The organism is Nitrobacter sp. Nb-311A (genome assembly GCF_000152905.1).
Taxonomy (GTDB): Bacteria; Pseudomonadota; Alphaproteobacteria; order Rhizobiales; family Xanthobacteraceae; genus Nitrobacter.
In genome coordinates, this window is record NZ_AAMY01000012.1 from 1 (window position 1) to 55,277 (window position 55,277).

At 57.2% G+C, this 55,277-nt stretch carries 60 protein-coding genes and 2 pseudogenes; 42 read left to right on the forward strand and 20 right to left on the reverse strand.

The window, feature by feature from the left end:
• From NB311A_RS05860 to NB311A_RS05900, 9 genes are all read left to right on the forward strand, one after another.
• Nucleotides 1-764: IS66 family transposase (locus NB311A_RS05860; protein WP_009797545.1), on the forward strand; the 764-nt coding region annotated here is incomplete at its 5' end.
• Between the two features lie 103 nt (nt 765-867).
• Nucleotides 868-1,362, forward strand: coding sequence for a hypothetical protein (locus NB311A_RS05865; RefSeq protein ID WP_009797546.1), 495 nt, complete (start codon nt 868-870; stop codon nt 1,360-1,362).
• Nucleotides 1,363-1,473: 111 nt separating this feature from the next.
• Complete coding sequence (locus tag NB311A_RS05870; RefSeq protein ID WP_009797547.1) at nt 1,474-2,805, forward strand: site-specific DNA-methyltransferase; 1,332 nt, start codon at nt 1,474-1,476, stop codon at nt 2,803-2,805.
• On the forward strand, nt 2,798-3,298 hold the full coding sequence (locus NB311A_RS05875) for a DUF5681 domain-containing protein (protein WP_131522881.1): 501 nt from the start codon (nt 2,798-2,800) through the stop codon (nt 3,296-3,298). The genes NB311A_RS05870 and NB311A_RS05875 overlap by 8 nt, the downstream gene beginning before the upstream one ends.
• A gap of 1 nt (nt 3,299) precedes the next feature.
• On the forward strand, nt 3,300-4,733 hold the full coding sequence (gene terL / locus NB311A_RS05880; RefSeq protein WP_165475227.1) for a phage terminase large subunit: 1,434 nt from the start codon (nt 3,300-3,302) through the stop codon (nt 4,731-4,733).
• Between the two features lie 506 nt (nt 4,734-5,239).
• Complete coding sequence (locus NB311A_RS05885) at nt 5,240-5,443, forward strand: hypothetical protein (RefSeq protein ID WP_009797550.1); 204 nt, start codon at nt 5,240-5,242, stop codon at nt 5,441-5,443.
• Nucleotides 5,444-5,887: 444 nt separating this feature from the next.
• Complete coding sequence (locus NB311A_RS21795) at nt 5,888-6,043, forward strand: hypothetical protein (protein ID WP_009797553.1); 156 nt, start codon at nt 5,888-5,890, stop codon at nt 6,041-6,043.
• 166 nt (nt 6,044-6,209) lie between these two features.
• Entirely contained in the window at nt 6,210-6,563 is a 354-nt protein-coding gene (locus NB311A_RS05890; RefSeq protein WP_009797554.1) for a hypothetical protein, read from the forward strand.
• Between the two features lie 901 nt (nt 6,564-7,464).
• A complete protein-coding gene (locus tag NB311A_RS05900; RefSeq protein WP_009797555.1) occupies nt 7,465-7,938 on the forward strand; it encodes a hypothetical protein in 474 nt (157 codons plus the stop codon).
• A gap of 636 nt (nt 7,939-8,574) precedes the next feature.
• On the opposite strand, the gene NB311A_RS05905 is transcribed toward NB311A_RS05900, so the two are convergent.
• The 3 genes from NB311A_RS05905 to NB311A_RS05925 all read right to left on the reverse strand — a co-directional run bounded on the left by NB311A_RS05905 (nt 8,575) and on the right by NB311A_RS05925 (nt 13,704).
• Nucleotides 8,575-9,483, reverse strand: coding sequence for an MBL fold metallo-hydrolase (locus NB311A_RS05905; protein ID WP_040674120.1), 909 nt, complete (start codon nt 9,481-9,483; stop codon nt 8,575-8,577).
• A gap of 3,134 nt (nt 9,484-12,617) precedes the next feature.
• Nucleotides 12,618-12,908: a hypothetical protein gene (locus tag NB311A_RS22225; protein WP_009797560.1), complete on the reverse strand. Its 291-nt coding sequence runs from the start codon at nt 12,906-12,908 to the stop codon at nt 12,618-12,620.
• A gap of 391 nt (nt 12,909-13,299) precedes the next feature.
• Nucleotides 13,300-13,704 (reverse strand): helix-turn-helix domain-containing protein, encoded by a 405-nt coding sequence (locus NB311A_RS05925; RefSeq protein WP_040674121.1) that lies wholly within the window; start codon nt 13,702-13,704, stop codon nt 13,300-13,302.
• A 339-nt stretch (nt 13,705-14,043) separates the two neighbouring features.
• Here NB311A_RS05925 and NB311A_RS22230 point away from each other — a divergent pair, with 339 nt between their 5' ends.
• The 4 genes from NB311A_RS22230 to NB311A_RS05945 all read left to right on the forward strand — a co-directional run bounded on the left by NB311A_RS22230 (nt 14,044) and on the right by NB311A_RS05945 (nt 16,105).
• Complete coding sequence (locus tag NB311A_RS22230; RefSeq protein ID WP_131522882.1) at nt 14,044-14,454, forward strand: hypothetical protein; 411 nt, start codon at nt 14,044-14,046, stop codon at nt 14,452-14,454.
• Nucleotides 14,455-14,868: 414 nt separating this feature from the next.
• Nucleotides 14,869-15,357, forward strand: coding sequence for a cupin domain-containing protein (locus tag NB311A_RS05935; RefSeq protein ID WP_009797563.1), 489 nt, complete (start codon nt 14,869-14,871; stop codon nt 15,355-15,357).
• Between the two features lie 96 nt (nt 15,358-15,453).
• On the forward strand, nt 15,454-15,858 hold the full coding sequence (locus NB311A_RS05940) for a DUF3597 domain-containing protein (protein ID WP_040674122.1): 405 nt from the start codon (nt 15,454-15,456) through the stop codon (nt 15,856-15,858).
• 22 nt (nt 15,859-15,880) lie between these two features.
• A complete protein-coding gene (locus tag NB311A_RS05945) occupies nt 15,881-16,105 on the forward strand; it encodes a cold-shock protein (protein ID WP_040674096.1) in 225 nt (74 codons plus the stop codon).
• Nucleotides 16,106-16,573: 468 nt separating this feature from the next.
• On the opposite strand, the gene NB311A_RS21520 is transcribed toward NB311A_RS05945, so the two are convergent.
• The gene (locus tag NB311A_RS21520; RefSeq protein ID WP_009797567.1) at nt 16,574-16,870 is read right to left on the reverse strand and encodes a hypothetical protein; all 297 of its coding nucleotides are present in this window, start codon (nt 16,868-16,870) and stop codon (nt 16,574-16,576) included.
• Nucleotides 16,871-17,402: 532 nt separating this feature from the next.
• Between NB311A_RS21520 and NB311A_RS21805 the strand changes: the two genes are divergently transcribed.
• A complete protein-coding gene (locus NB311A_RS21805; protein ID WP_165475230.1) occupies nt 17,403-17,558 on the forward strand; it encodes a hypothetical protein in 156 nt (51 codons plus the stop codon).
• Nucleotides 17,559-18,340: 782 nt separating this feature from the next.
• Here NB311A_RS21805 and NB311A_RS05965 read toward each other — a convergent pair.
• On the reverse strand, nt 18,341-18,655 hold the full coding sequence (locus tag NB311A_RS05965; RefSeq protein ID WP_009797571.1) for a hypothetical protein: 315 nt from the start codon (nt 18,653-18,655) through the stop codon (nt 18,341-18,343).
• A gap of 372 nt (nt 18,656-19,027) precedes the next feature.
• Nucleotides 19,028-19,288: a helix-turn-helix domain-containing protein gene (locus tag NB311A_RS22885; RefSeq protein WP_050752067.1), complete on the reverse strand. Its 261-nt coding sequence runs from the start codon at nt 19,286-19,288 to the stop codon at nt 19,028-19,030.
• Nucleotides 19,289-19,639: 351 nt separating this feature from the next.
• On the opposite strand from NB311A_RS22885, the gene NB311A_RS23040 reads away from it, so the two are divergent.
• Nucleotides 19,640-19,822, forward strand: coding sequence for a hypothetical protein (locus NB311A_RS23040; RefSeq protein WP_371256467.1), 183 nt, complete (start codon nt 19,640-19,642; stop codon nt 19,820-19,822).
• Between the two features lie 348 nt (nt 19,823-20,170).
• Here the strand turns inward: NB311A_RS23040 and NB311A_RS05975 are convergent.
• Nucleotides 20,171-21,255: pseudogene (locus NB311A_RS05975) on the reverse strand (IS5-like element ISNisp7 family transposase).
• Nucleotides 21,256-21,414: 159 nt separating this feature from the next.
• On the opposite strand from NB311A_RS05975, the gene NB311A_RS05980 reads away from it, so the two are divergent.
• From NB311A_RS05980 to NB311A_RS21810, 7 genes and pseudogenes are all read left to right on the forward strand, one after another.
• Entirely contained in the window at nt 21,415-22,020 is a 606-nt protein-coding gene (locus NB311A_RS05980) for a cell envelope integrity protein TolA (RefSeq protein WP_245256938.1), read from the forward strand.
• An 88-nt stretch (nt 22,021-22,108) separates the two neighbouring features.
• Entirely contained in the window at nt 22,109-22,342 is a 234-nt protein-coding gene (locus NB311A_RS05985; protein WP_009797575.1) for a hypothetical protein, read from the forward strand.
• A 342-nt stretch (nt 22,343-22,684) separates the two neighbouring features.
• A pseudogene (locus tag NB311A_RS21225) lies at nt 22,685-22,853 on the forward strand (transposase); the annotation flags it as partial.
• Nucleotides 22,854-22,912: 59 nt separating this feature from the next.
• Nucleotides 22,913-23,533 (forward strand): hypothetical protein, encoded by a 621-nt coding sequence (locus NB311A_RS22450; protein ID WP_245256939.1) that lies wholly within the window; start codon nt 22,913-22,915, stop codon nt 23,531-23,533.
• Between the two features lie 610 nt (nt 23,534-24,143).
• Nucleotides 24,144-24,404, forward strand: a complete 261-nt coding sequence (locus NB311A_RS05995; protein WP_009797578.1) for a helix-turn-helix domain-containing protein — start codon at nt 24,144-24,146, stop codon at nt 24,402-24,404.
• A 628-nt stretch (nt 24,405-25,032) separates the two neighbouring features.
• Nucleotides 25,033-26,067 carry a polysaccharide deacetylase family protein gene (locus NB311A_RS06000; RefSeq protein ID WP_009797579.1) on the forward strand — a complete coding sequence of 345 codons (1,035 nt, stop codon included), beginning with the start codon at nt 25,033-25,035 and terminating at the stop codon, nt 26,065-26,067.
• Between the two features lie 60 nt (nt 26,068-26,127).
• Nucleotides 26,128-26,322: a hypothetical protein gene (locus tag NB311A_RS21810; protein ID WP_165475231.1), complete on the forward strand. Its 195-nt coding sequence runs from the start codon at nt 26,128-26,130 to the stop codon at nt 26,320-26,322.
• A 1,341-nt stretch (nt 26,323-27,663) separates the two neighbouring features.
• Here the strand turns inward: NB311A_RS21810 and NB311A_RS23045 are convergent.
• Nucleotides 27,664-27,882 carry a DDE-type integrase/transposase/recombinase gene (locus tag NB311A_RS23045; protein ID WP_083780391.1) on the reverse strand — a complete coding sequence of 73 codons (219 nt, stop codon included), beginning with the start codon at nt 27,880-27,882 and terminating at the stop codon, nt 27,664-27,666.
• A gap of 5 nt (nt 27,883-27,887) precedes the next feature.
• Here NB311A_RS23045 and NB311A_RS06005 point away from each other — a divergent pair, with 5 nt between their 5' ends.
• Nucleotides 27,888-28,436, forward strand: a complete 549-nt coding sequence (locus tag NB311A_RS06005) for a response regulator (RefSeq protein ID WP_009797584.1) — start codon at nt 27,888-27,890, stop codon at nt 28,434-28,436.
• Nucleotides 28,437-28,828: 392 nt separating this feature from the next.
• Nucleotides 28,829-29,665: a YihY/virulence factor BrkB family protein gene (locus tag NB311A_RS06010; protein ID WP_009797585.1), complete on the forward strand. Its 837-nt coding sequence runs from the start codon at nt 28,829-28,831 to the stop codon at nt 29,663-29,665.
• A 191-nt stretch (nt 29,666-29,856) separates the two neighbouring features.
• On the opposite strand, the gene NB311A_RS06015 is transcribed toward NB311A_RS06010, so the two are convergent.
• Together NB311A_RS06015 and NB311A_RS06020 are read right to left on the reverse strand one after the other, a co-directional pair.
• Entirely contained in the window at nt 29,857-30,450 is a 594-nt protein-coding gene (locus NB311A_RS06015) for a DUF4142 domain-containing protein (RefSeq protein ID WP_009797586.1), read from the reverse strand.
• 23 nt (nt 30,451-30,473) lie between these two features.
• Entirely contained in the window at nt 30,474-31,871 is a 1,398-nt protein-coding gene (locus NB311A_RS06020) for a cytochrome b6 (protein WP_040674102.1), read from the reverse strand.
• Nucleotides 31,872-32,061: 190 nt separating this feature from the next.
• Here NB311A_RS06020 and NB311A_RS06025 point away from each other — a divergent pair, with 190 nt between their 5' ends.
• The 3 genes from NB311A_RS06025 (at nt 32,062) to NB311A_RS21820 (ending at nt 33,320) form a co-directional block, all read left to right on the forward strand.
• Entirely contained in the window at nt 32,062-32,553 is a 492-nt protein-coding gene (locus NB311A_RS06025) for a ferritin-like domain-containing protein (protein ID WP_009797588.1), read from the forward strand.
• A 65-nt stretch (nt 32,554-32,618) separates the two neighbouring features.
• Nucleotides 32,619-33,110 carry a ferritin-like domain-containing protein gene (locus tag NB311A_RS06030; RefSeq protein WP_009797589.1) on the forward strand — a complete coding sequence of 164 codons (492 nt, stop codon included), beginning with the start codon at nt 32,619-32,621 and terminating at the stop codon, nt 33,108-33,110.
• A 72-nt stretch (nt 33,111-33,182) separates the two neighbouring features.
• Entirely contained in the window at nt 33,183-33,320 is a 138-nt protein-coding gene (locus tag NB311A_RS21820; protein ID WP_009797590.1) for a hypothetical protein, read from the forward strand.
• Nucleotides 33,321-33,553: 233 nt separating this feature from the next.
• Here NB311A_RS21820 and NB311A_RS06035 read toward each other — a convergent pair whose 3' ends face one another.
• Complete coding sequence (locus NB311A_RS06035) at nt 33,554-33,994, reverse strand: PRC-barrel domain-containing protein (RefSeq protein ID WP_009797591.1); 441 nt, start codon at nt 33,992-33,994, stop codon at nt 33,554-33,556.
• Nucleotides 33,995-34,295: 301 nt separating this feature from the next.
• Here NB311A_RS06035 and NB311A_RS21825 point away from each other — a divergent pair, with 301 nt between their 5' ends.
• Together NB311A_RS21825 and NB311A_RS06040 are read left to right on the forward strand one after the other, a co-directional pair.
• Nucleotides 34,296-34,451 carry a hypothetical protein gene (locus tag NB311A_RS21825; RefSeq protein WP_009797592.1) on the forward strand — a complete coding sequence of 52 codons (156 nt, stop codon included), beginning with the start codon at nt 34,296-34,298 and terminating at the stop codon, nt 34,449-34,451.
• A gap of 149 nt (nt 34,452-34,600) precedes the next feature.
• Nucleotides 34,601-34,852 carry a hypothetical protein gene (locus tag NB311A_RS06040; protein WP_009797593.1) on the forward strand — a complete coding sequence of 84 codons (252 nt, stop codon included), beginning with the start codon at nt 34,601-34,603 and terminating at the stop codon, nt 34,850-34,852.
• Between the two features lie 1,814 nt (nt 34,853-36,666).
• Here the strand turns inward: NB311A_RS06040 and NB311A_RS06050 are convergent.
• Nucleotides 36,667-36,981, reverse strand: coding sequence for a hypothetical protein (locus tag NB311A_RS06050; RefSeq protein WP_009797596.1), 315 nt, complete (start codon nt 36,979-36,981; stop codon nt 36,667-36,669).
• Entirely contained in the window at nt 36,978-37,616 is a 639-nt protein-coding gene (locus tag NB311A_RS06055) for a cysteine hydrolase family protein (protein WP_040674129.1), read from the reverse strand. Before NB311A_RS06055 ends, NB311A_RS06050 begins: the two co-directional genes overlap by 4 nt.
• 685 nt (nt 37,617-38,301) lie before the next feature.
• Here NB311A_RS06055 and ligD point away from each other — a divergent pair.
• Nucleotides 38,302-39,249, forward strand: a complete 948-nt coding sequence (gene ligD / locus NB311A_RS06060; RefSeq protein ID WP_009797598.1) for a non-homologous end-joining DNA ligase — start codon at nt 38,302-38,304, stop codon at nt 39,247-39,249.
• A 2-nt stretch (nt 39,250-39,251) separates the two neighbouring features.
• Here ligD and NB311A_RS06065 read toward each other — a convergent pair whose 3' ends face one another.
• From NB311A_RS06065 to NB311A_RS06075, 3 genes are all read right to left on the reverse strand, one after another.
• A complete protein-coding gene (locus tag NB311A_RS06065) occupies nt 39,252-39,638 on the reverse strand; it encodes a DUF421 domain-containing protein (protein ID WP_245256940.1) in 387 nt (128 codons plus the stop codon).
• A 153-nt stretch (nt 39,639-39,791) separates the two neighbouring features.
• Nucleotides 39,792-40,277, reverse strand: a complete 486-nt coding sequence (locus NB311A_RS06070; protein ID WP_009797600.1) for an NUDIX domain-containing protein — start codon at nt 40,275-40,277, stop codon at nt 39,792-39,794.
• On the reverse strand, nt 40,274-41,992 hold the full coding sequence (locus NB311A_RS06075) for a PHP domain-containing protein (protein ID WP_050752068.1): 1,719 nt from the start codon (nt 41,990-41,992) through the stop codon (nt 40,274-40,276). Before NB311A_RS06075 ends, NB311A_RS06070 begins: the two co-directional genes overlap by 4 nt.
• Here NB311A_RS06075 and NB311A_RS21830 point away from each other — a divergent pair.
• The 8 genes from NB311A_RS21830 (at nt 41,939) to NB311A_RS06110 (ending at nt 48,278) form a co-directional block, all read left to right on the forward strand.
• Complete coding sequence (locus NB311A_RS21830) at nt 41,939-42,202, forward strand: hypothetical protein (protein ID WP_009797602.1); 264 nt, start codon at nt 41,939-41,941, stop codon at nt 42,200-42,202. The two genes, NB311A_RS06075 and NB311A_RS21830, sit on opposite strands and share 54 nt — an antisense overlap.
• Before the next feature lie 314 nt (nt 42,203-42,516).
• On the forward strand, nt 42,517-43,515 hold the full coding sequence (locus NB311A_RS06085) for a DUF3618 domain-containing protein (protein ID WP_009797604.1): 999 nt from the start codon (nt 42,517-42,519) through the stop codon (nt 43,513-43,515).
• A complete protein-coding gene (locus tag NB311A_RS06090) occupies nt 43,512-44,045 on the forward strand; it encodes a hypothetical protein (RefSeq protein WP_009797605.1) in 534 nt (177 codons plus the stop codon). Before NB311A_RS06085 ends, NB311A_RS06090 begins: the two co-directional genes overlap by 4 nt.
• Nucleotides 44,045-44,440: a phage holin family protein gene (locus NB311A_RS06095; RefSeq protein ID WP_009797606.1), complete on the forward strand. Its 396-nt coding sequence runs from the start codon at nt 44,045-44,047 to the stop codon at nt 44,438-44,440. The genes NB311A_RS06090 and NB311A_RS06095 overlap by 1 nt, the downstream gene beginning before the upstream one ends.
• A complete protein-coding gene (locus tag NB311A_RS06100; RefSeq protein WP_009797607.1) occupies nt 44,437-45,135 on the forward strand; it encodes a hypothetical protein in 699 nt (232 codons plus the stop codon). The genes NB311A_RS06095 and NB311A_RS06100 overlap by 4 nt, the downstream gene beginning before the upstream one ends.
• Before the next feature lie 188 nt (nt 45,136-45,323).
• On the forward strand, nt 45,324-45,500 hold the full coding sequence (locus tag NB311A_RS22460) for a hypothetical protein (RefSeq protein WP_245256947.1): 177 nt from the start codon (nt 45,324-45,326) through the stop codon (nt 45,498-45,500).
• Nucleotides 45,501-45,907: 407 nt separating this feature from the next.
• On the forward strand, nt 45,908-46,885 hold the full coding sequence (locus tag NB311A_RS06105) for a nucleoid-associated protein (protein WP_009797608.1): 978 nt from the start codon (nt 45,908-45,910) through the stop codon (nt 46,883-46,885).
• Nucleotides 46,845-48,278, forward strand: coding sequence for a hypothetical protein (locus NB311A_RS06110; RefSeq protein ID WP_009797609.1), 1,434 nt, complete (start codon nt 46,845-46,847; stop codon nt 48,276-48,278). Before NB311A_RS06105 ends, NB311A_RS06110 begins: the two co-directional genes overlap by 41 nt.
• 431 nt (nt 48,279-48,709) lie before the next feature.
• Here NB311A_RS06110 and NB311A_RS06115 read toward each other — a convergent pair whose 3' ends face one another.
• Nucleotides 48,710-49,804 carry a hypothetical protein gene (locus NB311A_RS06115; RefSeq protein ID WP_009797611.1) on the reverse strand — a complete coding sequence of 365 codons (1,095 nt, stop codon included), beginning with the start codon at nt 49,802-49,804 and terminating at the stop codon, nt 48,710-48,712.
• A 632-nt stretch (nt 49,805-50,436) separates the two neighbouring features.
• Between NB311A_RS06115 and NB311A_RS06120 the strand changes: the two genes are divergently transcribed.
• The 4 genes from NB311A_RS06120 to NB311A_RS21840 all read left to right on the forward strand — a co-directional run bounded on the left by NB311A_RS06120 (nt 50,437) and on the right by NB311A_RS21840 (nt 53,224).
• Nucleotides 50,437-50,844, forward strand: coding sequence for a hypothetical protein (locus tag NB311A_RS06120; protein ID WP_009797612.1), 408 nt, complete (start codon nt 50,437-50,439; stop codon nt 50,842-50,844).
• Between the two features lie 797 nt (nt 50,845-51,641).
• Nucleotides 51,642-52,214: a phage portal protein gene (locus NB311A_RS06125; protein WP_207382352.1), complete on the forward strand. Its 573-nt coding sequence runs from the start codon at nt 51,642-51,644 to the stop codon at nt 52,212-52,214.
• A gap of 234 nt (nt 52,215-52,448) precedes the next feature.
• Nucleotides 52,449-52,955, forward strand: a complete 507-nt coding sequence (locus tag NB311A_RS19595) for a hypothetical protein (RefSeq protein ID WP_009797615.1) — start codon at nt 52,449-52,451, stop codon at nt 52,953-52,955.
• Between the two features lie 29 nt (nt 52,956-52,984).
• Entirely contained in the window at nt 52,985-53,224 is a 240-nt protein-coding gene (locus NB311A_RS21840; RefSeq protein WP_009797616.1) for a tyrosine-type recombinase/integrase, read from the forward strand.
• Nucleotides 53,225-53,435: 211 nt separating this feature from the next.
• Here the strand turns inward: NB311A_RS21840 and NB311A_RS06135 are convergent, their stop codons facing one another.
• From NB311A_RS06135 to NB311A_RS06145, 3 genes are read right to left on the reverse strand one after another with little or no spacing between them, the layout of a single operon-like run.
• On the reverse strand, nt 53,436-54,200 hold the full coding sequence (locus tag NB311A_RS06135; RefSeq protein WP_009797617.1) for an ImmA/IrrE family metallo-endopeptidase: 765 nt from the start codon (nt 54,198-54,200) through the stop codon (nt 53,436-53,438).
• The gene (locus tag NB311A_RS06140) at nt 54,197-54,628 is read right to left on the reverse strand and encodes a hypothetical protein (protein ID WP_009797618.1); all 432 of its coding nucleotides are present in this window, start codon (nt 54,626-54,628) and stop codon (nt 54,197-54,199) included. Before NB311A_RS06140 ends, NB311A_RS06135 begins: the two co-directional genes overlap by 4 nt.
• On the reverse strand, nt 54,625-55,218 hold the full coding sequence (locus tag NB311A_RS06145; protein WP_009797619.1) for a sigma-70 family RNA polymerase sigma factor: 594 nt from the start codon (nt 55,216-55,218) through the stop codon (nt 54,625-54,627). The genes NB311A_RS06140 and NB311A_RS06145 overlap by 4 nt, the downstream gene beginning before the upstream one ends.
• Between the last annotated feature and the right edge of the window lie 59 nt (nt 55,219-55,277).

Sequence of the window (55,277 nt, forward strand, 5' to 3'; positions counted from 1 at the left end):
AAACTGGCCGGTTGTGGGTGTACGCCCGCGATGACCGGCCTTGGAACGGACCGGATCCGCCAGCCGCGGTCTATCTATACAGCCCCGATCGCAAGGCTGAGCGTCCCGCTGCTCATCTGGCCAACTTCAGCGGCATCGTTCAGGTCGACGGTTATCCCGGGTTCGATCGGCTTCGCGACGGCGGCACCATCCAGCTCGCAGCTTGTTGGGCTCACGCCAGGCGGAAGTTCTACGAGGTGCAGCAGGCGACCGCCTCGCCTGTCGCGACCGAAGCGCTGCGACGCATCGCCGAGCTTTACGTGATCGAGGCCGCCATCCGCGGCCAGACCGCGGAAGCACGGCAAAGCATGCGTCGATCAAAGTCGTTGCCTCTGGTCACGGCGATGAAAGCATGGCTCGAAATGCAACTCGCCCAAATCCCGCCGCGCGGCGGGCTCGCCGATGCCACTCGCTATGCCCTGAGCCGCTGGGATGCTCTTTGCTGCTTCCTCAATGACGGCCGCATCGAGCTCGACACCAACACCGTCGAACGCGCCATTCGCCCCATCACGCTCGGACGAAAGAACCACCTGTTCGCCGGATCAGATGGCGGGGCTCAGCGCTGGGCCACAGTCTGCTCCCTCATGACTACGGCAAAGCTAAATGACGTCGAGCCCTTCACCTATCTCAAGGACATCCTTGAACGCATGTCGGCCGGTCATCCCATGAGCCGGCTCGATCAGCTCTTGCCATGGAACTGGCGCCCGGCAACTATCCTCAACTAAGATGACGTGTCAGAAATAGACGCTTACGCTTTTTTCTGAGCACGCTACCCTTTTCATTCGCTCCAGTTTGTCTATAGATATTTGATAGACAGGAGAGCTTTCCTTGCCTCATTCTGCAATTGCCGTTTTCACCAGCAAAACACTTGAGACGCTGCTCGCACACGGCGGTTCCGGCCCCTGGGTAGGTGCGGAGCAACGCGTGCATCAGCAAGAATTTCTGGTCTGTGTCCGAAAGGAGAGGCCCGGCGCGGAAAGCCACGGCGGGGCCTTTTTGGTCGGTAAGATCAGTGCAGTCCGTAAGCACGGATTTGACCGACGAGGTCAACAGCGCTGGTTTTTCGAGATCAGCGAATTCGCCATCCCCGCTCTTAGCGGCCGATGGGAGTGGCGTAATCCGGTCAGGTATACAACCCTTGAGGAACTCGGGATTGAGCTAAAGAAGCTCAAATTCAAGCCTGCGCCGCCGGCCACGCAGACGATACCAACGCCGGACGCCATTTCTAGCGTCAAGCCCTTAACGATAGCCGAGGCCAAGGCGGGGCTGGCCGCGAAATTCGGCGTGAGCCCGGACGCAATAGACATCCACATCAAAGGATAATCGGGGGGCGCGTTAAGCATTGCGGGCATTGGTATGCCGCGCTACATTGCCATGTTTATTAGATATCTATAGATATGCCTGACGGAATACCCGGTAATCGCAGGCATCGATATGAATAGCCCACAGATCCAACACGTCGCGCCACAAAGTTTGAGGCCGTATGCCGGAAACGCACGCACGCACTCAAAAAAACAGATCAAACAGATCGCGGGATCAATCGAGCGCTTCGGATTCATCAATCCGTTGATCGTTTGTGACGGGGTGGCGATCGCCGGGAATGGGCGCTTGCAGGCTGCGCTGCAGCTAGGTCTTAAATCGATTCCGATCATCGTCGTGGAAAATTTGTCCGATGCTGACCGCCGGGCCTATGTGATTGCTGACAATCGGCTCGCGCAGAATGCAGGCTGGGACCCTGATGTTCTGGCGATCGAATTGCAGGGCCTTCTTGACCTTGGCTTTGACGATTTAGAACTGACAGGATTTTCACTCGGCGAAATCGACGGTATTCTCAGCGACGCCGCAGAGAAGAACCCTCTCGAGCCCGGCCCCGAAGACTCACTTCCGGAACATTTCGGAGCTGCCGTCTCGCGTCCAGGCGATTTGTGGATCCTCGGAGCACATCGTTTGATCTGCGGCGACGCTCAGAACGAGGCGGACTACGTCCGCGTATTGGCAGGAAAGCCGGCCGATCTCGTTCTGACAGATCCGCCCTATAACGTTCCTATCAAGGGCCACGTCTGCGGCTTAGGCAAGATACAGCATGCTGAATTTGCGATGGCCTCCGGCGAAATGTCGGAGAGCGAATTCAAACGTTTCCTCGCGACATTTCTTGCTCACGCTAAAGCTCATTCCAAGGCCGCGGCAATTCTATTCGTCTTTATGGACTGGCGTCATTTGTTCGAACTGACCGTGGCGGGACGCGAGAATAACCTGGAGCTGAAGAATCTTATCGTTTGGGCCAAAGACAATGCCGGCATGGGAAGTTTCTATCGATCAAAACATGAACTCTGTTTTGTCTTCAAAAATGGCGAGGGTTCTCACGTCAATACCTTTGAGCTCGGCCAGCATGGTCGCTATCGGACGAATGTTTGGGAATACGCCGGCGTCAACACGTTTCGAGCGGGTCGTTCAGGAGATCTGGCGATGCATCCAACGGTTAAGCCAACGGCGATGATTGCAGATGCCATTCGCGACGTGACCAAACGGGGAGCCGTAGTGCTCGATCCCTTCGCAGGCAGCGGAACGACGCTGATCGCAGCCGAAAAGACCGGACGCGCGGCGTGTGCCATCGAATATGATCCGCGCTTCTGTGATGTCATCATACGTCGTTGGCAGGCTTACACCGGTAAGGCTGCGACGCTTGAGGGCGACGCAGACACCTTCGAAGACGTTGAGCTGAAACGCGCCAGTTCCTCGACCTCCGAGGACAATGGCAATGGATGACGATCGCCAGCCTGAGGTCCTTCTCCCGGCCCCATCCTCGGATGACGCCACCGTTGGCCCTGGCCGCCCGCCGAAAGCAACACGTTGGAAAAAAGGAGGTCCCTCGCCCAATCCTAAAGGGCGTCCGCGAAAAGATTCCATGTTCGCAGACGTGAAGAGGCTATTCGAAGATGCATTGAAGCAGAAGGTTCCGCTGACGCGCAACGGCCGACGCGTGTACCTGGCGAAGGTTGAGCTGGGCTTTGAGCAACTGGCAAACCAGTTTGCCAAGGGTGATCGCCATGCGCGGCGTGACGTTTTCACGTATTCTGAACAGCTGGGCATTGACCTTACCGGAAAGGCAGAGGCTCTCAAAGAGACGCTGGCACCCAACCACCAGGAGATCCTCGGCGCCTATTTAGCCCGTCAACGATCGTCGGACGAACGGCTTAAAGATGAGCGCGTGATTGCGCCGGTCGATTTGCTCGATAACGACGCGGATGAAGTGCGCTAGTATGAGCCACATATCAAATGCCCTTGATACGGCAGAAATCCCTCCCCAGCTTGTGCTGCGCGCGGCGCTCGCCTGCGATTTCTGTGCATTTATTGAGTTTAGCTTTGGCGTCCTTCGACCGGGGACGCCATTTCGACCCAATTGGCACATTGAGGCGATGGCTCACAAGCTGGCTCAGATCGCCTCTGGCGAGGTCAAACGGCTTATCGTCACCCTGCCCCCGCGCAATCTCAAATCAATCTGCGCGTCCGTTGCGCTGCCTGCTTGGTTTCTTGGTCATCATCCCTCGGAACGGGTCGTCGCCGTTTCCTATTCCGATTCGCTCGCGAAAACCCACGCCAACGATTTCCGCAAAGTCGTGAGTGATCCGATCTATCAGGCCACGTTTCCGGCAATGAGGGTTTCACGCGATACCGATAGTGAGATCCATACCACGCTACGCGGGCGGCGCTACGCCACCTCGATCGAAGGAACATTGACAGGGCGCGGCGGTAACCTTGTCATCATCGATGATCCACTCAAACCCAACGATGCCCATTCGGAAGCAGCCCGTACTCGGAGTATAGAATGGTATCGCTCGACGCTGGTGACGCGACCCGACGACAAGATGGCCGCCCGCATTGTCGTTGTCATGCAACGCGTTCACGAGGAAGATCTGGTTGGTTATCTTTTGGACCAGGGCGGATTTGAGGTCTTAAATCTTCCAGCGATCGCGCAATCGGATGCCTCCTATGAGCTTGGCGCGGGTGGTATTTACAGGCGCCAAAAGGGTGAACTGCTTCATCCCAACCACGAACCGGCCGAGGTACTGCGCGATCTCAAGAAAAACATGGGATCCTATGCATTCTCTGCGCAGTACCAGCAGTCTCCTATTCCACCAGGTGGCCGGATCATCAAAAAAAGATGGTTCAAGAGATACGGCCAATTGAGTCATGAACCGCGCGATCGTATTCTCATTAGCTGGGATATCGCGCTGAGCGAAACTGAGGCCGGAGACTTTTCGGTAGGCGTCGTGCTGCTCTGCCGAGAGGAAACGTTTTATGTCCTCGATGTTGTTCGGGGCAAATTTCCCTTCGATCAACTCAAGCGCAAAATTATAGAACAAAAGCAAATCTATCATCGCTCAACATTAATTATTGAGGAGTCTCCCATCAGTCATGGCCTCATTCAATCATTACAGGAATCGCGCATCAATGTGGTCACGTTCCGGCCCGACAGAGACAAACGGGCTCGAGTGATTTCACAGAGCGATCTGTTCGAAGGCGGATCCGTGTTTTTTCCAACTACAGCACCGTGGCTCGAGGACTTTGAACATGAACTCCTTGCCTTTCCGGGCCGGCATGATGACCAAGTTGATGCTCTGATTCAGGGTATCGCTTGGCAGCGCGAAGGATTCGGCATCGCGCAGTCAGGGCGAACGATCGGAATGATTTAATGGAACGGCGAAGACCCGCGCTCGCGAAGTAGGTCATTAGGGACATCCGTCGTACGACCGCATAACAGTACTCGGCTGAGGGAAAGCGACGCGGTGAGGAGTCGATCGCCGCGCCGTACCGCCGCCAAGGCTTCACTGAGAGCCTGTATCAAAATTGGTCGAAGGGGTTTCTGCAAGCCGCTAAGAAGCAGCTTGCCGGCAAGACGGCGCGGACGGCCACCGGCGACGAGGTGAAAGTGAGAGCTTAGCATGATACAATCACGCTAACGAAAGGGAGATGAGGTCCGATGAGATCCGCGCCTTTATTGCCGAAAATGAAACGCGACTGAAGACGAAGGATTAGGGCCTGCCTCAAAGCTGGAGCTTGGGGCGCGACTGGCACGGAACAATCAGTTGTCATCCGATAACAGTTCCGAAACCATTCGCTCTGCCTGTCAAATCCGCTAACGATTTCGAAAATCGCTCGCTGCATAGTCGCCCGCGTCAAAAGAAGCGGGGTTCGTTGTATGAGTGGGAATGTTGACCTGGAAAACGTGCGTCGATATCGCACCATTGCTTCGCTCTATCGTCAGACCGCCGCGTTCCGTCCTGCGCAAAGATGGACGCTCCTGGCGCAAGCCTATGAATATGAGCGTCTCGCGATGACAGAGCTCGAAGCCCACTTCAACGGTTATGACAGCGCATCGTGGAACGTGGCTGCCACTGCGTGAGCGCGGTCGAAGAGCCGGCTTCCAATTTGTCGCGGTTAATGCATCCCCTCGGCCAGCCACCGAAACCGCCCCGTCTCTATCGCGGCGTTCGCTACCCGCTCAGCCGTCCAAAGATGCAAATCGACGGAGTCAGGCATCCTGAGGACTTTCGGCGCGCTTTGATAGATAAAGAAACAGCGATCGAACTGACGTCGTGATGAAACCGCCGGACATAGTATCGAGTTCTGCCTGTGGTGACCGGCTCTTGAACTGAATCCAGGCGACCTCGTTTGTGATCGGTTGCGGCAGCACCATATCCACATCACCTTAGAGCGGGGCTAGGGAAACGAATTCGCTGCCCGTCCCGGACAATCCCGTCACAGCTCGGGGACTGAAGGCTTAAGCTTTGAATGAACTTTGCGTCTGCCCGCGCATTAGCGGAGCAGTTAAGAAAGGGAGAGTTCAATGTCGAACCCGAATGACAAGGTAGACCACAGCTCAAAGGCCCCGCTGAAGTCCGACATGAAGGCAGGCGTTCAGCCCAACCAGCAGCCGGGCGTGAAGATCCCGAAGAAGGAGGGCGAGCACCCGGAAGGTACGCAAGACCAGGGCAAGAGCTGAGAGCTCGCACCTCCAAGAAGCCGCCAGCCTGCAGCCGGCTGGCGGCGCGAGGGCGATGAGCGAGAAGCTGCGCCCATTACACAAAGAAACAGGGGCGCAAATCTGAGACCGGGCAGTTAGGAACCCAGCCTGTACAACGCGGTTTCTCATTAGCATTTGGAAAACAATGGTGATCGTCATGTCGGATATTTTCAGATCATTGCTCAAGCTTTCAGCCGTTCCTGCGCGCTTTGGGTTAGTTGCTGCTGACGCTGCGGTGACCGTCGGAAAATCGATCGTTGAGCCGGAACAAACGCAGCAGAATCACTTTGCTCCGGCCGCGCGGTTTACCGCTGCGGAGATCAACGCCGCGGCGCAAATCATTAAAGCCAGCATGACTATCGGTCGAGACACGACCTTCCTCAATCTGCTTGAGCTCAATTTCCCGGAGGCGACTATCAGAGCGATGGCTGAAGCCGCATTGATCGCCGCGCGCGATGTTCGTCTCCAGGCCACCACCGGTACCGGTACCCAGCATTAAGTCCTGTATTCTAGGCGTCGGGCACTTCGGTGCGTGCTTGGCCGGCCTTCTCCTAACACTCTTGTAAGTAATTCAACAGCGCGTCACGTCTGCAAGTCTGATGGATACTCTCGCAATAGCGTTACATGGATCGCGGAAGTTCACAGCTAATCGCCGGAACTCTAAGCCGCCGGCTCCGTTTCCCTCGATGGAAATTGCGGTTCAAGAAGCGCGTCCTCAAGCTGAGGTAGGTGCCGCCGGCGATAAGCTGCTTATGTTTCACCAATGCGCGACCGCCGCCAGCATCGACCGACGGGCCCATCCGGACTCGAACCCCTTTCCTCAGCTAGACGTCCCAAAAAAACCCAACTTAGACGTCCCAAAAACACCCGCATTAGACGTGCCGAAAAAACCTGACCTGGACGCTCCAAAAAAACCTGATCTAGCCTAAGCGGTAACGCCTACCGGATCGCAGTCTGGCGAGCGATGCCGGGTGCTTCCGCTGATCGTCGGAGCACCCATACGTCAAGGCGCTTTCTGTCATTTTCAATTTGCCTCTCTTAGTCGGAGTGTGTGCCTGGACAATTCCGGGCGTGGACCAGCGACATACCGATGAGCGACTGGGTTGCCCTGGGATTTGGCGGCCTTTTTACGCTTGTGGTCGGAAGCGGATTGAATCGGGACTGATCTTCTACAGCAGCCGGGGCGGCTAGGATGTTGAGGCGTACCGAAAATGGCGTTCGAAGTAGTCCGAGACTTTCGATCGTCGATCCCCGGGTGCACTTGGGCGCCTTTCATTGCAATTCCTGTAGCAGCATCGAGCACAATAGAAAGCATCTTCGCCGATCTCGGAATGACGATCGCCTAATGTCATGAGTTCACTGGTCCCTCGCGGACAAAGGCTGGTCAGACACTACGCCGAATGCTCGTCGAGCACGGCGAGGGGCATCTCATCATTACGCTGCGCACCATCGTGGAATCATCCGGTAACGAACGCGCGCTGACGGCGGCCGGAATTCAGGGCGTGAGTGATCTCGTCCTGGCGCATGCGTCTTGGTCTGACCACGGACTGGCCTGGATCGAAGCGTTCTACAATATCGATTTGATCGAGCTCGCAAAGATTGCGAAGGCAAACCGCAAGGCGGTCCCGAAGCGTGAGGCTATGGCGGCGATGCTGTATGAGCGTTTGGCGCTGATCTTTGATCCGCCGCCGAAGCCAGGAAACATCGCCCATTCAAGCACACTAGAACGACGCCACGGTACGCTCATCTGCCGGCTACCTGATCAGGCGTCGGACTTTTCACCACGCGGCGGGAACGCCCACGCCCCATGCGTCTCCTTCTCTCGACACTCACGAGCGTACATCAACAGCGCATCACACGTCGCTGGTTGTTGATGGATCTGGCCAATCGCTCGGCCGGCTCAGCCTGCTCACGAAAACTCTGGATCATGTGCCACCTCATTTTAGGCACAAGTTGAGACTAAATGCCTTCGTTCCTCGAAGCATCGGCTCAGGCTTAATGGCGCGTAAATCCGAAAGGGTGGCCGACCCTCCGCACTGAAAAGGGAGGGTCGAGGCTAGCTGCGGTTGGCCCGCGCAGTGCGCGGTCGCGGTCCGGGCGAGTTGGCTCAAGCGTCGATCTCTTTCGCCGCCTCGGCCTTTGTGGCTCTTTTCAGAAGATCGCTTCGTTCGGCGGCGGCACGGCTTCTGCCTTTTGCCGCGTCTCTTGAGGCGCTTTTCGAGCGACTTGGTTTGTTTAACCCTGCGGCGTGTGCAGGTTCTTGTTACCGCCCAACTCGGGCTTGTGTATCGGCTCGTCTGGTCGGCCTGGAACTCCAGGAGACCGCGTGTGACGTGCACTGCGTCCTTCAGCTCTCCTCTTCCGCAATTCTTCGCACGCGTGCGCGTTCCCAAAATCACGCTCAACTAGTCAACGAGCTTCAGAGCGTCCTCGCCCGAGGGGGTTTCCACCTCCGGGTGACTTCCGCCACGAGATCTTTCGTACCCTTTTGCTCCATCTGTCCTCCTGGTTCAGTCCCAAGGCTCCCCTTCTAGAGCGTCTAGCGGGATTTTGAGAAAGCGTTTGCCATTGTTTTCTGGTTCGGGAAGTCGGCCACCCCGGATGTTCACTTGCATCGAATGCAGGATCAATTTGGGCATAGGCAGCTCGCGATCGCGTGCTTCGCGGAGCGCAACGAACTCCTCTTCGGTCTTTGCTTCTATGAGATGGCTGTTCTCAGCCCTCTGCTGGGCCACGGTGCTTTCCCAAGCAGGTTTCCTGCCACCGGGGCAGTAATCATGACCGGTGAACAGGCGCGTCTCGTCGGGCAAGGCCATGATGCGCTGTATGCTTCGCCAGAGCGCGGGAGCACTGCCGCCCGGGAAATCGGCGCGCGCCGTTCCGCCATCGAGCATGAAAATAGTATCGTGGATGAAGGCAGCGTCGCCAAGCAGGTAGGCGATGGAGGCTAGGGTGTGACCAGGGGTGAACAGCACCTCCACGTCCATGTTGCCGATCTTGAACCGCTCCCCATCAGCAAATAGCCGGTCCCATTGCGATCCGTCTGCCGGGCAACAGTCCGAAACGTTATAGATGCTCTGCCAGAGCTTCTGGACCTCAACGACCTTTTCACCGATCGCGGTCGGCACGTCTGTCCTGTCCTTCAAATAGCCAGCTGCTGAGAAGTGGTCCGCATGAGGATGGGTGTCGAGGATCCATTGAAGCCTAAAGCCCTGATCATCGACATAGCTCAGCAGCGCGTCGGCAGAGTGGGTCGCCGTTGCGCCGGACTTCGGGTCGAAATCAAGCACCGGATCGATGATCGCGCAGCTCTTGGTTTCGGGGTCGGCGACAACGTACTGAACGCTCGAAGTGCGCTTCTCGAAAAACCCCTTGACGAGGGGCCGTCCTGAAAGCCTCGGTAATGCTCGATCAGCCATTTTTTCCGTTCTCCTGAGGCGATAAGCGCGATGACGTCGCGCGATACGATGTAAAGACCGACGGCGATCACAAGATTGCAAAACGCGGCCCAAGGCCTGCTTCCCCGCCAGCGCGTTGCCGAGCGAAACGCGTGCAACTTCGCCCACGATACACTCCAATACGAAGAACGCCGCGAGAGGCGAACCGATGAGGCCTAAGATTGCATAGCTCGCCCCCATCGGCGCGCTGGGCGCTCCGGCAAGGGGCGGCGGACCACAATCGGGATGCGTTCCTGGATTGCGGATCCGGCACAAGAAATCCAGTCGAGCTAGAGACAAGCCTGTTCTGGCTGTTCGCACCCAGAATGGCCTGCCCAACCAAAATCAACAGCGGGCCTGATCGGGTCGGGGGTCATTGATTGGATTGCTACCACATAGTGCGCAGACAAGGCGGAACTAACGCCTCGGTATTCTCTTCATACCCGATCAAAAAGGAGCATTTCATGGCTACCGATGAGAGAAAAAAGCGCTGATTGGGAGCAACAAGGTCGAAGGGACACCCGTCTGCCGGTCGACACAGAGGTTACGCAATCGGACGGGAATCGGAGCCACCGCCCTCAACTTCAGCTCCGTGCGCAGGCTTTGGGCTAATCCATCGTCGGCACGATGGGTCAACATAGCTTCACCAGCTTGAGGTTAACAAATTTCTTGGAAGGCTAATGATGCTGGACACCAAGGGCCGTCAAACTTCCAATCGTGAACACGATGAGAAGCCAGGAAAGTTCATGCGTTTGTCGCCAGAATGCGATTCCCCAAAATCATGATAGAACCCGCTCAGCGCGAGCTAGATGGATTTGTTAAGCTTCTGGAGTCGTTTGGAATCAAGGTGCGTAGGCCGGATGCAGTCAACTGGAAACGCCGCTTCCGCACGCCGGACTGGCACTCGAGAGGTTTTGTTAATGCCTGCCCCCGCGATTCTATGCTGGTCATCGGCGATGAAATTGTCGAGACGCCGATGGCATGGCCGACCCGCTATTTCGAAACTCATTCTTATCGGACACTGCTGAAGGAGTACTTCCGCGCTGCCTCCTATTCTAAAAGATTGGGACATCTTGGTTGCGCCGGAGCCGAACCCAATCGAAGATCGGCTTCTCCAGATCACCTCCATGTGCGGTAAGTGGCTTAGTATGAATGTACTTACTCTCGACGAGAAGCGTGTTGTCGTTGAGCGACATCACACATCGATGATCAACGCGCTGGAACAGTGGGGGTTTGAGCCGGTACCTTGCGATTCTTACACTATGCCGCGTTTGGCGGTGCGTTTCATTGTGCGACGCTCGACATAGGCGGCGAGGTAGTCTGGAAAGCTACTTCTAGTTCAACGATTGGTCGATCCTTGGTGCCATTGACACCTCACCGCTGGACGTTTGTTTGCGGCGCGTCCTAAAACTGCATGGCACCGAGACATGGGAGCGGCGGGCCGCAAACCATATGCTGATTTGTCATCGTGACTTGCAGAAAACGATCGGCCTGATCCACGTCCTTCGATCATCTGCCGCCGCTCGGAGCGACATGCGCGCTCTCCATTTCTCCTATGATACGTCCCTAAGAAGCATTTTGAGCCGTCGAAGGTCGAACCCGGAAGATTGACCGCGCAGGCGATTAATGTCGCGCCGCTACCGCCTCACCGGAGCCGATGCAATTCGTCAACCATTCGCGGCGGTGATAATTGGTTCACCATCGCCGTTAAGCCCTTCTGACAATTCGTCGTGCGACTAATGCGTCATGATCGAAGACCAACTTCGACAGGGAGCGCGTCGGTCAGATTATTCTGGCCAGCGGGATCAGCATGGCAGCGAAGAAATCTCAAAAGAAAATCAGCGGTCGGACAACGACCGCGGCTGCCGCTGCTAATTCGATATCCATACATTGTCGGCAGCGTGATCAATACGGGCTTAGTGGCGATGAGTTCAGTTCAATCCTGCTTTGCCTCATAGCGACCAAGCGATTAATTTGAACCGCGCGGAAACGTGGTTCCAGGTTTAACCCGGTTCCGCGACATCAAGCTTAATCCCTGAGTTTCGTTGCGCCGGTTGTGGAGAGCGATAGCTTCCCGAAACCGGACATTGCCCTTCGTCCGGATCAGCGCTGGCGAGGCCGTCGGGCGAACATATACCGCTCGGCGGCTTCGTTCTGGAAAATGAGGATCTCATTTCACCACCGCTCAATCCGAACCTGACGCTACGCCACCGCTGAGCGCCGCGCCAAAGGGCCGACCAGAATTAATCATGAGGCGGTAGCATTCTCTGAGGGGGCTAGCGTGGATCCGAGACATTCAAACAAACCTGACCCTAAATGCCGTGAGACAGTCTTCAAACGGCGTGGTTTTGTTTAATTCGGCGGCGTATTCTGGTCATTTCTAGGCCTTGAAGGGATGGCGGGAAGGCCGCCATGCTTCTCGGGAGGGCGAGCACCATGAGTAGCATCTGAAAGGGCGGGACTATCGGAGGCGCGATTATCGTGCTGCTGGCCATAATTACGCGGCAATGAGCTACTTGGCTTTCAGTAACGCTAACCACGCAGCCGCCGCCGCGGTTGCCCTGTCCCATGCGATCTGTGCCGTGACGCCCGCTTGTAGGGCACCGACGAGTTGTCGGCAGGCGTATAAGAAAGTGGTTTCGGATTCCGCGATTTCGCCGTCAGTCTCTAAGTCTCTCGCTAGGCCTTCCACCAGCCAAGCGCGTCTTGGGCAGGCGAGCCTCTCGCAACCCTCAAAACCGAGACGGCTTAGCGGGCTCTAATCAAGCTTTCTTTCTCGCCCATCCGATCTTTGAGCCCTCACCACAATCGAATCGCTCGGAAGGTATTGAACCATAGGCTCAACGCCGGGTGCGGCAATCCTTTGCTTAAGACTGAGTGGATCGCGACGAGCTTGATGGCCTGTGCCGGCTAGAGGCCGGTGAGGGCCGACGAATGACCAGGTGCCGAACGACCCAGATCCTCATCGCGAGTGGCAGATAATCAGTGATCAGAAAAAATACGCATTGACCTCGGCCTTGCTCTGACTTGGAGTCCGGATCGGCTTGCTAGCGTCGCAAGCTTTTCTTTTGTTAGGCGATGTAACGGGCGGTCGAAGAAACGCCACACAACAGCGGCTAGTGCGAAAGCACCGGCGATAATACCCATGGTGAAGGCCGGATTTGTTGCTGTGGTGCGAGCGCCGTGAAGACAACGTAGCCGAGCTGCATGTGTAACAGGTAAAGGGGATACGTGATGCCGCCGGCGGCGAGCACGGCCTTTGCCGGCAGCGGCATGCGCTTGACCTTGGTCGCAAGAAGGACAAGCGCGAAAGAAATCAGACAAACGGCAACGGCCACCTTTGGGTCGAATGAACTGTCGGAATGTACGCCAAGCCGTTCAAGTTTATGGACGGTTTGGAATACCATTGTGCCCAGCGCTCGGCGTCCGCCCCTCCGCAGAGAAGGCGATAACAAAGCCGCTAATCGCGAAAAAAACGGGTACGCCGAGGAAACCGTATTGCGCAATCGGGGCTAACTCCGGAAGCGCCACCAAGTACGAGCCGTGCGAATAGGGGCCCAGAAAACGTAGTGATACAGAATAATGCCTGCGACAGCGGCGAGCCGCAGCAGGTCGAGGGCCGGTAGCCGCGAGGGCGCTGTCTGAATTTGCTGCACGAGCCTGATCTTCCAGAGCATGCACCACCCGCCCTATCGCTGAAGATCCCTTTAACACAACGATGAATGGGCATCCGTCACAGCAGGGCTAGTTCCTCCCCATTGCACGTTCCTACAGTGCCCGTGGTAACGAACGCCGTCTTTAGTCTTCGCGACATGCAATCTGCTCGACCAGGTTGACGACGCTGCGGCGGAGCTTTGGATCAGTGATCCGAGTGAATGCGCGGATCAGGGCTAGTCCCTGAGTTGTTGCGACAAAACTGGAAACGGAGTCAGGTGATGGCACCTGGCCGGGATCCTCGGTCGCGGAGATACGCGTGGGGCTACCCTCGAATAGAAAAGAAACCGGAACTCCAAGGATCTCGGAAATCTGCTTGATGCGACTGGCACCGACGCGATTAGTGCCTTTTTCGTACTTCTGAACCTGCTGAAATGTCAGCCCCAAAGCTTCCCCAAGTTGCTCCTGGCTCATGCCGAGCATAATGCGGCGCATGCGCACGCGGCTCCCGACATGCTTGTCAACGTAATTGGGCGACTTAATCGACATATCCTGGTCTCTTCGCCGGAAGGCCGCAGCGAGCTGTCGGTACAATCAGTTGCAGTTATCGTCAAATTCAACTCGATCACATGATGAAAATTCGAAGTTAATTCGTTATGGAATGGAATTGCTCGACTTGGCGTTAGTTCCGCTTCCCGATCGTCCTACGACTATGAAATAGGGTGGGGGTGCGGCTACGCCCCGACGTGCGCGTGCAACGATAGTGATCCTCGGGATACAAATCACGTAACGGTCATCGTAGAAGAGACGGCGCACTAGGCGCATCGCGTTGCAATTCATCGATCGCGCCTTACACCTGATACAACGCAATGGCGAAAGGCTGGCAGCGTGGTGAGCACCGGTTCGTTGTCCGCGGCGAAGCAATGGATTTCTCCGTTCCAACCGACACACCAGAGGGATATGCGCGGAAACGCTGCAACGGATCTATGCTCTTTTGATCGGCCGATTATCGAAGCGACAGCACGTGCCAGGTCAGAGCGCGTCCTGCGGTACCATGACGAGGGCCACGTCAATCTTCTCATTGTGATGATCATCGAGTCGGCGGATAACGAAAATGCGCTCGTCACGCCAGTGATCGAGGCCGTGCACCATGTGATGACTCGGCAATGCGCGTGGACGGAAAAGGGCTCAGAATGGCTCGAGGCGTTTGATCATCTGCCGCCGCTGATGACAATTCTCGAAGTTATGCGCGGGCTCGACCTTGTCCTCGAAACATCGCTTGGCAGTATCTCGGCATAATCCTGGAAAACAAGTTGAGGAAGCATTTCGAACCTGAGCCCCACTCAGAAGCCGCGGGTCGAGCAAAGTCTAAGGCCGAAATGGTGATCGCCGAGGGATTGTTCATCCTACAACACAAAGGAGAACACAAGACGTCTCGCATTACCCAGCTCGCCTTCGACAAGTTCGGGCTTAGTCCCACCAATTGCGCAAAGGTAATGAACGTATGGGGATCGCCTTTGGCTAGTGAAATGCCTCTCTCGTGTTGCGCTATATGAGCTCTCGGCGCCGTCGACCTCGCCGGCCGTTCTTGAAGCAATCGAAAATAGATTGCGCCTTAGAAAGAAGGTCAGGGCGCCAGAGATCAGGCGCTTACGAGCGACCTCGGGCTGAGGCTACCTCAAATCGCCGTCGCTTCAACGGTTGGAGAATATAATGAGCAAGGCGCCCGACGGCACCATTTGCATTGCCGCGCATGATGCCCCGCTGCGCGCGCGATCTTCAAATTATCCCGAGCCGTACCGGTCGCAGATGGCGAGGCGGCAGAAGAGGCCGCTTGGTGATCTGTTCGGAATTCGGAATTTCGGCGTCAACCTGACACGTCTTTTGCCGGGAGGTATGTCTTCGCTGATGCACCGGCACGATAAGCAGGACGAATTCATTTTCATTCTGGAAGGCCAACCCACGCTAGTGACGGATCAGGGGGAGTTCGAGCTCCAGTCAGGCATGTGCGCTGGCTTTCCGGCTAAGGGTCTTGCGCATCATCTGATCAATCGTACGGGATCCGACGTCGTGTATCTAGAGATCGGTGACCGCTCACCTGGGGATTCCGCTACCTATCCAAACGACGATCTTGAGGCAGTGCTGGATTCGTCGGGAGCTTGGCAATTCCTGCATAAGGATGGAAAGCCCTACACTGAGTGAAGCCAATCTCAGGGCGGCGGAATGGGATGGAACGAACCTGATCGGGCGCGTTATCTCGAGGTTGAATTGTTCCTCGCGGCCGAACGGAGCGTCACAATGAGCATATTTGGAAAGATCATGGGTGCCATCTTCGGCAGCCACGCCGAAGCTGCGACACCGGAATCAAAACCCGAGACAGGCGGCGGGTTTTCTGCGACCCCGGCCACCTCTACCTCAAATGGAACGGCCGCCGGCAGCTCTGTTGACGTTGCAGCCATTCTCGACAAGGCTGTAGCGAAGAAAAACGAACAGCTGGCCTGGCGAACTTCGATCGTTGATCTCATGAAGGCTCTCGACGTCGACTCCAGCCTAGAATCTCGCAAGGAGCTGGCGAAGGATCTGGGCTTTCCCGGCGACATGAATGACTCCGCGACGATGAACATTTGGCTGCATAAGCAAATGATGGCACAGCTGGCAGCTAACGGCGGCAAATTACCGCCTGATCTCGCCCGCGCAGCTTAGCGGGAGGTTCGCTTCGTTATTCATGCCAACAGGAGTTCGACAAGTGACAATTGGTACTGTGAAGTGGTTCAACGGGCAGAAGAGTTATGGCTTCATAGCACCCGACAACGGCGGCAAAGTTGTCTTCGTGCACATCTCGGCCGTGGAGAAGGCGGGCCTTGGCTCGCTCAACGAGGGCGACAAAGTGAGCTACGAGGTCGTTGTGAACCGCGGCAAGGAAAGCGCGGAGAACCTTCGGGTAAGTTGATCCGTCTGCCCGCCGGTCAAGGCTGGCGGGCGATCGCTAATCCCGCGGATGCAGGCGAGGACGTTTCCTTCAGTTAGCGGTTCACCGTTTACTCAGAGGGACCGCGTGGATCCACCGGCGGCTGCAATCCAGGCGACCTGGACCATGCGTCATACCGGGCCGCCTTTTCCGCCTGCTCGATCTTTTTCAACAGAGCATCACGAGCAGGGCCAGGCTCAAGCTTGTCGGCCTGCTCGCGCGTTTTATCAGCCCAGGCTTTAAGACGATTCTGAAGGGTGAGCTGCTTCGAACTACGACGTTCAGCCATCTGCACCTCCACCTCTTAACCCGATGGCAATTCTAGCGCCGAAGAAATCTCCCGGGCGAGCGGTTTCTTGCTGGATGCCACCTATCGGCGGTGCGGTGGATTGTCTCGCTCATCGCAGCTTGGCTGCGAGGCTCGCCGATGGAGCCAAGGCCGACGGATGTCTAAGCTGTACCCTTCAGAGAATCGATCATAGCGCGATGTTCTTTCGCTTCATCGGGCGGCATGTTGTGAAGTTCATCTTCAGAGAAGGCTGGAGCGGCTCGAATGATAAATTCGTCGCCATCAAAACTCCCAGCTATTAGCCGCGATCCATCATCAAACCAGTAGGACGTGAGACCATCGATCGTTTCGGTAGCGATCCGTCCCCAATGACCACGAGCTAATTCTTTCTGAACTGCTTCGATCTCAACTGACCCCGCTGCTTCCTTTTCATTGAGAAAATTTTCCGCCTTCCCCATGGCATTCACTCCGTCATCGAGGTCGTTGCGTCCATGCTAGTCCGAACCGGAGGCCGTGTCAGGTGATCTGAGGTTCTTGTATTTCGGTTCAGAGCTAGGAACGCGCGGTTTTCCATGGCGTTGCAGCCGTAAAGGAGCTTCTACATGCCATGTTCGTCCGCCTGCAAGCTGCTTCTCGTTGCGACCCTGTTATCGCCTGTATCTGCCCTTGCGCAGGGCGGTGGCGGAGGAGGAGGAGGGGGAGGGGGTGGTGGCTCGGCCGGAGGCGGCGCGGCGAGTGGCGCTTCGGGAGCAGCGGGCTCAGGAGCGGGCCCCGGCACGGGCAGTGCTCCAGCTGGAAGGGCCGGCACGACAGGCAACCGGGCTGGTGGCGCAGCGGGAGGCCGCATAGACGGCACCGTTACTCCAGGACCTGCGATGCGGGGGGACGATGTGATTCGCAAGGAAAACACACCGGGTCATTCCAAAGCTGACAAGAAGATCGACAGCATCTGCAGGGGATGCTGACGGTGGCTTGCTGCCGAACCGCGAAATGGATGTGACGTTACGGCTGAGGCTGCGTAGCAACGATCCCACAGCGTCAGCGTTGGCAGATATGCCCAACCTCTTCATCTATGCGATCGTTGTCGGCTTCGCCGTACTGATCACGCTGCTGGTGTTATTGTTCTTCTATCCGATCGTCATCTGAAAGCGGCGACGAGCGTCAACGCCAGAGCCTATTCGCTCTCACGGCGGAGGCGGGTCTCTTCAGCATCGTTCAGGATGATCAATGTGGGCGCGGATATAGGCCTAAACGTCACTTTCCAACTCAGCCTAATTTTCCTTCGAGACGCCTTGCTCATGTGCCGCCCTGAGCAGGTTGTTCGCCAACTGCCGGATTGGCGACCTCTTCTCGGCGCTGGCCTTCTTGCTCGTCCGCGTGAACGGCTCACGTCGAGCCAAAATTTCACGAACTCTTTTGCGCTGGGTCAACGCGCGCAACACTCTCCCGCCCGGGGGTTTATCTGAACGGCGTTGCCAAGTCCGGCAGATAAGCCAGCAGCGCGACCAAAGAAACAAACCCGACCGCAATGAAGAGAAGAGATAGCTTCTGAGGACCGCTGAACTCAGATTTAGGCTGACCTGGCACCGATAAACGAGGGCTAAGGGCTGGCAGGGCCGTTCGTTCCAAAGATTGTTTTGTTCCCGGCGGCTCCCACTTCGCCTTCAAAGATCCGGCGGGACTTTGGTCCGCGCAAGCCACCGGCGATCAATCCAAAAGAAACATGCCATAGAGCGAGACGACAAGAACGATTAAGCTACCGACAGCCATTATCATCAGAAAGTAGCGTTCGAGCAGTTCGGCACCTGAAGACATTGGGGCCCTCTGACAAGACCGGGACGCGGTCGAGGATGCTCTCACCGCGTCAGCATTTCCGGGTGAGAGTTTACAACCATTCTAACAGAAATCAGTTGCATGGAGCGGAATAATTAACTCGTAGAGGGATCGCCCGCTTCTCTCCGCAACTTTTCAGCCCATTCCCGGGTGTCTTGCATCGGCCTGCCTTTATCCCTGAAGCCGAGAGCCGCCAGCTCTGCGCGGAGCTGGTCGCGGTCTGTCACATGAGAAACTTGGGCCTGCTCGAAGGTTGCCAGGAGAACGCGTGCGTTATGGGCCGCGTCCGCGTGGCCGTCGCGCTCCAGCTCGGCCATGATCTCCTTCTGGCGAGCTATATTTTTCTCGCCAAGCAGCACATGCTCCTCAGCTTGCGCCAGATGCCGCACTGTCATTTCCCGCTCGTCCATGGCGACCAGCTTACATTGAAATCCGGCGTATGGGTCAACCTGACCCGGTCATTAGGTCGGCCCGCCCGGCAGCTCACAAAAAGGCCCGCCGGATGGATTACAGCGGGCCTTTCGGGTTCGGGAGTCGGTGCTCAGTCAACGCCCCGTTCCGACAGATCAAATGCGTAGCGCAAAAGAGCATTTCTATAGTGAGACGTTTGAGCAGTCGCTTTTTGAACCCTCAGCTGCGATTATTTTCCGGCTCCTGCCATTGCACGTCTTGCAGAGCACCCGAAGCGATAAGTGCCTCTAGGTCGTCGGCTTAACGATCATGGCCTTCCGCAAAACGAGCGAACGTATCCCGCTTCGCCGGATTGGTGGCGAGCTTGCTGATTAGCCGACATTCCTCGGCCTCTCTTCGGAGTTTTTCTGCCCATTCCCGAACATCTTTGATTTGCGAAGCCGCACGCCGGCGCCGCCGCCGTTTTCAGGGATGAACTGCGCACCGGCATCTTCGAGGGCACGCTGAATGGAGGCCGCGGTCGCTGGCCTCGGGATCGCCCTTCCTCGCTCAATGCTGTTTAACGCTGCCGTCGAAAGATTAGCCGCCTTGGCCAACCGGCGCGGCGGCGGAGCAGGCGGTGGAAGGCTCAACTATACGTGCGAGTCGACGTCCAATGCATGCTCGTGTACCGGCTGGCTAGACTGTGTCCTCATCATGGATGAATGCAGGACGCCGCCCGTAAACTCAGATGGCACTATTTGCAGCGGCGCTGCTCCCTGCACCTGCACCTGCACCTGCACCTGGCACTAGCTCTACCGGCTGCGCTGGTTCCTCGCAGCTTCTCCGCATAGGCGTCGCAAGTGCCATTCTTCTTGCAGGCCTGTGCGGACCGGATACCGTATCCAGGCATACATTAGGCAGAAACAGCGCAAGCAGACACCGCCACTTCCCCTGCTAAAGGAGCCCACGCTTTGGACCGCAGGCCACAGCTGGCTGCCGCATTGGCGGCGGCTCGAAAGGCAAGCAGCATCGTCGTTTTTAAGCTCGACCGGCTTTCCCGCGACGTGGCCTTCGTCTCGGGCCTGCAAGCCAAGCAAGTGCATTTCGTTGTACCTCTCCCCTCAATCATTCGATCGAGGGTATTCATATGCCAGGAAACATCGAAAGGCGCGAAGTCAGTATGACGGCTAGTATTCGGCAGGATCACTCCGACATGAACCGGTTCACTATAACGAAATGATCGATGGTGCTGCTCGACGACATGATGTTGGAACGCGGACGCTGATCGGTGCCCAGCACACCGGCTATGCCGCCGGTGACCGCTCCAACAGTCCCTCCCACCACCGCACCAACGGGGCCCGCGCTTCCTCCAATCATTATTGCACGGACCGGTAAATTGGAAACACCGTTCTAGTTCCGCTAGCAGGCTGTTGAAGAAGTGTCCCGTCTGGCTTTCGGGATGGCTTAATCGCCGTTGTGATGAGATTTGGATTGAGCTGTCGAGCAGTTTGGCGTGGCCGTGGGACGGGGGGTCATGCTGGCACCGCCATGAGCTTCGGCAGTCGCACCAGATTGTAAGCGGCGGCTGCGAAGGTGAAGGCCCATTCGACGCGGTCGCGGCCGCGGAAGCGGGTCTTGTCCTGGCGGGCGACCGTCTTGATCCAGCCGAAGGCTTCCTCAATGCGCTTGCGGATACGCTGGCTGACGGCATAGCCGCTGTGCCGCGTCGTGCGTCCGTCGATCTTCGGCCTCTCGTGTTCTGCGCCACGTGCGGCGTCACCTTCATCGCGCGCAACTCATTGACGAAGTCCTCCGTGTCATAGGCCTTATCAGCGCCAAGTGTGATGGCCAGGGGCCGGTCGGCGCGAGGTTCGATCATGTGCAACGCCGCCACCCGCTCGGCATGTCCGTCGGCCAGCGTCAGGCAGGCGTCGACCAACAGGCCGTGGCGGTTCTCCATCAGCCCATGACCCATGAAGCATAGCTTCGCCTCCTTGCCCTTGCCCTTCTTGTAGAGCCTTGCGTCCGGATCGGTGGTCGAGGCATGCGTGTCGTTAGTCCGCTTCTGGCCGTGGAAGTCGGCTTCGGCATTGCGCCCGACGCCGCCGGCCGGCGGCTCGCCAGAGCCGTCCTTCGGTTTGACGCTCTTCATCGAAGCCCAGGCCTCGATCAGCGTGCCGTCGACCGAGAAGTGATCTGTCGACAGCAGCTTCTTCACCTTGGGCTGGGCCAGCACCGCACTCAGGAATTTGGCCGCGATGTCGCCCTCAAGCAGCCGCTCGCGATTCTTCGAGAACACCGAATGGTCCCAGGCTGGATCGTCGACGCCGATGCCCACGAACCAGCGGAACAGAAGGTCGTATTCCAGCCGCTCCATAAGCAACCGCTCCGAGCGGATCGAGTAGAACGCCTGCAAGAGCATCGCCCTGAGCAACTTCTCGGGTGGGATCGACGGCCGCCCGAGTGGCGAGTACAGCGCCGCGAACTCCCGCTCCAAAGCGACAAGCCCTTCGTTCACCGTGACCCGGATGGCGCGAAGCGGGTGGTCGCGTCGAACCCGCGCCTCCAGATCAACGTAGCTGAACAGCTCGCCAGTCAGATTGTCACCACCGCGCACTCATCATCTCCAAATCGCTTCGGAGCAATAAATCATGCTCACAGCTCGGCCGCGACTGGCTTTTTCAACAGCCTGCTAGGTTCTAAACTGCGTGTGCCGCGCCGATTTCGTGAAACCATGTTGAGCCCTTAGCGTTGTCGCGTCACATGGGAGGCGACGATGGTTTCAACTGCACGCATCTTCTTCGCAGGAGTGGCAACGTCAGCAATATTAGTAGGAGTTGGATTTAGCGGTGGCATATTGCTTGGGCGAGCGGCGCTTGAACCAGTTCATCCGACGAAGACGGATCAACCAAGGTTAGCGAAGAGATCGCTTCCTACAGCAAGAGTAGTTTTGCCAGCACCTATGGAAATAGCTGACAATCCGCCCGCAACTGCTACTGCTCCCCACATACAACTAGCAAATCCCAAGACGTCTGAGCCGCAGAAGACGTCTTCAGGGGAACAGCCTCACGTCGCGTCCGAGAAGACCAACCAAGCTCGCATGCAGGATTTGAAGAACGCAGAGCAGGCAGAGCAAATGGCCAAAGTTGAGAAGAAGAAGGCTGAGGCTATCCACCAACGACGAAGGGCCGCTGCAAGCGATCGTCATCGGCGATATGCAGAGCGGAAGGCGCGGCAGGAAGCAGCGTCGGAGCAGCAAGCACAGGAACAACGCCATCAAGAAGAACGTCAGGCCCTCAATAAGCAGGCTGGACCATTTGGTCTGTTAGCGTTTGGTGACGGTATCGAAGTGCCGAGTCAGGCTAGCTTCTTCGGTAATTAACCCGGCATTGAAAGAGGCGCCCCTTTAACGGGGAACTTTCGACTTGGCACGATGTTACCTGCGAGCGATCCGAACAAGGAGACTTTGAATGAAGAACCTTTTGATTTGTGGTGCACTTGCAGCATTTGTTTTGAGCACGCAGGCAGCGGTGGCCGATCATGAGTTTTACATCGTTCAGGATGCCCACACCAAGAAGTGCACAGTCGTAGATACTAAGCCCACGACGACTACAACGACCGTGGTCGGAGATGGAACTGTCTACAAGACTCGCACGGAGGCGGATTCCGCGATAAAGACGACCAAGATTTGCACCGAGCATTAAAGGGTTATCAAGGGCGACCTTGGACCGCTATGAATCGATTTAGCTAAGAGACAATCTGGAGACGGCTCGGCAACGAGCCGTTTTTTTTGGCGTGATTACAAGAAAACTGACGGAAGAAGAAGCTAAGCAGATGATTGCGGCGAATATGAAGGAGTATAGCCGCCGACTTCTATTCCGCTGTGCGCTCGGACCAGGTCGAGCAAGACGCGATCCCAGTGGCTTAAACTGACTGACTAGGCTAACCCGCAGCGACTTGAGACCCTGTACTTCCTCTAGATTTGGGCAGCGTCCGTCGATTAAGGAGACGGACGATGCGCGCCTCGCGGTTTCACTGAAGAACAAATCATCGAGATTCTGAAGGAGCAGGAGGCTGGTGCGAAGACGGCTGAGTCTGCCGCAAGCACGGCATCTCGGCAGCAACCTTTTACAAGTTCCAGGCAAAGTTCGGCGGGATATCCGACGCGCCCGCCTGAAGGCTCTTGAGGACGAGATCGCTCGGCTGAAGAAGCTGCGGCGGCCGCTGGCGCTCGGCACGCGCAGGCCCATGCCGGACCGGGCCAACACAACATCATGGGCCGCGATCATCCGCCCACGATTGCCGGTCAGGGGCGTTCCAAGATGGAACGATCGGAAGCCGAGCAACAGGGCAACGCCACAAGAGGTCGCGCGGCGCGTTCTCATTTCGGGCTTCATGCATTTTTAGATTATTTTGTTGGGTTAAGCATATCGCAACTTGTTCGGGGACTACCCGAACATTTTGATGTCCCGAGCGCAGCCTATCGCCCAACGTTCTTCGTCAAGATTAGGAATCAAGCGCGTTCGGCATCAACCATGGATATCGTTTTAATTCTATTGTCTCTCAGCGCACTCATAGGCACAATTGCAGGCTTGCGCTTTAAAGTCTTTGTCCTTGTGCCTATCGCGTTGCTGATTGTTCTGGTCTCGGCAGCTGTTCTCCGCACGCATGGTTTCGGTCCCGGGAGCGGGATTGCCATCATAGTCGCGGGTCTGGTCGTGAACCAGGCTGCTTACGCCCTTATCCAGATCGGCTTGGGAGTAAATGCTTATGACCGATCATTTGAAGAAATAGCCGACGGCGAACCAGCCCCCGACCGCGAGCAGCATGTCGGCGATAATCACCGCGATCAAAAGCCGTCCCCATCCCGGTCTTTTCCTTCGCATAAAAATTAGCGCTCGGCGTATTTTCCAAGGGCTACTGTACCATTTTCGCTTGAAGCGCAGGCACGTTGCGTCGTGGTGGGACAATGCTTGGGTCATAACAAGGCACTTTGCGTTGTGATTTCACTGAACGCTCCGTTCAGAGCAAAGCGAGTGCCATTCGTTCGTGACGGACGCGCTGAGAGAAGATGGTGATGCTCCGGGGCATTAACGAAAATTCCTGCGAACAACGCAATCCCTAGCGGCTCGATTTGCGCGAACACCGCTCCGGCTTGGTTTTCTTTGAGCAGTCAAATTTTTACGACGGCGCAGGGCGGGTCAGTCGTATCAAGCTTCGGCGCGCCACCTCCTCTGCCATAACAACAAACGTGATCGTTAATGCTCGCCTGTTTGAATGCATCCGCAAAATATTATAATGAATGGCAATGCAATCGTATGACGTGGTGAGTCCACCACTCCTAGTTGCTGAAGAAACTGGGGCTACGTCCTGCGCGAGTTACCTGTCGTTCGAGGGATTCAAGAATCCCCCTGTGGAAGATGCTCCTCGAACAAGATGCCCGCCTATGGTCACAATCCCCACTCATCAAGGAAGCAAGTCTGATTCGATCATAGGGATGGGCAGTTGACCGGTTGGATTTGCGAGGAAGGAGCTGTTCGGAACGCTAAAGCTAGCGAGACGGGGCTGATTGCCTTGCTGATCGGATACACGGTTGCTGAAGTTGAACGCGATCTCATTATTGAAACGCTGCGTGCTTACGATGGCAATCGGACGCGGGCAGCAAAGACGCTTGCTGTTTCGGTTCGCACCTTGCGCAACAAGATCAACGAATATGAAGCCAAAGGTTTTGATATTCCCTCTTCGGTTCACAATCAGGTCTGCTAATCGATTTCAGCCTTCCGCTTCACAGTAGCTTGATGGCTTATCCGCTTCCTTCATCTTATCAATTTGTTTTAGCGGAGGGTCGCGCCTTCGATACTTGGCTCCGGCGCATTTCCAGAAGCAAAGTGGTTGACCCTTTGCAAGGCGTAGACGTAGTCAGGCGGTGGAATGCCTACGGTGAACTTGGGCAACAACTTTATAGCCCGGCTCACTCATCTGATATCGAATGAGGCCGCAAGCTAACGTGTTGGTGCCGCAGACGCGTTTAAGGCAGTAGAGCAAAAAGGAGCTGGCCGGCGAATGGTCCTATACTCGGACCCGCCGCTGGGGTCCGGTGCGGTCGATCAAGACATTCATTCCGGGATCGCCTGTACGGCTAAACGCGACCGCATCGATATTCCCTTAGCCCGCTCAGCACCTCGTATCGCCGCATTTGAACTTGTGCCTTCAATAGCAACGCGCGACTCCGGGCGGTCTTCGCCAGCTCCGAACGTTGCTCAGATGAGGGACGTTCAACAGTACCAAAGTAAGTAAACCTGACAGTTCGTGCATACGCTCGATTAACTATTTCACTGGATGGTGGCGCACATATCCTTAATTGAGCAATCCTGCCTTGTGCCGTGGAATCGCCATGCGTCGGTTTCCTGTTCTGATCGTCGCGGCTGGGGCTGTGGCCATGGCAAGTGGCAGCATCATCGCTATCGCAGCACAACATTTTCTCGGTTCGGCCGCATTCGAGCCAGCACCCGCTGCGAAGCCAGAATTAGTCACCGGCTCAATTGATTCGCGTTGGCCCAAACCGGGCGTAGAACGCCAGACTGCGGTCGCCGACGCTGCACCGGAAGTCGCTGCGCTGGAAGTCGAGGCAGCGCCGGAGCCAGAGAAGCGAATGGTCGTCGCCAAGCCCACCTGCAACAACCCGAATGCATTAGGCGTGTCGCGCACGGTGCAGATCGATACAATGGGCGGACCTGGCTTTGGTATGTCACAGTATCGCGACTACGACTTCCTACGGCCCGGCGAGGTAGTGTTGACTTTCGATGACGGCCCCTGGCCGGTGACGACACCGATGGTGCTAGCGGCCTTGAAGGCTGAGTGCTTGCGGGCCACCTTCTTCTCGATTGGCAAGCACGCCACCTGGCACCCTGAAGTGCTGAAACAGGTGGTGGCGGAGGGCCACACAGTGGGCTCGCATACTTGGTCGCACCAAAATCTTGCTCATAAATCGCCGCAAGAAGCTCAGGATGAAATCGAGAAAGGTATGAGCGCGGTAGCGACGATGGCCGGTACACCGATCGCGCCGTTTTTCCGCTATCCGCAATTGCGGCAAACCGGCAATCTCAAAGCATATCTTGTCCAGCGCAATGTCGCGGCATTCTCGATTGATATCGACTCGGAAGATTTCAAAATCAAGAAGCCTGACGTGTTGGTGGGATCGACGATGGCCAAGCTCAAAAAGAACGGCAAGGGCATTATCTTAATGCACGATCTGCATAAGTGGACCGCCCTTGCGGTGCCGGAACTGCTAGCCCAGCTCAAGGCGAATGGCTACAAAGTTGTTCACGTCCGCGCTAAAGATACGCTTAATACCCTACCAAAATACGACGCAATAGTCGCGGCGGCGCAGCCGGCCAAATCAAACAACGCGCGCGCGATTCCGCAGTAATACAGACCATCGACCGACTGAAGGCAACGACGGGCATACGCGTGTAACTCCGTCCTCACGGTGAGCAAGAAAAATTCCATTCTCGCGCTCCAAGCCCAAGTCATGCTGGTCCGTAACGGCAAAGGACTCAAGTGTCTCTTGATTGCAGCAATTATTGCGCTCGTCTATTCGCCCGCGTTCGTCATGCTCGTTCCCCTCTGGCTCTATTCCGTTCTCGAAGAACGAATCGGCGTCGCTAAAATCAACCCGCCGTGATTCCTAACCGTCAGTGAAGAGGCTGCGTCACCATCGTTGCTCATACTCGCCGAGTGCGATAGTTCGCTACGTCTAATTAATAACGGCCGCGACCTGGTTGACCAAAGGCACAGCTTCGTCAGATCGCTTGAGGGATTGCGACGAGACGTTCCCACGACTTCATTTCATCAACATCCCTTGTTAGCTGAGCTCGCACGGGATATTGCCGTTACCTTGCGCAAAAGGCGCGATCTGCTAAACTGCGCGTTTTATGATTGAAGGATCGAAGATTTGCCCACGAAGAAGACAGCTGTTAGCCGCGAGTGGACGAAGGACGACGTCCGCACTCTCAAGGCGCTTGCGAAGCAGACGGCAGGCGTAGCGAAGATTGCAAGAATGTTGAAGCGAACACCCGGCGCAACGGCAGCAATGGCAATAGCATCGGTGTGTCGCTAAGCACTCAATAACGATGCAAGCACTGAAACCAACGGATTGGATACTCTTATTCGTCCTGTTTATTCTTACGGTTGGGCCGCTTTGCTTGCGTCCGACGTTTTGGCATCCAAATGCTGAACGATTACTCGCACTCGCTGTGCTCGGGTTTGCCTTCTCTTTTGCCTATCCCCGTCGACTCTTGGTCATCTTAATTCTTCTTGCGGGCTTTCATTGCTGTTTTGAGTACCTGCAGCACTTCGTGAATTACAGGCACGCCACTGCGCATGATGTCGCGATCAAACTGGCAGGCGTAGGGTCTGCGGTGGTAGCTTTGTTTCAAAATTTGTCGACGACATCAGATTCGGCTAAGGCGACATCAATTCAGCACACCGGTCGGCAAACTCGAACGCGCGGAGATTGTCGTCCTTTCTCCATGGAGGGCCACGCGTCGCTGGCTGAAGAACAGCATGCACCGATGCTGGCCTAGTTATTGATGGCGACACACTCGAAATTCACGGGCAGCGCATTCGTTTATCAGGCGTGGACGCGCCCGAGTCCGATCAGCTTTGTCGTGGTGACGATAGCTTAAAGGTATCACTGCGGTGCGAAGGCTGCGAACGACTAGCTCGCTTCATTGCTGGCAGGCCGGTTAGTTGCAAGGGCGTGGACATTGACCGATATAAGCTGTCATTCGGCTCGCAAATTTGACCTCGTATTGGAGTGGGCCCCTGGTGCCGGACAGAATCAGACTGCTGATGTGACCATGGTCCGGATATATTGCTCCTCGAACTGCGCGGGGCTGATGTAGCCGAGCGCGGAATGCAGGCGGCGTTGATTGTAAACGTCGTCGATGAACCTGAAGCTGCTTGGCGATGTCGTCGCAGGTCTCGAACGCGATCGGATAGACCGCTTCGACTTTGAGTGTCTTCATGAAGCTCTCCGCCTTGCGTTGTCGTACGCGTTTCCGCGCCGGCTCATCGAGCCGACCAAGTCATGGGCCGCCAGCAATGCTTGATAGATACCAGACGCGTATTGCGATCCGCGATCCGAATGATGAATGCATCCTGGTCGCGGGCGCCGTCGCTCGATCGCCACCTTCAGCGCCGCGAGCGCGAGCCCGCGCTTCGATCGACCTGCCGATCGCATAGCCGATGACGCGGCGTGAGCGTGCGCTGGAGGCGGAAGGCGTGGAGATTGCGTTCCGGCGGGCACGTGAAAATTTGTTCGGAAGTTGGACAGGGCACGACGGTCAAACTTTACCGGCCCAGGTTAGCCACGGATGTTGCAGAACCGGAAACGAGCTTTCCGATGAACCTTCTCCTGAAGCAGCGCTTGAGGAAACATTTTTGGTGCTTGAAGACGATGAGGACGTCAGGAGCTATTCGGTCGAGATCCTGCGTGAGCTAGGTTATCGTGTTCTTGAGGCGCATGATGGCCTAAGCGCCCTCCGCGTGCTTGATCAGCACGCCCGCGTCGACATCCTCTTTACCGACGTCGTACTTCCCGGTGGAATGACCGAGGCTCAAGTTGCCGCGCATGCGAGGGCTTTACGGCCCAAGCTTAAAGTGCTCTTCACAACGGGATACGCCCGTAACGCAATTATCCACCACGGTCGATTAGATAAGGGCGTTCAGTTGATTACCAAGCCGTTCAGCTTCAACGATCTTGCAGCTAAAATTCGAGATGTTCTCGACAACTGAATTACAGCGCGCAGTAGAGTGACTCAGCAACGCCGACAGGGTCTGTCACGTTGCTTACATTTTCAGGAGCTGGGTCGCATTCAGGACAGTCACGTTCACTCGACGCTCAAGGACAGAATCACTGACGCATGAATCTCAAGCCGCCGGCGTCTCGCGCATGGAAGTCCTTGCAATGCACTTCTCCTCCTCGAGCGCGATCCAGTGGCTATGCTTATGGTCGTCCCGCCGGGGATGCACCAGTAGCGAGCCTGTCTTTGAAAGCCCCATCGCGCGCTGTCTTCTTTTCTGTCGCCTTCTCCCAGACCCCGAGTCTAGTCGAGGAACTTGTCATCGCCCGAGGCATTGGCGACCACAGGCGATGGAGGAAGCGACGGGACATGTGGTGGACAGTGATGAAGCAGGCTGCGAGCGATTGGTCCAGCCACAAGGATGCACGGCAAGGAGCCGCCCTCGCCTATTATTCGGTTTTTTCGCTGGGCCCAATAATCGTGATCGCCGTCGCCGTGGCTGGCCTTCTCTTCGACCACGATGTTGCCACTGCGCAGGTTATGTCGTCGATCAAGGATATGCTCGGTGACAACGGCGCGAAAGCAGTTGAAGCGATGCTGGCAGGCGCCAACCGGCCCGCGACAGGGATCGTGGCTAGCATTCTGGGTATAGGAGCGCTTCTCTTTGCGGCCATTGGCGTGGTGGTGCAACTGAAAGACGCTCTCAACGTGGTCTGGGAAGTCGAGCAGTCAAAGGAATCCGGGCTCTGGCACTTCGCCCGCAATTACGTGCTGTCATTTGCGGCTGTTTTGAGCCTAGGATTTTTGCTGCTGGTTTCGCTCCTGGTCAGCGCAGGCTTGGCGGCGGCAGGCAAGCACGCCTCTGCGTATCTTCCGGAAGGCGTGCTGCACGTTGTTACCATGCTAGTGTCCTTCGTGGTCGTAATGGTATTATTCGCGATGATATTCAAGTGGTTGCCCGACGTATCCGTAGGCTGGCGCGATGTTTGGCCGGGAGCGTTTCTCACCGCGATGTTTTTTGAAATCGGCAAGGCGGGGATTAGTTTCTACATCGGCAAGCAGGGACTGGAATCAACCTACGGGGCAGCCGCCTCGATTGTGGTCGTCCTGATCTGGGTCTACTACACGTCGCAGATCATCTTGATGGGCGCTGAAGTTACTCACAGTTATGCCACGCAGAATGGCTCTTTAAGGGAGGGTATGAAGCGGTTGCGCTCCTAAAGCAAACTCCGCCTCCGCCTCTCGTGAACTAGACTTCGCCTATCGATCGCTCCGGTATTTCGTCGGAGGGCAGTGAACCTTAAAGCTCCCGGCTGGAAGCCGGACCGACTAGGTCGGACGCCTTGCAAAAATGTTTAGAAAAAGAATCCGCACAAATTCAAACCGCACCCGCATCTTAGCTACGGGAAAACCTACCTCTTTTGGTTCGATTGCGAAACATCTACAGGAATCTGGGCCGCGAGATCGCGCGCCATTCGTAGATGTTCAAGAACGGTCGGCAGAGTTTCCGATGCAAACCGTTGCAGGTCGGCGTCTTCACCCTGCCCAATCTCCCAGGCCAAAAGCTGCGCCGTCTTCTGGTGTTCGACCGTTTGGTACGCGAGATAAGCGCGGTCAAATTGATGGCCATTAAGCTTATTTAAATCGGCTCGAGTTTTACCGTGTTCAGCATCGACGTTAGTCGGCAACGGGATGTTGCTCTTTTGCGCAATCGATTTGAGCTTAACGTTCGCCTTCTCATGGTCGTCCACCATACGCTCTGCGAACCGCTTCACCCCGGGATCTACCGCTTTACTTGCGACAAGCTTGCCGAGATCAACCTCAGCAAGGCCTCCCACTGCAGCAGTCTGAGCGAACAGCTGGTCCTGATAATTGCTTTGATTGGGTGAGGGCACACCTGCTTTTTCGGTTTGGGTATTTGGGGACCATCCTGCCGAATTGCCAATCTGGGCGCAGGCGTGCCAGGGCAGAAGGACCAATGCCGTGGCGATCAACACTTTTCGCATAGTTTCCTCCTGATTTGCGATCCTCAAAGGGTGAGGAGGTAAGCGACAAGCGCATCCTTGTCTTGCTGATTCAGTTTGGTACCTAGGACCAAGTTGAAGAACTCCACCGTGTCAGCGAGCGTGGGTAGACGGCCATCATGAAGATAGGGCGGAGAGTCCTTGATGCCGCGCAGGGTGAAAGTCTTGATTGGCCCGTCCGGAATGGCCACCATATCGTTTGACGTCTGGCCCACTTTATAGAAGCGTTCGAGCTTCAGGTCGTGCATGTTGTTGTCTGTGAAGGACATTGTGGGAATGTGGCATTCTGCGCATCGTCCCTTCCCCATAAACACTTGCTCGCCTCGCAGTTCCTGTTCGGTGGCCTTCTTGGGGTCTAGCCTTCCAAACGGATCGAGTTTAGGCGCAGGCGGAAAATCGATGATGTTTTGCATCTGCGCCATCATCGCAACTTGATTTGGGCGGTCCGGCAGATGCACACCTTTGCGGGTAGCGCTTACGTGATCGCCGTTGAAATAAGCGGTGCGCTGCTCGAACTCGGTAAAGTCCTCGACAGAACGGAGCGACCGCTTTGAGCCGTGGATCTGTTGGTTGAACAGGCCGCGCAAACTCGTGGTATCAAGACGGAACCGTTCCGCCTGAGGACGTACGTCTGGCGTTAAATGAAAAGCAGCATTGGTATGGAAGTTCGAGTGGCAATCCAGGCACGCAACGCCGAGGCTTGGTTGCGCCACCTTGCGATCTTCGGTTTGATTAAATTCTTCTTGCGGAAACGGCGTAAGGAGGAGCCTAAGACCTTCCATCTGGACTGGGGTGATGATGCCGTTCAGGTATTCGTAGAAATTCTTGATAGTCAAAAGATCGCCGCGTGAGACATCGCCCAATTCCGGGTGCGTCGTAAGATAGATCGGTGGTGGAAACTCTGGAGTGAGATGGTCGGGCAGGTCGAAATCCACATCGAAGCGTCGAAGGTCCCGTTGTTCGTCGTTAGCGATCTTGCGAATCTCGTTTTCGGGAAAGACCTGACCGCCGGTCGCCTGCTTGACGTGCGGCAACGGCACGAATCCTTTCGGCAATAAGTCGCGATCCCTGATCTCGTGCGGCTCTTTCGCAGCAAGGCTATCCCACGTTTCGCCACTAGGCAGCTTAACCCGTACGCCTCCCTGAACCGGCTTGCGGCCGCCCGACATCATGACCCCAGAGAGGGGCCGATCAGCGAGATCGTACCGCTGCTCCAGCAAAGCACGCTGGCGCTCCTTCACGGCCGGCTTCTGGGCCTCATCGTTTTGCTTGACGGCGGAGAACGGAAGCGTCGGCAGAGGCCGATAGGTTGTATCGGGCGGAAGCGGATCTGCGACAGCGGGGAAAGCCAAGACGGCGAGCAGTGCGGTCGATATCAATCCAGTTCCAGCTCTCAGCGACATTGACCGTTTTCCTTCTTACGAACGCGTCAACCGTTCCAACAGATGAGAGAGCAGTTGGTTGCATGTGATCCATCTCAATAGGAACGTTAGAGCTAGTCGCGAATTGGAGGTCGCTGGGTGACAATTGTTCCCCTCTCCTTCTCCTATTCCTATTACTGTACCCTCTAGGGCTTGCGAAGAGGACCAGAAAATGAGCGCTAAAGCCGAGGAAGACCTGATGGCGTGGCTTCGCAACGCACACGCTATGGAAGAACAAGCCGTGACTATGTTGGAGGCATTAGCCAGACGAACCGGCGATTATCCGGAAGTTAAGGCGCGTATCGAACGGCACCTAGGGGAGACGCAGAGACAGGCTGAAGCGCTGGAGGAATGCGTCAAGCGCCGCGGCGGCGACACGTCTACTTTGAAGGACATGGCCGGCAAGATCATCGCTTTCGGGCAAGGCATGAGCGGCATGTTTGTCGACGATGAGATCGTCAAAGGCGCGATGGCGAGTTACACATTCGAACATATGGAGATTGCGGCCTATCGGGTTCTCATTGCGGCGGCCGAGTCCGTTGGCGACGCGCAGACGAAATCTGTCTGCGAGCGGATCTTGAAAGAAGAACTTTCAATGGCGTCCGATCTGGAAGCTAGCTTGCCCGACTTGACGCGCAAATATCTAAGTCGGCAAGGGTCCTGACCATCTCAAGCATGGCCGCAATCCAGTCGCCTGCCTGCTCCCCTCATATTCTAAGGAAGACCACGATGCCTACGAAAGACTTGAACGGGCTGTTTCTCGATACATTGAAAGACGTTTATTACGCTGAAAAGCAAATCTATAAGTCTTTGCCGAAAATGGCCAAAGCTGCAGCATCTGACAAGCTACGAGCTGCTTTTGAAAAGCACCACGATGAAACCGAAGGACAGATCGAGCGCCTCGAGCAGGTGTTTGAGCTTCTCGGTAAACCCGCGCGCGGCAAAAAATGCGATGCGATCGAGGGCATCTTAGACGAAGGCAAAGAGATCATGGAGGAATATGAGGGCGAGCCGGCTCTAGATGCGGGTCTTTTGGCGGCAGCACAGGCAGTCGAGCACTATGAAATTTCCCGTTATGGCACGTTGAAAAGCTGGGCTATCAAACTGGGGATGAAAGACGCTGCCAAGTTGCTTGATCAGACGCTTGCGGAAGAGAAGAAAACCGACGACACCTTAACAAAGATTGCCGACACCGTCGTAAATGCTGAAGGACAGACTTAAAATCAGCCGACGTCATTTAAAAAGGATGGCAGGGAGCTGTTAGCGAACCTCGGGCCAGCCGAGCGAAATATCATGGCGCTCGCCACGAGCGCCATGACCGGCGCGCCGGTCGAGCCCAACGTGGTCTCGAGCATCGTGCAGTTGATCGTCGAGGCGTTCGTCGCCTTCGTGCTCGCGCACGGCAGCTACACCTTGTTCTGGAAAGCTTAAATCGAGGAACGGCGGGGCGGCGCTTGGCGTTGAGGATGTGCCGCCTTTTTCGAACCTGAAGAGCGGCAGAAGCGGTCTCGGACAATGCTCTCTGGCGGGGCTCCGGGGCCGCTTTCTTGACAAAGGCCCCGTCGGGGCCTTTGCATTGCGCGCCTATTTCATCACCTGCTCAAATTTTCCGGGACACAAGGCGCCCGATGCTGCACGCGCACCGGGGCTCGTGCCTCGATCCGTCAGCCGCTGCTTCGCGTCATAGGATTCTCCGCGCCTTCTTTCGTCGTTACGGTATCGACGTTGTCGTAATAGGAGTCGAGCTCCGCGCGCTTCGCGGTCCAATCGAACAGCTCTGAGCCGCTGCTGCCGAAAACGCTCTTCGGATAGCCCTTAAGCCGGTTGCCGCTAATGTCGCTGCGGTAGCCGTCGAGCTTGGAGTCGTGCCTGAGCAGCCTCCAGGGAACCGGGTAATGGTCGGAGCCCATGCCGAGGATCCCGCCGATGCTCAACACGGCATAGGCCGGCTCGCCGGTGGACTTATCGACCATGACGCATTCGATCGCGCCCACCTTCTTGTCCTCGGCGCCGTACACGGCCTTCCCGTTGTACTGGTCAGAGGAAACCAGGTTGCCGGAAGAACGCGCGCTGTCGGGAGCGGGCGGCGGGTTGTTATCGGCCATAAGAGATCTCCTTTTGGTTGGCATGCGGAACCCAACCCGCAAGTCAGCCCGCCGTTCCAAGTCCGCTGCGCATAGCCGGCGAGCTGCCGACGTCTCCCTTCGGAGCGCGGTTTAGGAACGCGCCGGCATGAACCGGCTTATACGACAGGCTGCGGCTACTTCCACCGCGGCCGGCACGGTCCCGCGGATACCTTCGCTAGGGGCATGCGGGGCCGTGCGCTCCGGTCCGTGTTGACGAGCGAGGGAACGAGCTCGGAACGTCTTCCCGGAAGATGGAAGGTGAAAACCTAGGAGAAGAGCGATGGCAAAGATGGAAGACGGGCGCATCGTCGAGACCGCGAGGGAAGCCCGGGGAGCCGAGCGCGGCCCCACGGTGCGCAACGTGCTGGTGGCCGGGACCGCGCTCGTGATAGCCGCATTCGTGATCATCTACATCGTGTATTTCGGCGGGAAGTAAGCGCGGACGTGCCTGCGGCTCCGCGCCGCGCTGCGGATAAGCTTTGCACCTGCAGCGCGGCGATTTCGCGTAGCAGCCCGCATGCGTCCTTGACTCCGCGTTCCCTTTACGTTCTTATTCGCCGGCCATCCACCGCCGACGAGACTTGCATGCCCGACCTTTCCTTCCTCCGCGCCGAGATCGAGCGCATGCGCTACCAGCTCCAGCGGCAGCGCAAGGAGATAAGGGCCCTCCTAAAGGCCGGCATCCCGACGAAGTCCGCTGAAGAGCTGCTGGAGCGGATGCAGGCGAAGATCGACGGCCTGTGCGCCGAACGCGATCGCCAGCGCGACGAGCAATGCATCAAGTATCCCGGCACCGACAAGCCCATTAGGGGAGTCTCCGAGCGGCGCTACCGTTGAGCGTCTACCGCCGCATCCCGCGGAGCGCAGACGGCACGCATCCGCACTGGGTCGCGCGCTCGAGGAGGAGAAGTGCATCGGCGAGAATTTCCGCGCGCTGCGGGCGTGCGACCAGCGCAGCTTGTCGCTCTCCCGTCACGGACATGTGGCATTCCGCGAGGGCCGCTGCTTCCAGGTCTTCATGTTCGCCGAGGAGAAGCCCGCCGAGATATTCCGCGCGGCATTCGGCGGCGAGCGATGTACCCGTCCGAAAAGGGAAAGGGCGCGCGGTGGGCGCAGTGGAAGAAGGAGACGAATGAGCAAAAGCCTAAAGACAGCCTTAGGCGCATCAATGCCTTGTGACTTGCGTGTGCGCGCTATTGCACAGAACATAACGGCCCGATGTGCGATTATGCATAATCACCGCACGGGTCGTGGCTTCTATCGGTGATGAGAACGCCCGCTCGCGCTCACGCCTTCCTGGCGTCGTTTCAAGCAGACTACATCGCTTCAGGACCGCCTCTCGGAGTTCGCCAATGGCGAGCGAGCCAAGGCGGAAGGCATGCCCGATAGCGCTGAACGGTACGACCTCCTCAAGGAGATCCGGCAGGCGGAGTGCGCCGCGAACATCGAGGCGTGGTCAACTCTCCCGGGCTCCAGCCGCCGAAATAGCCTACCGGAAAGCGACGACCGAGGGAACAGGAACGCCGGCGCCGATTTTGACTGCGCTTCGTTTGCCGCCCGGGCTCGCCGCTGGGAACCATCTTTCAGGCACGCGGGCGGTTCTTCTCGACTGAAAAATGCCTCGTCGAAGCGGATTGTCATCAGGAATAACATGATGGCAAGATGGAAGACGGACGCATCGTCGAAACCGCAACGGAAGCGCGACAAGCGGAGCGTGGCCAACAGTGCGCAATATGGTAATCGCTGGGACGGGCCTTTCGCCGTCGTGTTCATCCTCTATTTTGCGAGCGGAGGCTGAGCCCGCACGCGCAAGCGGTGACCCCTCTGATAGCCTTTCGCGGATTTTTGACTCTAAGCCTCGATCGAGGGCGCATATTCATCTGACGCAATGTGTTGGAAGCTCTACTTGACGCTTACGCTGTGCTGTGTCCCCTACGCCTTCCGCTGTGTTCGTGGGCAGTCGAGGAACGCTCCCCCTGGCCTTTTCCGCTCTGACCTTGCCCGCCGCTGCCCTGCCCGCTTTGTTTGCCTTGTCCGCCCTGATTCTGGTTCTGTTGAGCCATCTCATATTCCTGTCTTGCGCTACCGACGGCACTATCGCCATCGCCTGGGCAATGGGATCGGCGGGCCGGCGTTCCTAATCTATGGGTTACTTTTTGGCCGCTGCTGCGGAGGCTCGGACCTATCCGTCGCCCCGGAGTGATGAAGAACAGCCGTAGGACGACGTGCCCCGACGCGGCATAAAGGTACTATACTTATGGCAGGCCCGCAGCCACCGAGGAGCGCACGACGGCCCGAACCAACACCGAGGAAATAACCGAGGCGAGACCTAGCGAGTTAGAGGCGCTACTCCTCGATACCACAAGCTCGGGCGCACGACTTCATAGCTCCCTCCGGGAAGCGGCTTAGAGGGGTTTGGCTTCTAAATTGCGCGCAATGAGCAAGGTGAGCGATACCTGCTCTTCACATTCCAGTTCGTTCGCCTCGCGGCGCTAACTCCACTGTGGCCTTCAGCGACCACGGGAAGTGTCGCTTTTCTCGACCGCTGGCGGTCACGAGCGCGGCGTTGATGGACGCGCACAGAACGTCCTGAGCAAGATCAATGAATCCCTAGCACCTCTTCATCGGAGAAGAAGCCGCAACACAAGTCGTCAAAGTTGAACGATTTGCTGAGCGCGAATGATGATTTCCTCTTGGCGCAGCTCGGCTTCAAGCCTTTTCCGCAAAGCGCGCCAGAATTCAGTATCAAGACGCTCCGTCATCACCTCGACCACCGCGATATTGTCGCGCTCGATCGCGCTGCCGTCTCGCCACAGTCCCTCACCAGGAGCCCGGAGGAAACTCGTCACGCCACCGAACTTGCGCATCAGTTCTTTTAGAAGTTTTTCAAACCACTCCTGCGAAATCGGCTCGCCGCTTCCGGTCTCCTTAGGCAGAAGAATCTGCACGAGATGGGAGGCGCTCATGATAACGACCCTGCCCGAGCGCCACCAGGCCAGCTGTCCAGAACGGTCCCGGTCGTGACGCATTCCACCTGCTGGGCAAAGCGGTTCATATAGACATCCATCATCGCGTCATGGGTTTCGTCGGCGGAGCTGCAAAGCGCATCTGTCACGAGGATGGTGCGGAAGCCCCAGTCGATCGCGCCCAGCATGGTCGCGAGAACGCAGACATCGGTCTCGCCCCCGGTGATGATGATGGTGTCAACTTTCGCCCCGCACAGCTGCTGGTGCAGGTCGGTCCCGGTCCACGGCGAGTAAACATGCTTGTCAAAAATTCGGGCTGGCGGAACGAATTGCGCGAGTTCAGGGACCAGCCCGATCATTTCCGGCCCGAGCCGGTCGATGGTCATCGATTCCCAGCGCTCGTAATAGTGCCGCCACATCCCGACGCCGTGGCCCGGTTTTGCGGCCGGGATGAAGCGCGTAAAAATGGTTCTCTCAGGATGAGCGGACGCGATGGCAACGACATTTGGCAGCACGCGCGGCAGCCAAGGCATTTTCCATGCGGTGCTTTCTGCGAACATCCTCTGCATGTCGACGCAGATGTGAACGGCATTCTCGCCTGGCGCCCCGTAGCGGAGCTCTTCGCTCTTAGACATGGCTCGATCCTTGAAAGCCAGCTCCAACGGAGTCCTTTCAGGTTGGTTCCTGTTTCTGAGAAGGGTTGCGGCTGCAACCCTGCTAGCCCAGCGGCAATGAGCGGGGAAAGGCGGTCAAGGGTGCGGCACGCACCGAACGCAAACGAGCCTGCCCTTGACGGCCGAGGGGCACAGCCCCGCCTTTGGCGCGAGGGATCGTTACCTTGGGCCGAGACGAAGACTCGGGCGCATGACCGGCAGGACGCGCTAGAGCCCGGTCGACAGCGAAGCTGGCGGGCGCGCCGCGCTGAAGGAACCGCCAGGCTTTCCAGCGGGTTGGATATGCTCAACAACCCAAGGGAGACGAACTTGAAGAAACAACAAAAGGTCGGGCCAAGGCTGCCAAGCGAGAACTGATCGCACCGCGCGGTGACAAACGCTATATCCGGCGCGACGCGAAGGGCCGCATCGACGAAAGCGACGATGTAAGCCGGTCTCTCTCACAGGATCGCCGGCGTAAAGCCAAAACACCCGCCAAGGCGGGACAGGGTGACCGCGGCGACCGCAAGCCCGTCAAAGCCAAAGCCGCGAAGGCCAAGACCGAGACCAAGACGCGGACGCCGAAGAAAGCGAAAAAGTCGCGAGCGCGTAAATAGCTCGAAGCTGCTCGGTCAGCTTCCCGCAACATCCTAAAACGGAGCGCCGCTTGGCCCGCGTCTCGACCCTGCCAAAGCAACTGCAGCCGATGCTCGCGACCCTAACGGACGGTCCGTTCGACGACAAAGGCTGGATCTTCGAAGATAAGTATGACGGCTTCCGGATGGTCGCCAAAATTGCATCCGGCAAGGTTGCGCTCTACAGCCGCAACGGCAAGATCATCAGCCATAGCTACATTGAAGTCGCCAGAGCGCTGGAAGGCGTGAAAGGCGACGCCGTCATCGACGGCGAGCTCGTAGCTCTAGACGATGAGGGCGTCTCACATTTTCAGCTCTTGCAAAATGCCCTCCGGCGCCAGGCGAGGCTGCGCTATTTTGCATTCGACCTCATGTTTCAGGATGGTGACGACCTGCGCGGATTACCGCTGACCGAACGGAAAAAGCGCCTGAAAGCCATCCTGCCAAAACACAAGCTGATCGCCTTCAGCCGCGACCGAAAGACATTTGGGACGAAGTTCTTTGAGGAAGCTGAGCGCAAAGGCCTCGAAGGCATCATGGCGAAGCGTGCGGACAGCAAATATCAGTCGGGCGCACGGACGGACAACTGGCTCAAGATCAAGACCTCGAAACGTCAGGAGGTTGTTATCGCAGGCTTCACGGCTCCGAGAAAAACGAGGCCGTTCTTTGGCGCGCTGACGCTCGCGCTTCGGGACGGCGACAACTGGCGCTATATCGGCCATGTCGGCACAGGCTTCAGTCATGACACGCTTAAAGAGCTGCACGGGAAGCTCATCAAGTTGAAGACCGCGAAGTCGCCCTTCGGCAAAAAAGTAAAAGATGAAGCCGTCACGACATGGGTCAAGCCACAGCTTGTTGCAGAGGTAAAATTCACGGAATGGACAAGCTCGGGTGAAATGCGCCATCCCGTTTATCTCGGCCTACGTGACGATAAGCAGGCGACGGACGTCGTGGGTGAGCGGGAGCGGCCGCACGGCTGACGTCATTTCATTTTCCGCTTCAGAACGCTGAGCCGCCCGTCCCCTTCAAGCGTCGCCAACCTGATATCCGCGTAATCTTCGACCTCGTGTTCTCGGAGCTGCGCTTTCAGCTCATCCTCCGTAATCATCTCTTTACGCAGGTTTTGAGGAATAAGGCGCCCATCGCGAATAAGGGTTAGGCTCGGAGGGCTGAGGTACGGCCGCGTCCGGGGAAAACGCCAGGATAACCAGTCGAGCAGATATTCCCATGCGACAATCGTGAGAACGAGCGTGAGGCCTTCGGTGACCGAACCATAATCTTTTCCTAGGCCGTTTTGCGCCGCATCGGCAATCAGGACAATGACAAGAAGATCAGCGGGTCCGAAGTGGCCTGCCTGCCGCCGCGCCATGACGCGCAGGATGATAAACAGACCAAGATACATAAGGCTGCCGCGAACGATTACTTCCGCGAGCCCTATTGCCGGAATGAAGACGGAATTCCAGTCAACCGATAAACCCATGTAACGGCCCTCTCAAAAATCTTTAGAGCGTGGGATCGGAGTTCAGTCGAAACTTACGGCGTCCTTCAGTCGATCGAGAAAAACGCCCTGCCCCTTCAGAATACGCAGAAAGGCTTCGTCGATGCTAAACCAGGCGGCGCGGTCAAGCTCTGGAAAGCTCTGGTGCTTGCCTGAACGCGGCGGCCATTCCATTTCGAAGAGATTGCTTTTGAGCTTATCCGGATTCCACTTACCCTCGGCCGCCCATACATGCACCGTTTTGCCCCCAGGCTGTTTGGCCTTGCCAAGAGGGATATGATCATCACCCCCTCGGTGGCCTGTCTCCTCTTCGAACTCCCGCCGTGCGGCGTCTAGAAGGTCTTCGCCCGAAGCAACCAGACCCTTCGGAATAGTCCATGCGCCATGATCTTTCTTTTTCCAGAAGGGCCCGCCCGGATGCCCGAGCAGCACTTCAATACGTTTTCCTTTGCGCCTGAATAAAAGAATGCCGGCACTGATCTTTCTTGAAGAGGCGGCGCGGGCGTTCATTGCCGCACAGGTGCTTCCTGCGTCGGCGCATGACGGCCCGTTCGCCTGCGCGCCAGCCCACGTTTGCGTTTCGAAAGATGCGCGATTAGCTTTGGAAGCGTCATCGCGTTCAGGACGCGATCAGCGGACACTCCTCCTTTTCGCGCCATCTCCACGCCCCAGTGCATATGGTCAAGCTCAGGAATAGAATGCGCGTCGGGATTGATGCTGAAGATGCAGCCGAGCTCTAAGGCCTTCTCGTGCCATCGCCAGTCAAGATCGAGCCGCCAGGGATGCGCGTTGATTTCGATGGCGACGCCATACTTTGCGCAGACTCTCAGTATCTTCTCGACATCGATTTCGTAGCCAAGGCGGCGCTGAAGCTGGCGGCCCGTCATATGCCCTATAATCGTCGTGTGCGAATTTTTGATCGCACGGATTATTCTGTCCGTCTGCTCCTTCTTCGTCATTTTAAAGCGGCTATGCACGCTCGCCACAACGAAGTCGAATTTTTCCAGGATGCTGTCCGGATAATCAAGCGAACCATCCGCGAGAATATCCGCTTCAAGGCCTTTTAGGATACGGAACTGATTGCCATAGCGTTTATTGAGGCGGCCCGCTTCCTCGTGCTGCGTAGCGATCTCATCCAAAGATAAGCCGCCCGCGTAGTGCGCTGACTGAGAGTGATCGGCGACGCCAAAATAATCGAATCCACGCTTCCGCGTGGCCTCGGCCATCGTCTCAAGCGTTTCGGTGCCGTCTGACGCTGTGGTGTGACAATGCAAAATGCCTCGCAGGTCTGAATCCTGAACCAGCTTAGGTAGGTTGTGCTTCGCTGCCCGGTTGATCTCATCTCGCCCTTCGCGAAGTTCTGGCTCGATAAACTGAAGGCCTAGCGCCTCGTAGATATCCGCTTCGCTCGCGGACGCGACCAGCCTTTTGCGGCTATAAAGGCCGTCAGATTTGAGCTCGAATCCCTCTTTGCTTGCAAGTTCGCCCAGCTGCTCGATATGCGCGGCAGAGCCAGTCGCATTCAAAAGCCTCGCGCCAAAATGCTTCTTGTCGCTGACGATAATTCTGAGGCCTGAACTCTTCCCTTCTGATACGGCGCTCTTTCCCTGTGCCATGAGCGCAAGGTCGGAAACGAGTTCGCAGCCTCTGCGAAAATCACCGGCAATCTCGACGCGCAAGTATTCGGGATGGTCCCGCTTTACGGCCGCAAGGGCATGTTCGAGGAGAGACGCGGCCTGGTGAAGATGCAACTGGGTCTCCCCGCTGCGCGTGATGGCAAGGTTTTGGAGGATTTTGGTCTGCAGTGAAGCGCCAAGCCCTTTGACCGGGCGGATACGGTCTTCCTTTGCAGCGGCTTCGAGCTCTGCGAGCGAGCTTACGCCCAGTGTCTGGTAAAGCTTCATTATCTTGTCAGGTCGAAGGCCTGGAACGGCGAAGAGCTCAAGCACTCCCGCGGGCACTTCCTTGCGCAATTTTTCAAGGCTCGGGTGCGAGCCGGTCGCATGGAGCTTTGCCACGATGTCAGCAATGGACTTGCCGATGCCGGGGATGTCGGTGAGCGTTCCCGCTGCAATGATGCGATCAAGCGGCTGAGAGAGCGCCGTGAGACTGTCTGCTGCGCGCAAGTAGGCCCTGGTGCCGTAGGGATTGGCACCTCGCAGCGCGCTTCTATGCGCGTACTCGCGGAGAAGATTGGCGACGGTCTGTGGGTCATTTCCGGGCATGGCAGTCAGATCAAACGGACAGGCAGACAAGCGGTTCCCGGGTGTTCAGGTCACTTCGACTGCCGCGCCCGGCGCCTGATCCAGGCGGAGGAGGACGTCGCCGGAAAAGCGCTGGCGCATCCCTATGCGGTGATGCTGCCGCAATCCAACACTGAGCGCCTTCTTGAGACGCATCTGAAGCTGTTAGCCGTTCAAACCAAATCGAACTGACCCATTTCGAGGCCAGTACGATCCATCAAAAATGTATGGATTGGCTGCGCTAGAGCGGCGACTGAGATTGCCGAAGCTTGCGTTTTGGAAAGCCGAAAAATTCCTCCGGATGCCGTCGCAAACTCGCAGATTGAACCTGCTGGTACCGTTCTTAATGCCATCGTGTTTCTGCTGATCACCGTCACGCTGCTATTCTCGGATCTCTAAGTCCAGCCCCGAATACGCGATACGCCGAGCCGGACCCGCGCGTCCAGCAGGAACGATTCACCTGAGGGGGAGTTCGCTTTCCAACAACCATAAGGTGGTGAATTGCCATGACACGATCCGTTGAGGAATTGAGACGAGAGTCCGAGCGTAACCGGGCCGAGCTCGCGGCGACGGTCGATCGGCTGAGGGAGCAGCTCTCCGACACGGCGGAGGAACTGCGCTACAAGGTGTCGCCGCAAGGGATCAAATCGGAGGTTTCCGAATTCGTCAGCCGCAAAACTTATAGTTGGCTTGATGGGCTCAAGCAGCGGGCGATGGAAAATCCAATGCAAGCAATCGCCGCTGGGACTGCGGTTGCGGTGCCTGCCCTGCGGTTGGCACGGGGATTTCCACTTCCTCTCTTGATGATGGGTGCAGGCCTGGTCCTGACGTCGAAGTCCATGCGCGTCCGGGCAGCGGACGCCGCGGCTCCGGCGGCGGAAAAGGTCAAGGAAATGGCAGCGGAGGCTGCCTCGCGCGTGCGATCGTTTGGTGAGAGTGCCATTGACGCGGCGTCCCGGACAGGTCGCGATGTCGCCGACAAACTAAGCGAGGCTCAAGCCAAGGCGGCCGGAATGGCCGACAACCTGACCGACCGGGCGGCGCGGTCGACCGACAGAGTGAAAGCTAGCCTGGATACTGCATCGGAAACTGCGAAAGCTAAGATCGAACAGTTTAGCTCCACTGTACGCGACAAGGCTAATGCGGCCCCGGAAACCGCCCAACAGATGATCGGTGACAACGCCGCCCTGATTGCCGGTCTGGGAGTTGCGTTCGGAGCGATTATTGCCGCTTCCCTTCCCGCCACTCAGGCTGAAGCCGCTGTCTTCGGCAAGGCGAGTGTCGGGGTGAAGCGCACGGCGGGCCAGGCCGTCCAATCCGGACTAGAGGAGGCCAAGGACGCGGTGCTGTCGGCAGCCGATGGCGCAGCCAAGACCCTGTCCCAGGCGGATCTCGGTAAAACCGCTAGCCACATGACTCGGGAAATGTCCGACAAATTGAAGGAAGCCGCCGACGATATCGTATCCGCGGCGTTCAATCCAGCAAACCCAAGGAAAACCTCATGAGCGAATCTGATATCCGACAAGCTGTTCCTCCAAAGCCAGCCTCGACGTCCTCTCAACGTCTGAAGGACGAGATCGCTGATGCAGGCGCCGAGGTCAGTCAACGCGCCCGCGAGGCGCTGCGGGCCTCGAAGGACGTGGCGAGCGACACATTCAAGGAGGCCTCCGACGCTGCTGCGGAAGTTGCGGAAGGAGCCTCGGATCACTTCCGGGATAAGGCCCAGGAGCAACAGCGATCCGGAGCCGACATCATCGACCGGCTTGCTGGGAATATTCGGCAAGCGGCCCATGCATTCGAAAACGACGCGCCGTTTGCCGCGCGCGGCATCAATTCCAGCGCCGACTACGTGGAAGATGCTGCCGAGAAGATTCGCAATGGCACCTTCCGAGATCTCGTTGACGGGGCCTCCGATTTCGCGAAGCGGCAACCGGCTGCTTTCCTCGGACTGTCGGTGCTCGCCGGCTTCGCCGCTGTGCGTTTCTTTAGAGCTTCGGAAGACCATACCGCGTCGTCCCAACAGGAGGATGTGTGATGAGCACACGATCCGATTTTGGGACGATCTCAACCCTGCTCAGCGATGCACTTTCGCAATTCGCGAAGCTCTTCCAGAACGAGGTCGATCTCGCCAAGGCCGAGCTCGCCGAAAAGGTTCAGCGGGTTGGTTGGGCGGTCGGTTTCTTGGCGGCCGGGGCGGTGCTAATCATTCCCGCGCTTGTCATGGCCCTATTTGCGCTGTCGGCTGCGTTGATGGCGGCCGGCTGGTCGCCGCCGCTTTCCTACCTTGTCTGCGCAGTCGGTACCGCAGTGGTTGCCGGCGCATTATTTGCCGTTGGCATGAACCGGCTGGACGCGCGCAACTTGGCCCCTCGAGAAACGATAAGTCAGCTCGAGAAAGACAAGGCCGCCGTAAAGGACATGGTGCGATGAGCGATTTTTTGGACAATCTGAAGGAAGCCGTTGGGGCAAACCCGCTTTCTGCCACGCTGATCGGCGGCGGCGCGCTTTGGCTCTTGTTGGGTAACGAGAGGCTGAGAAGCGCGGCAGCTTCGGTCAGTGCGGCCACCGCACGCCCTCGCGCCGATACCAGAACTAATCTGCGGTCGAGCGCGCCCGAATTCGCAAACAGTCCGCAGACCGCTCGGGAAATGGACCAGGGGGCTGTGCATGGTGTGCATACGTTGAGTGAGATATCGAGCGCCGCATCGGGTGCCGCAAACACCATTAAAGATCGCCTCGGAGAAGGGGCGACTTACGCGCGAGAGAGTTTCAGCAAGGCAGCCGAAGTGCTTCCCCCAAAGGAGACCATCGCGAAGGTCCAATCCTCCATTTCCAATCTGATCGAGAGACAGCCGCTGGTGCTGGGGGCGATTGGTCTCGCGGTCGGAGTTGCCGTCGCAAGTGCGTTCACCGCGTCGGATCTTGAAAATGAGTGGATCGGCGAAGTCAGTGACCGCGTTAAAGAGGACCTGGAAGCACGTGCCGGATCCGTCTCTCACAGCGTGCGGGAGGCCTCCGACACGCTAAAGGCCACGTTTCGCGACATCGGATCGGAAGCCGCAGATCGGCTGAAGGAGACCGGCCGCAATGTGTTGGATGCAGCTCGTGAGAAGGCCAGCGCATAACTTCAACCACTCAATCCGTGAGCATGCAGGAGTGTTACGAGGGCTGGTCCCGGCTGTTTCAACTTCCACCGCAATTTCAGAAAGACACTACGCGGCTGGCGTCGTTTCTAAAAGCGGCTGCGTAAACCACGCCTTATGTTTTCGAATTTCGTCACCGCAGCTGGTACACAACGGAAATCTTCGATCTTCTGCGTTGCCACAGTAGTGCACTTTGCATCTCGGATCATCATGGTGCGCCGTCGCCGTGGGAGGTGACCGCACCTCACGTCTATATCCGGACGTATGCACCTTCTGGAAATTATGGTGATCATTACGCGCCGCAGGCATTAGCTGCGTGTGCGCGGCGGCTTTACAGAATCATCTAAGTGCATCAAACATATCAAGCGTGCGGCATCCAGAGGAGCCGCCCTCTTTTAATCATTATCGAAATAGACATAGATATTATGGCTTTCCGCAAGCAGTCGATAGGATGCCGTCGCCCTGCCTGGGCGTGATGTTGCAGAAAAGCCAAGCACATCCGATCGGTCGCCTAGCGCTTGTGCTGCGGTCGTGAACTAGACGAGTTCGAAGTCCTCGGTCGGGAACGGCCGCTTTGGGGTAGTCGGCGGCCCTGCATATCACTCCAGTTGTTCGGCCACAACTTTGCGGTATGTTCCGAGCGCGGCTTCTACTGAAGCAACGACACCCCAAATCTTACGCAGATCAGAAACACAATCGGAATTCGGATTGCCCGACCAGTTCGCCCTCTTTGCCGACGCGCCAGCTCTGCCCGATGGGCTGCGCTACGCTGCTACTGACGGCTTTCGATGCCGGCCAACACGCGGCTTTTTTTCTGGGTCGCGTCCGATCAGTCAATAGCGGAAATCGATACAAATTCCTCGCGGACGCGCCGGTGCAAGCGCAACTCGCGCGGATCAGCCGGGACAAAGCAACTTTCCAGGAGGAGAGCGAGAAGCTCGCAACAGCGTTCAATGAAGCTCACGGAGGCAGCGCGGCCGTCGGCGCCTTCCTCATCTTCTCGCTGTCCTGCTCGAGCGGTCAGCTATTTGCGCTTTTGAAATTCGAGGACGAAAAGGTCCTCAGCTACGATTACGATGTCAGCCGCGGGCGCTCGGGAAAGCCGAAGCCGACCTTCGGCGAAATCGAGCGGACCTTTGTCCAGAACCGCAACGCCTTGCAGAAGGCCGCCCTCATCAAACTGCGCAAGGACGGCAACGAGATCTGCGTTGTCGATCGTCAGAATCCACAGCGGCCTGCGGCCTATTTCGAGCAATTCTTGTTGGTACGACGCCAGCGGACGGAAGAAGAGCTGACAAAGACGATTATCAATGTCACACGCAACATCGCGCAGAAACATAAGGACGTGCTTCCACCAGATACGATGAAAAATCTTGCACAACGTCTCTATGATGCCAGCCAATCAGGCGGCTCCGTCGACGGCGAAAGCGCTGAAAATTGGCTAAAGAGCATTTTCGGACCACTGCCTGACGACAGCCCGGTCGTAAAAGACTTCAAAGCTGGGTTGAAACGCGAGGGGATGGCGGGAGAGTCGTTCGTACTCCAAAAGAATGCAATTCAAGCTCCCAGGAACCGCCGCGTCGAGACGGCGAGCGGAATCAAACTGACCTTCCCTGTCGGCCTGACGTCTTCAGTCGTTTCGGTGAATCGCGACAAAGGCGAGATCATCATCAAGGACACGATCACACTCGATGACTTCGAGCTCAACACATCTGGTCGAACGCGCTCGTGAGCTAGTCGCGAGCGGCGCCTCGGCGGACGAGCGTATTGACGCCCTTGTGTTGCGAGGGCGGCTGCCGTCTGCCGATGCGCAGGTGGCTTGGCTCGAATTCGCCGATGACGTCCCGCCGCCATTCTCGTCATTGCAAGTCTATAACCCAGCTCTCGGTGGCGATCTCGTCAGGGGTGATGACTTTGATCCGATGCGCGATGTTATAATCACACTTGGAAAGCCGGTCGCTGACGGCTGCGCTTTCTTTGTCTTCCAATCCGGCATTCCGCACTATTTGGCGCAACGGGCCGTCCTTCCACGTCTGGCGATCGTCGACTTTAATTCCGCTCAGGCATTTCACGCGCGAGGATTGGAGGTTGCTGCATGGGATTTGGCGCAACCGGTCCCGCCTCCAGAATGCTCGACTGGTCCGATCGACCCAAGCCGCTATGTTCGCGATTTTGTTCCGGACCGTGAGATCGTCACGGATCTCAATCCCTGGATGTTGGTGACCGCACCAGCAGCTTCATCGCCGGCGTATCAAGCATGGGAAGCGATTGCTGCGCGCCGGTTGCTGGGCGGTCTTGTTTCCCGCGCTTGGCTCGAGGACGGGCAAGTCTGGCTGCAGGCAGCAGCTACGCCTCCGATCTATCGCATCAAAGCTGATGATTCTGCCCTGCCCGGCACCCGTTCTCAGCTGACTGAAGCCGCTTCCTGGGTTTTTCTTTCCGGGACAGACATCGAGGCACGCCATCTCCTCTTTTCCGGAGAGCTGGCTCGGGCGAGGCGGCCTCAGCAAGATCTCGCCACGACATTGGATCAGGCGCTCGAGGCAGCCAAAGCTGCCTATGAGGCTCACGTCCAATCTTCGAGCCGCGAAACTCTGAAGGCGCTCGCCGATCTCCGCAAGACTGTTATTGATGAAACTCAGAAGGTCGCACAGCGGGCGCAGGATCTCGCAGCGACGCTCTGGCGCGACCTAGCCGTCTCCGCTGCACCATTCGTACTGAAGATCTTGGGCGATGCGACCAAGACGCCGGATCCCATCATCTCTTCTGCATTCTACTTCGCGGCCGCCGGATTCATCGGCCTGTCGTTCAGCCTGCAGTGGCGGATCAATGGCGCGTTCTTCCAAAGCCAGGCCGCCTCGCGGCGGATCTGGATGCAAAGCCTCTATAGCTACATCTCCGTTCGCGAACGGGAAGAAATCGCTGAAACGCCGATCGACCAGGCGATGAAGAACTACCGGGAGACCCATGGCGCACTGCTTGTTGTTTATGGGCTGCTGATCGTAGTTCTCATTGCCTTCGGCGTACACGCGCTGCAGGACGTGACGCCCTCAGCTTCGAACCCTGCCGCGAGCGTCGCGCCGAGCCCGGCAGCAGTCCCACCGCCTCCGGCAAAGCTACCGTAACTGCGAGACACTTCAGGATTTCAGCATAGGAGCGCACCTCCGAGCCATGCAATCTTATTCCCAGTGTGTTCGAGACAGCATCCTGCCGCTTTCGGTGGGAGATACCCTGCCGAAGGAGGAATGGTACTTCACCGGAAGTACCGAAGACCACGAAGAGCCCTGCGAAACCTGCGAGTTGTGCGGCCAAGACGGTCTGCGATATCACTTCGAAATTAGCAACAAATTCACGGATCAAGTTCTGCAGGTCGGGTCGCACTGCATTTTTCGATGCGCCCCACGGTCGCGGAACGCAACGACTTCGGTGACTTCGAAGTGTGTATAGAAGCCAAGTACACCATCTTTGGTCAGTCGCTCAATTTCGTCTTTGACGAATGTGAACTCATCGCGAGCACCCATGATCTTCCCAACTGCGCTCAAAGTATCACTTAATCCTATCGCCAATTGCCCGCCTGAATATCCCAGCGCCGATGCTCGGCGTGATGCGGAAAGAACCTGAGGAGCGTCAACCCGTCGCCTTGTATGGCGATATCGACATCACGATCAAGCTCTGCCCCGCCGGTTATTGGCGCCACTGTAAGCGATGTCGTTCGAGGGACCCCGTCCGGGTTTTCGGATAGGGTTCGCAGAATCTCTTTGGCCGATTGCTCGTAGATTGCAATCAGCAGATATTCGGGCCACCACCAGAATGGATGATCACGTCCCGCCCAAAATCGCTTGCCGCGATGCTCGAAAACCCAAAAATCCTGCACAAGGCTTTCGGGATCCAAGACATTCATGCTTTGCCCCGTAAGGCTGTTGCGTATTGCGCGCGCAGCATTGGTCGCACCGCAAAGAAGAAAGACCGACTCGTAGTTCGCATAGGCAATGACTCCGCTGGGCTCTCCTCGCCCACCCTCGCCTCGGAACCCACCATCCGGGGGATCGCCTCCGCTCCCTTTGTATCTTTGCGGCGCCGGGTACATAAGCGCGGGCTGAGGGGCCGGCTGCGGTGCATAGCTTGCCGCAGCGGAAAGGGAATGCGCGGCGACCACACCGAATGAGGTACCGGCCAGGACCGCTTGCGGGCTTGCGATCGCCAACGTGGACAGGCGCTTACCCGGGATAGTGCCAAATGCAATTGCGTAACCGCTAGCAACCTCCAAGTCGCCGCTCTTGGCGCCAATGATATGACGTACCTGCTCGTTGTATGCGTCTTGGGCAAGACTGAGGATTGGCTTTCGCTTCGCCTTTTGTTTCGACAAGCTGCCTTTCGCTTCAACGACGACGATGCTTTGCGGCTGAAATCCGTGCTTACCCGCTGGATCATAGACAAAGTCGGGCATTTTCTTTGTCGTACCATTTCCTTTGAGTTTCAACTTGAGTTCACGCGCATTTGCGGACCAGTAAAACCCCATGCGTTGCATAACGAGATCGGCAACAGCCGCTCCAACCTTCGCGGCAAGTGACGTTCGTTGCTCGTCAGCGAGGATATTGACTTTTGTCTTGAACAAAAATTCAGTGTCCTGCGGGTCAACAAACAAATTCATGTGACTCGCCAACAAAGCGCCATTAGCCCGAGCCAACTCTTGTCGTTCCTCGTGAGAAAGCTCCGGGACAGCAGACAGAAGCCCTGTCGTTCGCGCAAGCGACAGAACCAAGTCTGCCCAAGTGAACAACAAGGGGCTTGGACAGGAAAGCGCATCTCCTCCGCGCGTTAGATTCTGTCTGACGCGTATCGGGTTTAAATCGTTGATCTGTTTAGTCGGCGGACTCCAGCTCACAAATGCCTCGACTAGCTAAATGAGGTCACGATCCCTCAGAACGAATGGACCGCCGGTCTGAGCACTATCCCGAATGACCGAACAGAAACGGCTTTGACACCAGGACAGTGTGGCGGTCCCCACGTCGCACTCTTGATGACGTCGTCGATCACAGTCAATAGCTGCTAAGGGCCAAGCAGTTCGCCTATGCACTTTCGGTCAGCGACGAAGAGGGCACTTCGCTTCTGACGCGGATTACAAAACGAACCCCAGAAATACTGCACGTAAACAGGCTGCCCTGGCGGCGGCGAGACTGGCAAACTTGCTCAATGCCGCGCTAAAGTAAGATCTGCTACCACAATTCTGTACCGCTCGATTTTATTTCAGGACAATTGCGAACCACATTATTGGGGCACAACATGAAAACGCGATTTTTCTTCGCTTTGTTAATCCTCCTTGCTTCGCTCTCTTGCGTCCCTGCCAAAGCCACCGAAATCTCGGTCACCGGGTCACCCCTTGCACAACTCACACCGATATTCGGTACCCGGATCTTTTTCGATCCAGTACGGATCACAGCCGTGGTTGCTCTGCCTACCTATCAAGCACGGATTGATGCCTCGCTGCAGCGTCTTTCGCCGCAGATTTTCTTTCCATTACCATCCGCATTGGCCACGGACAAAGGCCCCAACAAGGAACCGGTCTCCCAGGTTCTCGGCATCTTCGCCAATTTGATGCCGGTGAAAGAAATGGTCGATGACGTCGTTGCACTCGCAGGTCGCACCCAATTGTTCAGCTCACCCTCCTCACCGGCCACACGGTGTGGATGAAGGCGGCCGCCATCGGATGGGTTACGCAAAATTATCTGCTTGGCGAAAATCCCGGCGCCGGAAGTTATGTAGGGCTTAGTCTTTGGCCAGGACGTCCAACTGCAGTCAAGGAGGACGTCGATACAGTACGCAAGCTGATCGAACAGCAACGTAACGGCAATCGGACGAAGAACCAACGATTTGGCAAATCTGTACCTGTGTACACATGCTTTGCGCACACTCACACTCAAGAGGACCAGACTCGATCAACGGACTACGACTAGGTCCTCCGGACAATCGTTCCGTGTCATTGAAGTCGGAACGACCGCATCCCGACCAACAGGCTGCCAAAATGTCGACGACGTTCTTACAAAGCCAGCGCCATCCAACGATGCATTGGTGTAGAAAAACTGAATTACTATAGATAGCAACAAAGCATAACATTGCGGCTTGTTGCGCTCTGTTTCACTTGACCATAGTGGTCTCTGGTTCTCCGGCACGGCTCTCATACGGGATTTTGGCATTTTGGCACGGTTAGAGACCGGGAGGTGAGGTCGCAGCGGCGCTGGGATGCCGACGAACAGACTTAATAGGGCGCTGTTATCTTAGGATAAGCGGGCCGGCACTCACTCAATGGCCGTGCTCCATGTCGACGGCACGATTTTGCCCATAGACAGGAGCATTTGAGATGAAAAAGCCCAAGACCGCTACACGCGCAGAGAACGAAGGGGACGTCGGGACGCCCGCCGCGACGGATCCGGGATGGGCCGATATCGACCGGATGTTCGCAGGCCGCGAATAATCATGCCAGTGCCTTCTTGAGAACTGGCGCGAGCCCTAGCGGCGTGATCGAGGTGCCTAGTGCAATGGGACCGGAACAGAGATCGATGCTCCGCAAAGCCTTCGAGGATCGCCACGCTGGCGCTGAGAAGGCGGGCAGCACTCTGATTTTAGACGGGGGCATGAAATGGTCCCCCGCGCAAATCTCGCCTGAAGATGCCGAGCTGCTGGAAACTCGCAAGTTCGGCGTGGTCGGGCTCTGCCGACTGTTTCAGGTGCCGCCGCCGATCGTGCAGGCATATGAAAACAATACTTTTACAAACGCCGCTCAGGCGGGCTTGTGGTTCGCCACCTTCTGCCTTGCGCCCTGGGCGCGGAAGATCGAGGCGGAATTTGTCCGTTCGGTATTCCCAACCGGCGGGCCTTACGAGCTGGAGCTGGACCTGTCCGGCTTCCTTCGCGGCGATCCCGAAACGCGTTGGAACGCCCACAAGATCGCGATCGATAGCGGCGTGCTCGACCCTGACGAGGTTCGCCAGATTGAGGGCTGGAATCCCCGGCCTGCTGGCCAGAAGCCAGTACCCGCGAGCGATGGAGCGCAGGGCCAATGACACGAGAATTCGCGAAGTCGGCGCCACCACGGAAACGGCTGTGAACTAGATCGATGGCTAATCGTCCTACGCCCATTACTCAGGCCAATGCGACCCGCTACTTTAAGGCGGCGGCTACGGCTGGCTATGGGCGCACTCGTTTAGTGATGCACCCTGACGGTAGGGTGGAAGTCATCGCAGAAATCGCAGAGACGACAGAAGCGTTTGAAGGTCCGCTGGAGGCGTGGAGGCGTAATGGTCAGGGCTAGGCTTCAGGGCATCAACACGGTCCGCAAGCGCCTCGCGGACGGATCCGTGCGACTCTATTACTACCACCGCGCCACGGGCCTTCCGCTGAGCGGCAAGCCCGGCTCGCCCGAATTTCTCCGCGACTATGGCTCGGCTGAAAAGACGATGCTCGATCGCCACTCTGGCATCTTCAACGGGCTGGTGCGCGACTACACATTGTCGCCCGAGTTCGAGAAGCTGAGAGACAGCACGCAGCACGAATATAGGCGCATGCTCACCAAGGCCGAACAGAAGTTCGGCAACATGCCGCTCGCCGCGCTTGAAGATCCCCGCGTGCGTCAAGATTTCATGACCTGGCGCGCCACTGTGGCCAAGGCTTCCGGCGACCGCGAAGCCGACAATCGCCTGAGCGTCGTGTCTGCGATGCTCACCTGGGGCATAAGGAACGGCAGGTTTTCAGCAACCACATTGCCGGATTCCGACGCCTGCACAGCGCCGATCGCTCTGACCTGATCTGGTTGCCCGAGCACATTCACGCCTTCATGGCCGTTGCGCCTGTCGAGCTTCAGCGCGCACTTATCCTCGCCCTTCACACCGGCCAGCGGCAAGGCGATCTGTTGCGTTTGTCATGGGGCAACTATGACGGCTCGTTAATTTCTATTCGGCAGGGCAAGACCGGACGAAAGGTCGAAATCCCCTGTACCAGAGCCCTGAAAAAGATGCTGGACGGCCTAGACCGCAACACGGCGGTGGTTCTCGCCACCAAGACGAAACGGCCGTAGACGCCTCGCTACTTCAAGGCGCAATGGGAGGCGGCGAATTTCATCGAATTTTAGCGATCTCTCAAAGCTGGCTTTTAAGGATTCAAATTATGTTGGCGTCATGAGCAGGCCGACCCCAACCTTACTCGCGCGCCTTCCCGAGGCTGCGTGTACCCGAAAAGTTGCGAAGGCGCTGACGGCGGCCATGCGGCCCGTACGGTAGCGGCCGCCCTCAAGCGACGGCCTCGTCGGGAAGCTTCAATATGGTCAGGATTTCCTCGTTCGGCAGAAGAAACGATTGCTCTTCGACTTCCAGGTCGTCGCCTCCTCTAACGTCAAACCATGCGTCGGCCGGCATTTTTCGGGGAAAAGCCTGTTCAGCGGCGCCTTTGAAGAGCATCTCGGCTGCGAATGTTTGGGGATCCAATTGCTTGGCCGGCACCCACCAAGGCTGGATCATCTTTGCCCTCTCGAACCAGCGACGCTTTTCCTTGTTGTGACACACGAGGACTATTGGAAATCGGTTCAGAACGGTCATCTTGAAGAGCGTTGCCGTCAGGCTGGCTTCGAACTCGCCCGCCAACTCGCGCGCAGCCGCCAAAGTCGGACGCTTCATTTTCCGAAGACGGGGTGTGACCATAAAATTCGGTAGGATCAGATCAGAAGCGAAGCCGTCAGCTTGACGTTCTGGATCCAAGGGACCGTTGGCGAAGTTGCAGACGTCGCTCTTGCCGCAGAAGAGAATCCGGCCGCGATGATGGTGCCAGTGGCCGATTTCGTGGGCTAGGGAAAAGCGCCGACGTTTGGGGCTGCTGCGGCTGTTGATGGAAATGACAGCCCTTCGACGGGTGCCCACAATGGTGGCCTCGCAACTGTCCATGGGACGGTAATTGACGACTGCACCTTTGGTCCAGGCGATCGCATCCAGGTCGATCTCCTTTGGTTCGGATATGCCGAGTTCCGTTAGCATCCGCTCCGCGGGAGTAGCGGCGTTCATTCCTCGTCATTCCCTTCGTTCTCGAGCGCCTCGAGCTGAGCCAAATCGTCCAGGGCGCCTTCTTCGTCTTTCTCCGAAAGATTTTTACCCTTGCGAGCGGCCATCATCATGCCCGCGACGTTTTCTCCGGCTCCGGATCGCATGGCAGCCAGCTTCCCGCGAACTCGCTCCCTGTCGATGCGAGAAACGGTTGAGGTTTGAGTATTCCGGTCCGCGACTGCCGCCTTAGCTTGCTCTAGGCGCAGCTTGGCACAGGACTTTTTCGCGTCAACGAAGACCGCGTCCATCTCGGCGATTACCTTCGCCTCATCGAGACTTTCCGAGGACAGTTCTTCTCGCAGCTGCGCCGGCGACATGTTGAGGATGTCCTCGTCGAGTGCATCAGATATCCGCTGCAACTGCTCATGCCCCGTTACCTTCCTGCTCATGATGGAAGTCCCTCCGGGAATTTCTTCTTCACCGCCTTCTTGATCCGCCTCATTGCGTAATCGTACGCCGCCTGGTCAATTCCGACTTCATCGCGCAATTCCTTTCCCTTTTTGCCGTCCGCCAGCGCCATGATCACGAATTGCGCCTCGTCGTCGCCATCCAGACACTCATAAATCGCCGCTACGGTGTCGGTATCCTCCTGCTCGATGAGGGCCGCCTCCGGATTGTGCTGGTTGGTCAAAACCTGCAGATCCGACAAGTCCCCGCTGCGGCCATCCTTCGCGATCGACCGCTCCCGCTTCAACTGGACCCGGCGATGCGAGGCCAGACTGCGCATTGTCTGGGCTAGGAATGCAATCAGCGACACGTCGATCGGACACCGCCGCTTCCCAGTCAGTGCCCGGCAGACCGCCTCATGATAGAGATCACCTTGCCGGAAGTCGGTGCCCGCACATCGGCGCCGCTCAATGAGCCAGAGCCGGATCTTTTCGTCCGCAGAAAACGAGGCGATCTGTTCCAACACCTCCTCAGGAGCGAGGTGCTTTGTGTCTTGCGGCTCACTTTCGCCGAGAACGTCGGTGTCGCTCATGCGTCCTCAGCGCTGCTGCCCGTGTATGCCGATCTCAATCTCGGATTCGGACGATCTGG

Bases quoted from the DNA above. Each gene is read 5' to 3' on its own strand.
- NB311A_RS05870 (WP_009797547.1), top strand. From the start codon at position 1,474: ATGAATAGCCCACAGATCCAACACGTCGCGCCACAAAGTTTGAGGCCG.
- NB311A_RS05875 (WP_131522881.1), top strand. From the start codon at position 2,798: ATGGATGACGATCGCCAGCCTGAGGTCCTTCTCCCGGCCCCATCCTCG.
- terL (WP_165475227.1), top strand. From the start codon at position 3,300: ATGAGCCACATATCAAATGCCCTTGATACGGCAGAAATCCCTCCCCAG.
- NB311A_RS05885 (WP_009797550.1), top strand. From the start codon at position 5,240: ATGAGTGGGAATGTTGACCTGGAAAACGTGCGTCGATATCGCACCATT.
- NB311A_RS21795 (WP_009797553.1), top strand. From the start codon at position 5,888: ATGTCGAACCCGAATGACAAGGTAGACCACAGCTCAAAGGCCCCGCTG.
- NB311A_RS05890 (WP_009797554.1), top strand. From the start codon at position 6,210: ATGGTGATCGTCATGTCGGATATTTTCAGATCATTGCTCAAGCTTTCA.
- NB311A_RS05900 (WP_009797555.1), top strand. From the start codon at position 7,465: ATGCTCGTCGAGCACGGCGAGGGGCATCTCATCATTACGCTGCGCACC.
- NB311A_RS05905 (WP_040674120.1), bottom strand. From the start codon at position 9,483: ATGGCTGATCGAGCATTACCGAGGCTTTCAGGACGGCCCCTCGTCAAG.
- NB311A_RS22225 (WP_009797560.1), bottom strand. From the start codon at position 12,908: ATGGTATTCCAAACCGTCCATAAACTTGAACGGCTTGGCGTACATTCC.
- NB311A_RS05925 (WP_040674121.1), bottom strand. From the start codon at position 13,704: ATGTCGATTAAGTCGCCCAATTACGTTGACAAGCATGTCGGGAGCCGC.
- NB311A_RS05935 (WP_009797563.1), top strand. From the start codon at position 14,869: ATGAGCAAGGCGCCCGACGGCACCATTTGCATTGCCGCGCATGATGCC.
- NB311A_RS05940 (WP_040674122.1), top strand. From the start codon at position 15,454: ATGAGCATATTTGGAAAGATCATGGGTGCCATCTTCGGCAGCCACGCC.
- NB311A_RS05945 (WP_040674096.1), top strand. From the start codon at position 15,881: ATGCCAACAGGAGTTCGACAAGTGACAATTGGTACTGTGAAGTGGTTC.
- NB311A_RS21520 (WP_009797567.1), bottom strand. From the start codon at position 16,870: ATGGGGAAGGCGGAAAATTTTCTCAATGAAAAGGAAGCAGCGGGGTCA.
- NB311A_RS21805 (WP_165475230.1), top strand. From the start codon at position 17,403: ATGGATGTGACGTTACGGCTGAGGCTGCGTAGCAACGATCCCACAGCG.
- NB311A_RS05965 (WP_009797571.1), bottom strand. From the start codon at position 18,655: ATGGACGAGCGGGAAATGACAGTGCGGCATCTGGCGCAAGCTGAGGAG.
- NB311A_RS05980 (WP_245256938.1), top strand. From the start codon at position 21,415: ATGGTTTCAACTGCACGCATCTTCTTCGCAGGAGTGGCAACGTCAGCA.
- NB311A_RS05985 (WP_009797575.1), top strand. From the start codon at position 22,109: ATGAAGAACCTTTTGATTTGTGGTGCACTTGCAGCATTTGTTTTGAGC.
- NB311A_RS22450 (WP_245256939.1), top strand. From the start codon at position 22,913: ATGGGCCGCGATCATCCGCCCACGATTGCCGGTCAGGGGCGTTCCAAG.
- NB311A_RS06000 (WP_009797579.1), top strand. From the start codon at position 25,033: ATGCGTCGGTTTCCTGTTCTGATCGTCGCGGCTGGGGCTGTGGCCATG.
- NB311A_RS23045 (WP_083780391.1), bottom strand. From the start codon at position 27,882: ATGCGATCGGCAGGTCGATCGAAGCGCGGGCTCGCGCTCGCGGCGCTG.
- NB311A_RS06005 (WP_009797584.1), top strand. From the start codon at position 27,888: ATGACGCGGCGTGAGCGTGCGCTGGAGGCGGAAGGCGTGGAGATTGCG.
- NB311A_RS06010 (WP_009797585.1), top strand. From the start codon at position 28,829: ATGAAGCAGGCTGCGAGCGATTGGTCCAGCCACAAGGATGCACGGCAA.
- NB311A_RS06015 (WP_009797586.1), bottom strand. From the start codon at position 30,450: ATGCGAAAAGTGTTGATCGCCACGGCATTGGTCCTTCTGCCCTGGCAC.
- NB311A_RS06020 (WP_040674102.1), bottom strand. From the start codon at position 31,871: ATGTCGCTGAGAGCTGGAACTGGATTGATATCGACCGCACTGCTCGCC.
- NB311A_RS06025 (WP_009797588.1), top strand. From the start codon at position 32,062: ATGAGCGCTAAAGCCGAGGAAGACCTGATGGCGTGGCTTCGCAACGCA.
- NB311A_RS06030 (WP_009797589.1), top strand. From the start codon at position 32,619: ATGCCTACGAAAGACTTGAACGGGCTGTTTCTCGATACATTGAAAGAC.
- NB311A_RS21820 (WP_009797590.1), top strand. From the start codon at position 33,183: ATGGCGCTCGCCACGAGCGCCATGACCGGCGCGCCGGTCGAGCCCAAC.
- NB311A_RS06035 (WP_009797591.1), bottom strand. From the start codon at position 33,994: ATGGCCGATAACAACCCGCCGCCCGCTCCCGACAGCGCGCGTTCTTCC.
- NB311A_RS21825 (WP_009797592.1), top strand. From the start codon at position 34,296: ATGGCAAAGATGGAAGACGGGCGCATCGTCGAGACCGCGAGGGAAGCC.
- NB311A_RS06040 (WP_009797593.1), top strand. From the start codon at position 34,601: ATGCCCGACCTTTCCTTCCTCCGCGCCGAGATCGAGCGCATGCGCTAC.
- NB311A_RS06050 (WP_009797596.1), bottom strand. From the start codon at position 36,981: ATGAGCGCCTCCCATCTCGTGCAGATTCTTCTGCCTAAGGAGACCGGA.
- NB311A_RS06055 (WP_040674129.1), bottom strand. From the start codon at position 37,616: ATGTCTAAGAGCGAAGAGCTCCGCTACGGGGCGCCAGGCGAGAATGCC.
- NB311A_RS06065 (WP_245256940.1), bottom strand. From the start codon at position 39,638: ATGGCGCGGCGGCAGGCAGGCCACTTCGGACCCGCTGATCTTCTTGTC.
- NB311A_RS06070 (WP_009797600.1), bottom strand. From the start codon at position 40,277: ATGAACGCCCGCGCCGCCTCTTCAAGAAAGATCAGTGCCGGCATTCTT.
- NB311A_RS21830 (WP_009797602.1), top strand. From the start codon at position 41,939: ATGCGCGTACTCGCGGAGAAGATTGGCGACGGTCTGTGGGTCATTTCC.
- NB311A_RS06075 (WP_050752068.1), bottom strand. From the start codon at position 41,992: ATGCCCGGAAATGACCCACAGACCGTCGCCAATCTTCTCCGCGAGTAC.
- NB311A_RS06085 (WP_009797604.1), top strand. From the start codon at position 42,517: ATGACACGATCCGTTGAGGAATTGAGACGAGAGTCCGAGCGTAACCGG.
- NB311A_RS06090 (WP_009797605.1), top strand. From the start codon at position 43,512: ATGAGCGAATCTGATATCCGACAAGCTGTTCCTCCAAAGCCAGCCTCG.
- NB311A_RS06095 (WP_009797606.1), top strand. From the start codon at position 44,045: ATGAGCACACGATCCGATTTTGGGACGATCTCAACCCTGCTCAGCGAT.
- NB311A_RS06100 (WP_009797607.1), top strand. From the start codon at position 44,437: ATGAGCGATTTTTTGGACAATCTGAAGGAAGCCGTTGGGGCAAACCCG.
- NB311A_RS06105 (WP_009797608.1), top strand. From the start codon at position 45,908: ATGGGCTGCGCTACGCTGCTACTGACGGCTTTCGATGCCGGCCAACAC.
- NB311A_RS06110 (WP_009797609.1), top strand. From the start codon at position 46,845: ATGACTTCGAGCTCAACACATCTGGTCGAACGCGCTCGTGAGCTAGTC.
- NB311A_RS06115 (WP_009797611.1), bottom strand. From the start codon at position 49,804: ATGAATTTGTTTGTTGACCCGCAGGACACTGAATTTTTGTTCAAGACA.
- NB311A_RS06120 (WP_009797612.1), top strand. From the start codon at position 50,437: ATGAAAACGCGATTTTTCTTCGCTTTGTTAATCCTCCTTGCTTCGCTC.
- NB311A_RS19595 (WP_009797615.1), top strand. From the start codon at position 52,449: ATGGTCAGGGCTAGGCTTCAGGGCATCAACACGGTCCGCAAGCGCCTC.
- NB311A_RS21840 (WP_009797616.1), top strand. From the start codon at position 52,985: ATGGCCGTTGCGCCTGTCGAGCTTCAGCGCGCACTTATCCTCGCCCTT.
- NB311A_RS06135 (WP_009797617.1), bottom strand. From the start codon at position 54,200: ATGAACGCCGCTACTCCCGCGGAGCGGATGCTAACGGAACTCGGCATA.
- NB311A_RS06140 (WP_009797618.1), bottom strand. From the start codon at position 54,628: ATGAGCAGGAAGGTAACGGGGCATGAGCAGTTGCAGCGGATATCTGAT.
- NB311A_RS06145 (WP_009797619.1), bottom strand. From the start codon at position 55,218: ATGAGCGACACCGACGTTCTCGGCGAAAGTGAGCCGCAAGACACAAAG.